We start from the raw sequence: 55492 nt of genomic DNA on the forward strand, positions 1-55492 counted from the left end.
TGCCTTAGTTGCATAACAAAAGCGTAGCAGCTAAAAGCCACTACGCTTTCAAATCTAACTTTTGGGGGTCACCACATGCTTGGCAGGGTGCTTTTTTGTTGACAAATATGATAAAATAATCTATAATATAAATTAAATAATACTATTATTCAAAATACAATATATACGATATTATACCGATAGATATTCCGACTAAATTGGTGGTTTCAAAATTATGTTCAATGCGTGATAAGGATGTTGAAGATATAGAAAACGAATTGGTTTATAAATCTTTGGATTGGAATTTATTGGATAAGTTAATTGATGATGTCTGTTACGGTATGCTGTCTGATTTTGACAGAAATGCATTGGTTATAAATTATAATCATTATAAGGAGAGATTTAAGTGAGAGAGTTGACTTTTAAGGGTTACTTGCTTTTTCAGCTTAAAGAATTGTCGGGATGTAATACAACCTCACTCTATATATTTTCAAATCTTGCTTCTTCTAATGCAAGATTGCAAGATGCGCTTACTATGTACCTTGTTCTTTATACAAAAGAAGATTTAAAAAACAGACTTATAAAAAAATATTCTTATTTAAAAACAGCTTGCAATCAACTTTCCGGTCTTGAAGAAAATAATATAAATGATTTTTTAAATTCGGAAAGATTAAGCCATTATCGTACGATATACCAAAATTATATTTACGAAAAAGATAAAAAAGTTTTGGAAAATAAATTAAAACAAATGATGTATCAGAAAATATGTTTTACAAGAAAATCTAAAAATATGAGCAACTACCGTATTTATAAGGAATTAAACCTTAATCCGGGTAATGCAAATGCTTTTCTGAAGTACGGTGATGTTTCAAAAGTAAGTCTTGATACAGCAAGAAAAATTCTTGCTTTTGTTAATAAATATTAGATTATGCACCTTGCTCGGTGAACCGACCTCCAAATCGTTAGATTTTTAGTCTAACTTTTTGGGGCGACTCACGGCAGGGTGCTTTTTTGTGCCTTTTTAATTCTTTTTTAATAAAATTAGCCTAATTACTGCAATTTTTAATAATATTTTACGCATAGGTAAAGGGGGTGTGATATGAGTACGGAAATTGTGACTGCGCTGATTGTTGCGGGCGGAAGTATTATTTGTCAATTGCTGATAAATGCGTCAAACCGTAAGCGACAGGAAAGCGAAAACGAAAAGACCAAATCATTGATTGTGTATCGGTTAGATCAGCTTGAACATAAGCAGGATAAATATAATCATCTGCAAGAGCGTGTTTTCAAACTTGAGCGAATGTCAGCCGTTACGGACGAAGAAATAAGAGTTGTAAATCATAGAATTGCTGACCTTGAGCATATAAATAGTGAAAAGAAATAAGCTAATATCGCTTTTATGGGCAGAAATTTATATTGAACTTTTAAATTAAAATGTATTACAGGGGGTGAAATTATGAAAAACGGTTTTAAAATATGGGCAAAAGCTGCGGGTATCCGTGCGGCAAAAACCGTGGCTCAAACAGCGATTTCGGTTATCGGCGTGTCTGCGGTGCTAAGTGATGTGAATTGGGTGGCGGTTGCTTCCGCAAGCGTGCTTTCGGGTATTCTTTCGTTGCTTACAAGTATTGCGGGATTGCCCGAAATATCCGATAATAAATAAGTACATTTTTAAGGCATCGGAATATTATGTAATATGAAGATGTGTTTTACTAAAAACTGCCTTAAAAGAGCATTGCGTACATTCCTACAGACGGCACTCGGATATATTCTTGCTAATCTTGCGTTGTTTCTGACGGGAACGGATTTTGCAAATGCAGAAATGTGGAAAAGCGCAGTCTGCGGACTTTTGGTTTCTTCGGTTTCGGCAGGACTTTCAGCGGTTATGAACCTTGAAAAAAAGGAAGAACAGGCAGAGTGTGACGATAAATGCTCACAAGATGAAGAAAACAAATGAATACAATTTTACAAAAAATTAATAATAATATTGTCAGCCGCAGGTCAGCTCGACCTGCGGTTATTGTTTTATGCTGAAATTTGTATTATAATATAAAGGAAATATCGTATGGAAATACTTTCATCTACGCTTAATCACATAGCCGTGCTTTTTTCTTTTATTCTTATCGGCTTTGTTCTTAAAAAGAAAAATATTTTATCTGACGGCAGCGGCAGGACTTTGTCACGCCTTGAAAACGGAATATTTATGCCTGCGGTCGTAATCAATACATTTTGGAATAATTGTACGGTGGAAAATATAAGCCGAAAATGGATTTTCCTTGTTTACAGCACTGCGCTTTTGATTGTTGCGGTTGCGCTTGCTTTTATTATCTCAAAATTTCTTACCAAAGACGAGTATTTGCGTAAAGTGTACAGATATTCGCTTTCGGTGTCAAATTTCGGATTTGTCGGAACTGCGCTTGTTCAGGGCATATACGGCGCTGACAGCATTGAACTTTTCGATTATTTAATATTTACTCTGCCGCTGAATATGTTTACTTACTCAATCGGAATTGCGTGGCTTGTGCCGTCGGACAAGGGCGGATTTTCTTTGAAGTCATTGCTGAATCCGATATTTGTGTCGCTGTTTATCGGCGCAATTCTCGGACTTTTGCAAATACCGAGGGTGCGGCTTGTAAGCACAATTCTTACCGATTGTGCCGCCTGTATGGCACCTGTTGCAATGATTTTGACTGGGTTTGTAATAGCGGGATATGAAATAAAAAGCCTGCTCAAGGTAAAGCAGACTTATATTGTTGCGGTGCTTAGGCTGATAGTTTTTCCGATAATTTTTGTGACTGCGTTAAGGCTTTTTAATACGGATAATGAAATAGTTTTTGCCGCACTCTGTGCAAATGCAATGCCGTTAGGACTTAACACCGTTATAATTTCATCGGCATACGGAGAAAGTCCGCAAACAGGCGCAAGCCTTGCTCTTGTGTCGCAGGCAATGGCGGCGATTACCATACCGATAATGTTTTTAATATTTTTTAGGAGATTTTAATATGAAGATTTACCTTGCATCGCCGTTTTTTAACGATAACGAAATTGCAAATATTCACCGTGCGGCTGAAATTCTTAAAGCAAAAGGTCACGAAGTTTTTGTACCTATGGAGCACGATGTTGAGAACAGGGAAAGCCTTACCAATGCAGAATGGGCAGAGGAAATTTTTAAAATTGACAAAGGCGGAATTGACGATTGCGATGCGGTTGTGTTGCTTTACGGCGGAATGTACTCCGACAGCGGAACTGCGTGGGAGTGCGGATATGCCTATGCGTCAGGCAAAAAAGTAATAGTGTGCTGCTATAATATTGAGCAGACCAATCTTATGATAGTAAACGGCTGTCACGCATTTTTAAACGGAATAGACGAACTCTCATACTATGATTTTGATAAAATGCCCGTTGTCCGCAATGCAGGCGAACAGAAGTAAATACATTTGTTTAGTACGGATACTTAAATTATGGTCCGGCATATTTTTTAAGCTAACTAATTATAAAGTTTATTACTATAAAATTAACAGAGAAATGCGGGTGATAATTATAGAAACTAAAATCGAAAAATGTGATATTTAAAAAAATATAAACAGTTACGGTTTAAATATAAAATCTGTAAGTGATGATTTTGACGGTTTAACAGTTATTCTTGAAAATAATGAAATGGAATTGTTTTCAATCATATGGGCGGATGTGGAAAGTTATTGCCGTTCAACGGAAGAAATGCGTTTTAATTTTATTGCAGGTGAATGGCAACAAGTCTGAAAAGAATTTCCAAATCATTCTTTTTTTTAAGTTATTGATTCACCATATATAAAATGGATTAAAGAACAAGCAGGTGGTTTTATGGACGATGATAAATTAATTCATTTTATGATTGTTTCTGCTGATTATGTTCTTGATACAGTTTAAAAATATGAACCGGATGAGTATTATTTAAGTAAACTGACTTGTTCGGATAGTACAAAAATCTCTCTATGGCATAATTTACTGTGTAACTTTATTGATTTTAGCTGATATTGTTTGATACCGAAATTCAATCAAAAAGCAAAGGCTGAGTGATTGAAAAACATATCAAATAAGCCGATTTTTCAGTGTTTATCACAAAAAATAAGCACCCGATTGCTCGAGTGCTTTTGTGAAGACAAGACAATAGAGATGTTTTTGCGTTTTAGCTGTCTTGATTTGAACCCATGTAATATATAGTTGCAATACTGTCAGCTTATATCCATTCTTCCCATGTGCTATATAATTTTAATATAGCATTCTTATCTTTTTTTCGTTCATTGTCATTTGACGCATAGCTTTTTTGTTACGAACATCTTCGGCATTTACTCCAAATTTTTTTGCAACCTTATCAATTAGTTCCTGAGCTTTTCTAATCATTTTTTCATCTTCCAATATATGATTAAAACGAGCTGTTCTATACTGTGTAATTTCTTCAGTTGTTAAGTTCTTTCCTTTTACAAATCCAATCATTTCATTGTTGACTTTCATCATTTCACCTCAATAATACAATAACAAAAAAGATGTGCCAATCACGGTACATCTTTTAGTTTGTTTTCATATATTATGTTTTTGGGTTATTCCTCGTTGGGAAGCTCTTCAAGGATTTTTAAACCCTTTTCTGCAAATTCAATAAAAGCCTCTTCTTCGGCAATTGCTTTTTTGCTCTGCTCTATCAGGGATTCAAGTCCTTCCTTGCCCCACGAATACTCGTCCCACCAAAAGTCGTCTGATTCTTCACCGAGTAGCTCATTTATTTTGAGAATAAACTGATTCAGCATACCGCCTTTTTTTCTGTATATCTCAAATTTTCTTTTTGCTGTGCCGCTGTCAAAGAAAAACATATTAGGAATTTCAACCTCTAACTCGTCATATTGTTCTCCGTCAAGAAGCGTATTATATAACTCGTTTTTCTCATCTTCAGAAGCAAAATCAGTGAAAAGACAATCTTTGCTATTACAAAACTTTGAAAAGCCTTCTCTTATTTCATTACGTTCCTTTTCAAGCTGCTCCTGAAGTTTAATTAGTTCATTGTTGTTCATATTTTTCCCCCTTATTAATTCACCGTTTACGGTGTATCTTGATTATCTTTGTAATCTTATAAATCATTTTTCCAGTCAATTAAAATTAACTTGTTTTCTAATAATTCGTATATACTGTTCAAAAGTTTATTTGCAGATTTTTCATCCATGTTACTATTAATATTAAGCATATTCTCAGTTTGTTTGCAGAACTCTTTGGCTGCTTTTTCCCACTGAAATTGAGGCCATACAAGAAATTCTAATTGTAAAGGTGTGATTTTTTTGTCCTCACAAAACGCTCTAATTAGCTCTTGAAAAAACATATAAGAATATCTGTTACCATCAAACTTATTATTGGAGTAATCTAAATTGCTCCAATTTTCAAAGTATTGATGTTGAAACAGAACATACATATTAAATTTATCATAAGCATCTTGGAACACTGATTTGTTTGCCCAAATCCAATCAAGAATAATTGAATCAAGTGGTATATGACAGTATTTATAATAATTATCATTTCTGTCATTACCTATACAGTACAAGTATTTAAACGTCATATTCACGATTTTTTGAGCTTTGCCATAATGAATACTCTGGTATAGATTTTTCAACACGTTCATTAATGCATCACAAGTTGTTTTATGCCACTCATCAAAAACATCTTTTTCACTATAGTTATCTACCCCATAATCTTTGAATCGGTTGATGAGCGAATTATTCGGATCAGAACAGATTTGTTTATATAATCCCTCAACTCCTTTGACGTCAATATGTTCTTGTTTTTTTGTTGTTCTGAATGTGAAATCACCCAGTGCTTTTTTTATTGCTTTTTCAAATGGGTCTTCTATATCATCCCATTGATTATATCTTTCTTTAAAACAATCTACATTGTATTTCAGCTTATCGTTAATATCCATATTCATCACTTCTTTTCTCAATTATACCACACCTAAAAGCCTATAGCAACTTTGGGGGATTTGTAGGTTTTGGCACATTATCTGTCAAAAGAGCATTTGTAATGCTCGCTGTAATCGTATCTTATAACAGGTTCGGATGTAATCCCAAAGGCAGCTATTATTTCACTTATGTATTTATCCTCAACATTTGGATTCATATAAATAATTGCTTTTCCTTTTGCGTTATAATCCACTCTTCCTCGTGGATAGTAGTCAAACGGTTTATTGCACGGCTTGACGCTATTCCACAGTAGCTTGTGATTGAAAGTGTTCCCTGATTTTGCAACGCCTTTGGTTGCCGTTTTATCAAACGGAAAAGCCAAAAGATTGTTATCAACTATCCAGAACACTCCTCGTTTATTCACAGTTTTTCTCCTTTTGTGCTTTCAGAAATTCTCTTATCCGCTGCTTTGAGTTGTTCGGTAGTCCCTTGCTTCTCTTTGAGTTGGTTCACAATGAGGTCATACATTTCAGTTGCTCTGACATCAATATTGTGCAGATATGAATTGAGTTTACAGCTAGTAAAAAATGAATTGTAAAACACCTTTTTGTTTTGCTTAATGAATTCAAGACGCCTTTGTCCCCAATGACCGATTTCAAAGTGCTTTTCTGTTGAGATTAAATTTGGTAGATATACGCCATTTACAAGCGTGTAATCTAATCCGTTTTTTCATCAGTAATGTACTTTTTCATAACATAATCCTCCGTATGCTTAATTGATATATTTTTTCTATACCTACAATCAAACATAGGCTGATAAAAAACTGAAGGCATCCACCCTCCTTATGGAGTGGACGCCTTCTTGCTGTGCTTTGCAACATCACCGGCAACGCCTAATGTCTTGTTTGCCGCCTTACTGCTTTTACCCGCGGCGTCACCCGCTACAGTGATACAGGAAATAAAGGATAATCCTGTGCTTTGGTATAGAGAAAAATCGCCGTTTGGGTAGCAAAAAAGCCCGATATAATCGGGCTTTTCGTGAGACATCTTTTTTGTCTCCACATTATGGCGGAGATGGAGAGATTTGAACTCTTAACAAATGCAGTATTTAAGCCATAAAACGGCTTACTGTGTAAAATCTGTGCAATGCGTTGAAATTCTGTTACTTTTAGTAGTTGTTTTCAAAGTATGTATTCAGCTTATTAAGTGCCTCTGTTTTGTGCTTTTGTGTAAGGTGAGTGTAGATGTCTGATGTAGTGGAATATTGAGCGTGACCTAAAATTTCCTGAACATCCTTTATGTTCAGATTAGCCTCAAAACAGATTGTAGCAAAGCCGTGTCGGGCAATGTGGGGAGTAAGCTCGGCAAGGCCTGTGGCAGTCTGATAGTCTTTCCAAAGTTTATCAAAGCGTGACTGTGTGTAATATTCGCCGTCACAATTAAAGACAATTTCATTTTTCTCGCCCTTGATTTTAAGTAACTCTGTTTCAAGACCTTTTGTAAGCAGTACATCACGCTTGCCTGCCTCTGTCTTCGGTTCTTTTATGTGTGGTGCATTGTTTACATGATACAATGATTTTGTGATATGTATTATATGGTTTTCAAAGTCTATGTCGCTCCATTTAAGAGCCAATGCTTCGCCTCGTCTGACACCTGTATTGAGAAAGAAAAACGCAAGCAATCCTCCCGGGGCAGAGATTGAATTTTTGATAATCTCGATTTCCTCGTATGTTGGGGCTCTGCGGTGCGTTCTTTTAAGATTCTTGCTTATTTGTATGTATTGGCAAGGATTGTTTGTTATATATTCATTTTGTGTGGCATAAGTGAAAATAAGGCTAAGTACGGATGCGTATGCTTTAACGGTTTTATATGCCCAAGATTTAGGAAACTTCGCTATATAGTGGTTGATTTCACGAAGTCCGATGTTTGTTATAGGCTCATCGCCAAAATAGTCAACAGCCCGTTCTGCTCGTGGCTTGTATGCCTTGACAGAACCTTGAGCAAGAGCTTCAAATGCATCAGCTTCCCATTCTTCCACAACAGCAGAGAACGGCATACCTGACTTAGTTTGCTCACTTTCGGGATTATAAGCAAAAATTTTCTTTTCAAGTTCTTTTTCGGTTCTTGCTCTGAATATGTGTCTTTTGCCGTCATAGACGATTGATTTTTCATAAAGCCCGTCAGGCCTGCGGTAGTATTTTTGATTTGCAGATTTAGAACCGCACCAAGGGCAGAATTTAAAATCAGACTGCAAAGTCTTTTTGCATCTCTTGCATTTCATAAAAAACACCTCTGTATTCATTTTTTATTGACACAAAGGCTAATTTATCTTATAATAATTAAAGACTTTCCACAGTCTTGTATGGCCTTTGCGTCGTACACCGCTCTATCCTGTTGGCGCAGGGTAGGGCGGATTTTTTTTTATTTTGTTATTGCTTTATTGCTGTAAATTTATTTTTGTAATCCATAATAGTTACGAGGTGATTTTTATGGATTATAAAAAGTATCAGAAGTCCCGAAATATGTCGTGGGAAATCCTGTTAAAAGAAAACGTCCGAGAACTCCCTGTTAATATTGTTGAACTGTGTTACAAACTCGGCATTGCAGTAAAGTATTACGACAAATTGGAGCAGGGCAATGACGGTAAGTGCACCGTTATTAACAATCAACCTATCATATTTATACGAAAAGATTGCAATCGGCAGCGGAAACGCTTTACTATTGCGCATGAGCTTGGGCACATAATGCTCGGACATGTAGGACAATACGAACTTATCAATCGAGAAATCTCACCAAATGACAATCCCATTGAGCAAGAAGCAAATGTATTTGCCAGCCGTTTGCTTGCTCCTGCTTGTGTGTTGTGGGGATTAGAGGTCAAAAGTGCTGACGAAATATCTCAAATATGCGATATAAGCCTAATTGCGGCAGAATACCGCTGGCAACGTTTGCAAAAGCTATACAAGCGAAACAAGTTTCTTGCTGCTCCGCTTGAGAGAGAGGTTTACAAACAATTCCAAAACTTTATTTTAAGTCATCAACATCAGGCAAATCCATAAGTTTTTGAAAATCGTCATCCGTAACGGTTGTTTCATTAAAACTTCCGTTTCGGGCGGCGGTTTTTATTTTGTAAGTATCTTTTTTATAATTGCCACTACATATTAAATCATTTGAATATTCGAAAAGCCTATTTTTCCCAAAATTATTCAATGCCGCATAGTTAGTAATTAGTTTTTCTTTGTGAATGTTTGTTTCGCTGTCAGAGTTACTATTAATAAACGAGGTATACCCTAAAATATTGTTATTGTCATCTACATTTACCATATATGTATTACCTTTGTATGTTTCAACCACAATATAAAATTTGTGCCCATCCTCGCATAAAAATTCCATAGCAATTCCGCTGCTTTTTTCTTGTGAAAAATTTACCGATAAAACTCTAATAAAATGGACATAATCATAATCACACAAAGGGCATTTAATTTCAGCTTCTTCAATTTCATGTGGAATAAAATTTAGTCTTATAGTTTTTCCTATTAAATAATCGACAGAACATTTATAAAAATCTGCTAATTTGATTAAAGTTTCAGAGTTTGGTTCCCTTTCGTTTTTTTCATAGCCAACATAAGTTGTGTATGAGATTCCTAATTTTTCAGAAGCTTGTTTCATGTTAAGATTAAGTTCTGTCCTAAGTTCTCTAAGTTTTTCCCCGAGCATATTTTTCCCTCCAATAAAACGATTTGTTTGTTATAAATACAATACTCTAAATGAGTAAAAATGTCAAGTAAATAATTAAAATAATATTCAATTAGTGTAATTGCACAAAAATCTATAATATTCTTTGTGCGTAATTTACTTGTAAAAGATATTGACAAATACTCTTATTGCGTATATAATCAACTTATAGATACGCAATAAGAGTATTTCTATTTAACACGATAAAGGAGGTGAGATTAGTGCTGTTTTTATACCCAAATATTGAAGCCGAAAGAGCAAGAGCTAATATGACACAAGAAGACCTTGCTAATAAGTTAAAAATTGAACGTAAAAGTTATTATAATTGGCAAACAAAAGGTAATATTCCCATTAATATACTTTTGAGTTTAGCTGATATTTTTAATTGTTCAACCGATTACTTATTAGGAAGAACTAACAATCCTTCTTGTTTCGTAGAAGCTATTAGAAACTAACTTTGCCGAACAGCGTAGGAAAGGAGTGATATAGTGGAAATAACAGTAAAAGGTACATCAAAAGAAATTGCTGACCTTGTATTGCAAGTACAAAGTCAGCAAACAAAAGTAACGTCAGTTAATATTTCCAATAGTAACGCCGATGATTTGGTCGTAAAATACAACCATAAAATTCATATGAGTGATTGTGTCGGACGATGTTGATCTTATTTTTACATCTTTTAAAATTATGTAACCATCATTACCAACAATTACAGGTTCGGAATCTGTAGAAGAAATATTTTTTAAGTATTCTTCTTTAGTATTATCGCAAATCTCATATAAAACGCCGCACAAAGAATTTTCATCGTCTATTTCCTGCTCAGACGGGACCTTACCTGAAATGATTCCGGCAGAAGTTGTTAATATCAAGTTGTTTTCTTCTAAACCTTCGACTTTCGAAATACAAGACATAGCTATTATTAAGCTTTTCTTAAGTGATGAATGATTCATATTAATTTCACCTCGCTTTCTGTATATGGTTAGTGAATTGGGGTTCACCACTAAATATAGTATAACATAAAAAGGTCGTGAAATCAATGCACATTAAAGAATTTAGTATAATTTTGAGAGAAAACAGAAAACAAAGAGGAATTTCGCAAAGCGAACTCGCTAAAAAAGCAGGCTTTACAAAAAGAGCTATCCAATACTGGGAGAAAGGAGAAAAAAGCATTTCACTTGAAAACGCTGATAAGTTGTTTAAGGCGTTAGGCGTACAGATTACTATTGGAACTCAATAACAACTCACTATCGAGTTTAATTTTAAGGAGGAAACAAAATGGCAAGTTTAAAACTCATTGACACCAAGGACAAATTCCTGCTCGAGATAGACGGCAAGGAAATCCCGTATGTTACAAGCTATCAGATTACCCGAACAGTAGGCGACGTGGTACTGCTCAAGCTGGCACTCAGCGTTGCCAATGTGGAAAAGGTTGAAATCGTATCAGACAAAATTACAGAGGAGAGCAGGAGGGAATGACATGGCAAGAGAAAAGCCGTTATTTCGAGACAACCTCGACAGGTTAGACGTTGCGTTTCCGGATAAGGAAGTTTTGCAGTATCGGGACATCGCAAAGTATCTCGGAAAAAGTTGCGTTACTGTTAAGCGACACTTTCAAAAAGACTATAACAAGAAACTCGGCGGAATCAGCAAGGCAGTCCTTGCAAGTATTTTGAGCTGATTAAGGAGAAGAATTACAATGGCACTCAGACACATTAAAACAAAACGCAGTCTTAAAGACGAGAACAAGCACTTACATAGCTTAGTCAGGCACTTGCAGATTGAGCTTGAGAACGCAAGGCTTGACATTAGCATTAAGAATGACGTAATCAGCGGTTACAAAAACGAAAACACAAGGCTTAGACAACGCATTAACAGTATGTATGATGTTTTCGGAGAGGAGGTGTAATTATGCGAGCTAATTTAGACATCAGAGCAGCGGCGAAGAGTGCAGGCGTTAAGTTGTGGGAGATTGCAGACTATTTCGGTATCAGTGAGCCGACAGTAACACGCAAACTCCGTCACGAGTTGCCGCAGGGGCGAGAAACAGCGTATATTCTCTGCAATTGAGGAAATCGCAAAAGAAGAAAACCGCTGAAGCTTTCGCACAGCTCCAACGGTTTAAGGTAAATGATATAAAATTTATCAGTATTATTATATCCTTTACTGCAATAAAAATCAAGATATAAAGGAGAAAAAAAGAATGTCAGTAAAAATATCAGCTTTTGAAATTGAAAATGTTAAGAGAGTAAAGACGGTTGCTTATGAACCGACCGAAAACGGACTTACCGTGTTGGGCGGTAAAAACGGACAAGGCAAGACGTCTGTTCTTGATGCCATTGCTTGGGCTCTCGGCGGTAATCGTTTCGCTCCGTCTGCTCCGTACCGTGAGGGTTCAACAATTCCGCCACATCTAAAAATCAAGCTCTCAAACGGTATTGTTGTGGAGCGCAGCGGTAAGAACAGCAGCCTTAAAGTAATTGATACCTTAGGCAACAAAGGCGGACAGGCTTTGCTTGACGCATTTGTCAGCAACTTTGCTCTTGACCTGCCAAAATTTATGAATGCAACAGGCAAGGAAAAAGCTGACACGCTCCTGCAGATTATCGGTGTAGGCAACAGAGTTTACGAGCTCGAAACGCAGGAAACACAGGTGTATAACGAGCGCCGTGCTATCGGTCAGATTGCAGACCAAAAGAAAAAGTTTGCCGCCGAAATGCCCGAGTTTGAGGGCGTGCCGAATGAACCTGTGTCAGCCTCGGAACTTATCAACAAACAGCAGGAAATTCTTGCACGCAACGGTGAAAATAACCGTCTGAGAGTAGAAAAAGATAACCTTGAAAACCGTGCCAATAATTTGCAGAGCGAAATCAACAGGCTTAACGAGGATTTGAGGAAATACAATTCCGAGCTTACAAAAGTGCTTGCACAGCTTGAACAGAGCAGAAAGACCGTTGCCGAACTGCACGATGAAAGTACGGCAGAGCTTGAAAGAAACATTACCGAGATTGACGAAATTAACCGCAAAGTCAGAGCAAACCTCGATAAAGCAAAAGCTGATGAGGACGCAAAGGAATATTACGGCAAGTACGCCGATATGACGGCACAGCTTGAAAAAATCCGCAAAACAAAATATGACTTGCTCAACAACGCAAATTTGCCCCTTGACGGCTTATCAGTTGAAAAGGGCGAGCTTACATACAACGGTTTTAAGTGGGACAACATGAGCGGTTCGGAACAGCTTCGTGTCGCTACAGCAATTGTTCGCAAGCTCAATCCCGAATGCGGATTTGTCCTGCTTGACAAGCTCGAACAAATGGATACCGACACACTCAAAGACTTTGCAAAATGGCTTGAATCAGAGGGCTTGCAGGCTATTGCAACAAGAGTTTCAAACGGCGATGAATGCTCAATTATCATTGAGGACGGCTATATTAAGTCCGAAACAACCGCACCTGCAGCAACACCAACTTGGACAGAAGGAGAGTTTTAATTATGGCTACAAGAACTACAACAGCAAAAACAAATACAAATACAAATGAATGCGTAATCAAATGTAATCCGCACAGAGAGCTTGCCTGCGGTTATACCAAAGTCAAGATTATGCCCGAAAATTATTCAAGAATTGTTTTGATTGCAGGTATGACAGGCAAGTCAATACAGGACCTTACAAACGAACTGCTCAATTACGCAATCGACTATGTTGTCATTGATGTTGACGGCAATAAAATCAACTTTTCAGATGTACAGGGGGTAAGATAATGAACATCACAAAAGGTAAAATCAAGTCGGCTCAAAAGGTTGTAATTTACGGTCCCGAGGGTATCGGCAAATCAACTTTTGCTTCGCAGTTTCCGAACCCTCTGTTTATCGACACAGAGGGCAGTACAAAAAACCTTGATGTTTCGAGAATGGATAAACCGACATCGTGGACTATGCTCAAAAGTCAGCTTGAATATATCAAAAACAATCCGGCTGTATGCAAAACAGTTGTTATTGATACAATTGACTGGGCGGAACAGCTTTGCATTGACGATATTTGTTCAAAGTACGGCAAAAAAGGTATTGAAGATTTCGGTTACGGAAACGGCTATGTTTATGAAAAAGAGGAGTTCGGCAGATTCCTGAACAGCCTTGAAGATTTGATTGACAGAGGTATCAATGTTGTGCTTACCGCACACGCACAGCTCCGCAAATTTTCACAGCCTGACGAAATCGGCGAGTATGACCGTTGGGAGCTTAAACTCGGCAAAAAGACTGCTTCACAGATTTCTCCGCTTGTAAAAGAATGGGCGGATATGGTGCTTTTCGCTAATTACAAAACTATCGCAGTCGCATCGGATAAAGACGGAAAAAAATATAAAGCTCAAGGTGGCGGCAGAGTGATGTACACACTTCATCACCCTTGTTGGGACGCTAAAAATCGTCACGGACTGCCGGAGGAAATGGAGTTTGATTATTCAGGTATTTCACATATTTTTAATAATAATACAGTTTCAAACCACACTGCCCCAGTTACACCTACTCAACCTGAACCGAATGCTTCGACTGTGCCGGCACCTATACCAATTCAGCCTGAGCCACCTGTAACTGAACCGGTTGCACAGCCTAAACCGTTATACGAGCCTAATATTCCTGACGATATTCCAAAAGCTCTTGCCGATCTTATGAGAGCAAACGGAGTTGATGAAAGCGAAATCAGACAGGCAGTATTTACACAAGGGCATTATCCTTATGAAACACCGATTAAAAATTATGACCCACGCTTTGTTCAAGGCTGCTTAGTAGGCGCTTGGGATAAAGTCTTTCAGGTAGTAAGCAACAACAGAGATTTACCATTTGAATAAGATAAGAAAGGAAGATGAATAATGGATAGAGAATTTGGTTGGAATGACGAAATAACCGAAGAGGGCGTAAATTATGAACCGCTCCCCGAGGGTAATTATGATTTTACAGTAGCAAAGGTTGAGCGTGCTCGCTCACAGGGTAAAGGTAAACTGCCACCCTGCAACATGGCAAAAGTGACTTTTGATGTATGGGGAGCAGATGACAAGAGAGAAATTACAGTTAATTTCGTACTACACTCATCGCTTGAATGGAAGCTGTCACAGCTCTTTTTGTCCGTGTCAATGAAAAAACACGGCGAACCGCTCCGTATGGACTGGACAGGCATTATCGGCAAGAAAGGTAAATGTCAGGTTATCATCCGCAAATATGTCAAGAATGACGGCACAGAGGGCGTAACAAATGACATCAAGTATTTCTACGCTTATGATGAGCAAGTGACAACTGTATCGCCTGTTGTAGCACAGTCTGCACCTCAGCAGTATGTACAGCCTACATATCCGCCACAGTATGTACAGCCTACATATCCGCCACAGTATAACACACAGCCTGCAATGCCAAATACTGCGACGCCGAATAACTGGACACCGGGTAGCTTTTAATGCAGTTACGACCGTACCAGAATGAAGCGAAGAATGCCGTTTTCTCCGAGTGGGAAAGCGGCAATTTAAAAACATTACTTGTCTTGCCTACAGGCTGTGGCAAGACAATAGTTTTTGCAAAAATCACTGAAGAATGTGTCCGTCGAGGTGACAGGGTGCTGATACTTGCCCACCGTGGAGAATTGCTCGACCAAGCGGCAGACAAAATCAAAAAAGCAACAGGACTTAATTCGTCGGTTGAAAAAGCCGAGCAAAGTTGTATAGGTTCGTGGAACAGGGTTGTTGTAGGCTCTGTGCAGACGCTTATGCGTGAGAAAAGGCTGTCAAACTTTGACAGTGATTATTTTGACACAATCATTATTGATGAAGCACATCACTCAATCAGCGACAGCTATCAGCGTGTGCTTGAGCATTTTGACAATGCGAAAGTGTTGGGTGTTACCGCAACACCCGACCGAGGAGATATGAAAAATTTAGGAACAGTATTTGATTCGCTTGCGTATGAATACACACTCCCTAAGGCTATCAAAGAGGGGTATCTGTCACCGATTAAAGCTGTGACTATACCGCTTACACTTGACCTTTCGGGAGTTGCCACACAGGCAGGAGATTTTAAAGCAAGTGATATTGACACGGCACTTGATCCGTATCTTTATCAGATTGCCGAAGAAATGAAAAAATACTGTAAGAGTCGTAAAACTGTTGTGTTTTTACCACTTGTAAAAACATCGCAGAAATTTAGAGATATTTTGAACGAAAAAGGCTTTAAAGCGGCAGAGGTAAACGGTAACAGCGAGGACAGAGCAGAGATATTGCAGGACTTTGAAAACGATAAATACAATGTCTTGTGTAACTCAATGCTTTTAACCGAGGGTTGGGACTGCCCAAGTGTTGACTGCGTTGTTGTTTTAAGACCTACAAAGGTGCGTGGGCTTTACTGCCAAATGGTCGGCAGAGGTACAAGACTTGCTCCAAACAAGACGGAGCTTTTGCTGCTCGACTTTTTATGGCATACAGAGCGACACGAACTTTGCAGACCTGCACATCTCATTTGCGACAACGAAGAAGTCGCACAAAAGATGACCGAAAACTTATCAGAACAGGCAGGCTGTCCGATTGACATTGAAGAAGCGGAGAAAAAAGCAAGTGAAGATGTTGTTGCTCAGCGTGAAGAGGCGCTTGCAAATCAGCTTGCGGAAATGCGAACACGCAAACGCAAACTTGTAGATCCGCTGCAGTATGAAATGTCGATTCAGGCGCAGGACCTTGCAGGCTATGTTCCTGCATTCGGCTGGGAGTGTTCTCCGCCTACAGACAAACAGAAAGCAAAACTTGAAAAGCTCGGAATATTCCCTGATGAAATTCAGAGTGCCGGCAAAGCAAAACTTATTCTTGACAGGCTCGAAAAGCGAAGAATTGAGGGCTTAACCACACCTAAACAAATCCGTATGCTCGAAAGCAGAGGTTTTCAGCATGTGGGCAAGTGGCAGTTTGACGAAGCGTCAACCTTGATTTCAAGGATTGCCGAAAACGGTTGGAGAACTCCGAAAAACATTAACCCGAAAACATATGTACCGCAAAGCGAGGTGAATACGGTTGGACTTACTTGAAGCACTTGAATATATAAGACCGGCTGACCTTGACTATCAAGAATGGGTAAATGTCGGAATGGCACTCAAGCAAGAGGGATACAGCGTAAAGGACTGGGACGATTGGAGCCGAGCAGACAGCCGATATCACAACGGTGAGTGTGAAAAGAAATGGCAGAGCTTTAACGGCTCTGCCTCACCGGTTACAGCCGGCACAATAATCCAAATGGCTAAGGACAGAGGGATGACTTTTCGGGAATCGAAAGAGCTTGGTTGGGATGATGAAATTGCTTTTGAACAGGGCAATATCGGAGTAACAGCCTGTGAGGGTGTAAAGTTTCACGAGCCTGCAAACTGGAATCCTGTGAATGAAATTGTAACCTACCTTGAAACCCTCTTTGACAGCTCCGAAAATGTCGGCTATGTAACCGAAACTTGGGAGAAGAACGATAACGGCAAGGTTAAATATCTGCCTACAAAGGGCAGTTGTGACCGTACGGCAGGTGAGCTTATTGCCGCCCTCAACAATTGTGACGGTGATATTTCAAATGTATTCGGTGATTACAAGCCCGAGGCAGGAGCGTGGATAAGGTTTAATCCGTTGGACGGTAAGGGTGTTAAAAACGAGAATGTAACCGATTATCGTTACGCTCTGGTGGAATCTGACTGTATGGCTCTTGAAGAACAAAATGCAATCATCAGAGAGCTTGAGCTGCCTGTTGCGGTGCTTGTTTATTCGGGTGGAAAATCAGTCCACGCTATCGTTAAGATTGATGCTGCAAACTATGATGAGTACCGTAAAAGGGTTGATTATCTTTACAATGTATGCCGTAAAAACGGCTTTGAAATCGATAAACAGAACCGCAATCCGTCAAGGTTGAGCCGTATGCCCGGTGTTATCCGCAATGGCAAAAAGCAGTTTATCATTGACACAAACATCGGTAAATCCGATTTTTCCGAGTGGAAAGACTGGGTGGAGAGTATCAACGACGATTTGCCTGACCTCGAAAACCTCGCAGATTTTTTTCAAAATCCTCCCGAACTTGCTCCGCCTCTTATTGACGGTATTTTACGACAAGGACATAAAATGTTGCTTGGTGGTCCTTCAAAGGCCGGCAAATCTTTTGGACTTATCGAATTGTGTGTAGCAATAGCAGAAGGCACGAAATGGTTTGGCTTTCAATGCACGCAAGGAAATATCTTGTATGTAAATCTTGAACTTGACCGTGCTTCCTGTTTTCACAGATTCAAGGATGTATATGAAGCACTGGGACTTGAACCGAAAAATCTCAACAGAATTGATATTTGGAACTTGCGTGGCAAGTCCGTGCCTATGGACAAGCTCGCACCTATGCTTATACGCAGAGCCTTGAAAGGCAATTTTATAGCGGTTGTGATAGACCCAATATACAAGGTAATTACCGGTGACGAGAACAGTGCTGACCAAATGGCACACTTTTGCAACCAGTTTGACAAGGTATGTACAGAAATCGGATGTGCGGTAATCTATTGCCATCACCACTCAAAAGGTTCTCAAGGCGGTAAAAAGTCAATGGATAGAGTTTCGGGTTCGGGGGTTTTTGCTCGTGACCCTGATGCACTTCTTGACCTTACACAGCTTGAAATCGGCGATAATCTAATCAAGCAACAGCAAGACGAAGCAACCTGTGCGATATGCAAAAACTGGATAAGCAGATTTAATAAAAACATTGATGAGTTATGTTCTCAAGATGATTTAGTTACTGCTTCTAAAATGCTTGATATAGCCGAAAATGCTCTTCCTAAGCAGTCTTACATGCTAATGTTTAATGATATAGCTAAGTCAAATAAAGCTGTACAGGGTCGCACAGCGTGGCGAATAGAGGGCACACTAAGAGAATTTCCAAAATTTGATGCTCTGAATTTGTGGTTTGATTATCCTATACACAGAGCTGATACAACAGGTGTGTTGAAAGACTGCAATTTTGATGGCGATTTTAACATCAAAGGCTCGCCCTACAAAAAGAATTTCAGCAAGAAAAAGAGTGAATCGGAACGCAAGCAGGAACAAAACGATGCCCTCGAAACAGCCTTTAGCGGTGCTGAAGAAAACGGTCAGGCAAATGTAACTGACTTAGCAGAATATATGGGAAAGTCAGAAAAAACGGTCAGACGATACATAAAAGAGCACGGCGGCTTTTGGATAGACGGCGGTGAAGTAGGGCGAAAGGACACGGACAAAGTCGAATAATTTGTCTGTCTGTCCGAGAGACAAAGTCGATAAATTTTATGTCCCTGTCCGTGTCCCTAAGACGGACAAAGTCGATAAAAAATCGAAAATGTCCCTCTCGGACAAAAACAGGGACAAAGTCGATAAATTATCGAGAATGTCCGAGGGACAGACAAAACTATATATACTACGTATATATAAACGGTGTCCGTTCCCTAAAGGTCACAGGGGTGAAGTAGTTGTGCGAAGCTTACGCACAACAACTCCTTCCCCTGACCTGTGACTAAAAGCAAAATTCAAAAATCAAAAGTAACTTTAATGCTTTAAAGGAGTGAAATATTAAAAATGGATTTTTTTATGGCGATGATACCGCCGACTGTAACTGCACAGGAACATAAGGTTATGGTAAAAAACGGCAAACCTGTTTTTTATAATCCGCCCGAGGTGAAACAGGCAAGAGAAAAGCTCACATCACATTTGGCAAAGTTTAAACCGTCAGAACCGTACGAGTCGGCTGTCAGACTGATAACAAAATGGTGTTTTCCTCGCGGTAAACATCAGGACGGCGAATATCGTATAACAAAGCCCGACACGGACAATCTGCAAAAAATGCTGAAAGACTGTATGACCGCTCTCGGCTTTTGGTCTGATGACGCACTTGTCGCAAGTGAGATATGCGAAAAGTTTTGGGCAGAGGTTCCGGGCATTTACATCGAGGTGGAAGTGCTGTGAATATCTCGGAAGTTAAACGCAACCTTGAAAGAACTGTGTTGTACAATGGTGCAGAATACATTCTGACAGGCTGTATCATCAGACGAAGCATAACAGGAAAGTTTTATTATCAGGCTGAAATAAAGGATTTAAACGCTAATTCTGCATTGTTGTATTGCAGACTTGAAGATTTGGAGGAGATGAAATAAATGTATTCAGCTATATGTCAAATATGTGGTAACGAATTTACAGCAAGAGCAAAAACAACAAAATATTGTTCAGCTTGTGTCAGTAAAGCCAAAGCCGAGGCGGCGCTACACAGAAAAGAGCAGTTAAACAGACCGCCGACAACCGATACAGAATTTTTAATATGTTTATATACATACAGAGGTGATTCGATATCACGCATTGCAACGGATTTGAACAGAAGCGAAGAGAATGTTCAAAGCATATTAAATGAAGCAAAAGCAAGCGGTCGTTATAACGAGCACATACAAAAACATCTTAACTATGTGAATTACAAAAGTACACTCAGTGACGATTATGTAGACAGCAGTAATGCTATTATGGACGGCTATAAATAAGGAGGATATTATGAGTAGGCTTGTTGATTATGACCTGGTATTACATACGCTCGATAACGTCGGCGAAGAATGTAATTATTATGGTGAATTTGAAGATGTTCGGTACTTCTACGACAACGATATATATGATGCTGTTGCTGCTTTACCTACTGTCACCTCTAATTTTATCGGAACTTGGATCTGTAGAGACAGTTATGCAGAATGCAGTATGTGTCATCATAAAGTAAGTGTCTATGCTGACGATTTTAGATCTAATTTCTGCCCTTGCTGCGGAGCTCGAATGGAGGATAAAGAAAATGATTGATTGTTCAAGAACTGAAAATTACTTTGCTGAAAAGCAAAGGATGACGAAAAAACATAAACTAAATCACGGTGGATATGCATGTAAACTTAATTGTGCTGACTGCCCTTTGAGCCATTTAAATAATGGTTCAGGCGATACGATGTTGTGTTCGGACTTTGAAACATGCTATCCCGAAAAAGCAATTGCAATTGTGCAGAAATGGTCGGATGAACATCCGCAGAAGACTTATTTGAGTGAGTTTTTAAAAAACTATCCGAATGCTCCTCTTATTCACGATGGAACACCTGACATATGCCCTGATAAGTTAGGCTTGACAGATATAAAAAAGCCTTGTTTTGGCGACTGTGTTGACTGTTGGAATCAGCCTATTGAGGAGAGTGAAAGTAAATGAGAGAAATATTATTCAGAGGTCAAACTCGCAGATATGGCGAAAAAGTCAGAACTTTAAAGGAGTAAAAATTATGACAAGATATGAACTCGAAAGACATTTAGGGAAATATGTTGAAATCGTACTTTTTGACGGAACGGTGATTGAGGGCATTTTACATAAAACAGGTGAAAAAGCCTTTGAAAATGACGCTAATTTGTCAATACCAAAGTTACGATATTTCTGCACTTGTGGGATAAGGTTGTTAGTAATTGTGTTTTTAGATTGTCCCACATTAAAAAAATCAGTCGTATAAAAATTAAACTTAAAGTTGTTGACGAAGTTAAACTCTCAAAGTGGGTAAAAAAGAAAGACAGAAAAGTAGGTGAAGCGGAAGCATACTGCTTAACTTGCGGGAGAGAGGTTGTTTATCAAGTCATTAACAACCGTTATCAATTTGAAAACTATTGCCCTCATTGCGGTGCGAGAATGGATAAGGAGGAAAACAATGACTAATTACGAGAAAATCAAACAGATGTCAATTGACGAAATGGTTCAAGGTGATATTACTTTGCTCGGGTGTGTCGGTCATGTTCCGATGGAATATTGTAATAAATTCCACGGTAACTGCATTGATTGCAAAAAACATTGGCTTGAAAGTGAGGCAGAAGAATGACATCAAAAGAGACTATGCATAAAGCAATCAATACATACGGTGTGGGAAATCAGATAATAAAGACTGTCGAGGAACTGTCTGAATTATCGCAGGCTTTGTGTAAAAGCCTTATAAAATTAAATTATACTAAAGAAAAAATATCACTTGAAGATGATTTGAAATCTGTTGATAATATTTTTGAAGAAATGGCAGATGTTGAAATTATGCTTGAACAATGCAAGATAATGTTTCAATGTGATAAAGAAGTGAATAAATGGAAACAGAAAAAGATTGAGAGGCTTGAAAAAAGACTGGAGGGTGAAAATTAATGACACTTGACGAATTAAAAGCTGAAATATCTGAACGCATAGAAAGTGAACAGGACAAGTTGGACAGTCTTAACAACAGAAAAAGTCGAAAAGACAGAAACTATTACATAAGTGAGGGAATGTTGCTTGCATATGACATTGTGGCTGATTATCTTGATGATTTGGAGGTGATAACTTGACGGCTAAAGAGATTAAGGAGATTAACCGAGAGATTTCGAGACTGAGGGCGAAGATAGTACGCATTTCTGCCGAGGCGGATAACACAGCAGGCACGCTGGGTGAACGAATCGTTCCGTCAGGTCAGACCTCCGACAAGGTAGGCAATGCGGTGGTGCAGATTGCAGATATTCAGAGGGAGATACAAAACCTTGAAATCCGCCGAAACGCAGCGCTCAACAGCCTCTCCCGTGACGATTTTGTGGAGAACTGCTTGTTTATGCACCTTAGTTTGAGATACAGCTGGGCGAAGATAGCAGTTGATACAGGCGGAATAAATACACCGGATAACATAAGGAAAATGTGTAATCGTTATCATTGGTAATTTGTCCGTTTTTCCGTTCTAAGGGTGATATAATATAAAATGAAGAAATTGATAATAAGAGACATTTTGTAGTTCTCCTTTTTCAAAAATAACGGCAGACCGCTCTCACTTGAGGGCGGTTTTGCTTTTGCTGATTTTTACATAAAGAGAGGTGGTGACGGTGGCAAAAGGAAAGTATGAAAAATGGCTTAAAGAAGAAAATTTATTACTGCTTGAGGGTTGGGCAAGGGACGGCTTGACCGATGAGCAGATAGCTAAGAATATAGGAATTACAGTATCAACATTTTATGAGTGGAAGAAAAAGTATTCGGAGATTTCGGAGTCCTTAAAAAAGGGCAAAGAGGTTGTGGACTATGAAGTTGAAAATGCGTTGTTATCCTCTGCTCTTGGGGGCAACACAACGGCACAAATATTTTGGCTGAAAAACCGCCGCCCCGACAAGTGGCGTGATAAGCAAAAAGAGGAAACCGACAAGACCGCACTTGACAAGCTCGACAGCATTTTGAAAGAAATCAAAGATGACGCAGAAAGGAGCACAAACAATGCCGTACACGATTAAACAAAAAGAATATATCGCAAACGCTACACATCGTTGGAACATAAAAAGCGGTGCGGTGCGTTCGGGCAAAAGTTTTGTTGATGTCACCTGCATTGTGCCTATGCGTATTCGAGAGCGAATAGGTAAAGACGGTTTGTGCTTTATCATCGGAGTGTCAAAGGAAACAATCGAGCGAAATGTTTTACAGCCTATGCGTGAGCGTTACTCTTCCGACATTGTGGGTACAATCAACAGCCGAAACATTGCAAAGGTGTGCGGTGAAGATGTGTATTGTTTGGGTGCGGAAAAGGTCAGTCAGGTTGCTAAAATTCAGGGTGCGTCGGCAAAATATATTTACGGTGATGAGGTTGCAAAGTGGAACGAAGATGTTTTCAATATGCTTAAATCCCGACTTGACAAGCCTTATTCGTGCTTTGACGGCAGCTTAAACCCTGAACACCCAACTCATTGGCTCAAGAAATTTATAGACAGCGACGCAGATATTTATTTGCAGGAATACACGATTTTCGATAATAAATTCTTATCCGAGGAGTTTGTGAAGAACCTTTGCAATGAATATGAGGGTACAATTTTCTATGACCGTCTTATTCTTGGCAAGTGGGTGCGTGCCGAGGGTGCTATTTACCGCCGATTTGCCGATAATCCAAAAAAATTTTACTGTCAAATTACCGACAAAATCAACACGGATTTACCGTACAGGCAGTTTTTGAAATCGGAACTTGAAGAAGTGACAATCGGCATTGACTTTGGCGGCAATAAATCGGGCCACGCATTTGTGGCGACGGCAAAGGCAAGAGGCTACAATAATTTAATAGCGTTGAAAAGCGAACGACACTTCGGTGAATACGACGGAAACGATATTGACAGGCTGGCAATTAATTTTGCACAGTCTGTTTTTGATTTATGCGGTGTTGTGGACTTTGTGTATTGGGATAATGCCGAAACTGTACTCGGTCGAGGAATTAAAAGAGCGTTTGAGGAGCATTTTCCAAATACGATAGTCAGACCAGCACGCAAATGTCCTGTACAGGACCGTATTCAATGCCTGCTGCGACTTATGGGTGCAGGCAGGTTCTTTTACACTGACGGCTGCGACACGCTGAAAACGGCTCTTTGTGAGGCTGTTTGGAACGATAAAAAACTTGTTGACGAAAGACTTGACGATGGCTCAACCGACATCGACAGCCTTGACGGTTTTGAATACACATTTGAGCGGGATATGAAAAGATTTATAAGGGCGGTGTAATATGCAATTTTTAAACTATATGAAAGGAGTGTGGCAGAGGTTGTTTCCGCTGAAAGATATTAAGCAGGCACTTGGCATTAAGCCTGCAATTACAGACGATATGCTCTCAAGTATTGAGCTTTGGCAAAACTGCTTTTCGGGCAATGCCCCTTGGCTTAATGACGATGTAATAAGCCTTAGACTTGAGCAGTCAATCACAAGGGAGTTTGCAAACATCACGCTTAACGAAATGACAGCAAGCGTAAGCAATGACAAATTGCAGAAAATCTTTGAAACCGCAACGGAAGACCTTAACTCCGAATTGCAGTCGGGACTTGCAACAGGCGCAATGGTGATTAAACCATTAGGCGGCGACAAGGTGCAGTATATTTCCGCAAATGCCTTTGTGCCGATTGAATTTGACGCAAGGCATAGGCTTGTAAAAGTCATCTTTCCTGAATTTAAGAAGATCGGCGACAACTATTACACAAGGCTTGAATATCATAGCCTTGATAAGGACAAGGGCTTGACAATTACCAACACTGCTTATGTGTCTGCAAGTGAGGGGCAACTTGGAAGAGAAATTCCGCTTGTGGCAGTTGACGAGTGGGCAAGCCTGCCGAATGCTGTTACATACCCTGCAATGCTCCGCCCTGCTTTCGGTTATTTTCGTACACCGATTAAAAACACGATTGACGGCTCATCTTGCGGTGTTTCTGTCTACGCAAATGACATAAATCTTATTCGTAAAATAGACACACAATTCGGCAGACTTGATTGGGAGTTTGAGAGCGGCGAAAGGGCAATACATGTTGATGCCACAGCTTTCAAGAAAGAGGGTACTGAAAAACTCAACAAAAGACTTTACAAAGCTGTAGATGTTGACCTCGGAGATAATGAATTGTTCAAAGATTTTTCTCCTGCAATTCGTCAATCTGATATTACCGACGGGCTAAATACATATCTTCGCAGACTTGAATTTTCGGTCGGTCTTGCATATGGCGACCTATCCGACCCCGACACTGTCGCAAAGACGGCTACGGAGATATTATCGGCTAAGAACCGAAAGTACAACACTGTATCGGCAATTCAGAAACAGCTTAAATATTGTCTTGACGATTTGGTGTATGCTCTCGCCTTTTACAATTCGCTGACAACAAGCGGTTACACATTCGTTTGTGACTTTAAGGACAGTATTCTCACAGATGAACAGACCGAACGCACACAGGATATTCAGGACTTGAGTCTTGGAATTATGCGACCTGATGAGTATCGTATGAAATGGTACGGAGAGGACGAAAAGACAGCAAAAAAGAACCTGCCGCAGTCCTCGGAGGTTGTTGACTGATGTTTACTCCCGAAGTTACAGAGGCAATCCCGATTGCGCTTGAGCAAATTTTTGACAGCCTGCAAATGAGCATAATGACAGAAATAGTAAGAATGTTACTTGAAGCTGCGGAGATTATACCGTCAACAGGCTATAAAATGAGCAGATTATACGATTTAGGTACAAGCAAAAAGCGAATCAAAGACATTGTCGCAAGGACACTTAACCTTAGCGATAAAGAAGTTGAAAACATCTTTACAAATATAACGGAAAGCGGATATAACGAGGCGGAGAGTGCTTTTATTGAACAAGGCAAGGAGTTTATACCATATTCAGAAAACGAGCCACTACAGCAATTTGTGAGGGCCGTACAAGAGCAGACACAAAACGAATGTAAAAACATTACACAGTCAATGGGCTTTGCAAAGCGACAGCCTGACGGCAGTTTGGGCTTTACTCCCGTTGCAGACTATTATCAAGAAACACTTGATAAAGCCGTCACGGAAATTGCAAGCGGTGCGAGTGATTATAATACCGTACTCGAAAAAACCGTAACCGAAATGACAAACAGCGGATTGCGTACGGTTGACTATGCAAGCGGTCACAGCAATAGAGTTACCGTTGCGGCAAGGCGTGCGGTGTCAACAGGACTGAATCAGGTTGTGGGCAAAATCAATGAGGAAAACGCCGAAAAACTCGGCACAAATTACTTTGAGGTATCGTGGCACAGTGGAGCAAGGCCGAGCCATCAGGTGTGGCAAGGCAGAGTGTACAGTAAGGAAGAACTCGAGAGCGTGTGCGGACTTGGCACGGTAACAGGACTTTGCGGCGCAAACTGCTATCACTCATATTCGCCTTTCACTCCCGGCATAACTCCACGCACATACACGGATGAACAGCTCGACAAGATGAACGCAGAGGAAAACAAGCCTGTAGAATACAACGGCAAGACATACACAAAGTACGAGGCAACCCAAAGACAGCGCAGACTTGAAACCACAATGCGGGCACAAAGGCAGAAAATAAAATTGCTTGAAGAAGGCGGGGCTGACGAGCAAGCAATAATTAACGCTCGTGCAAGATATGTAAAAACTTCAGATGAATATGTGAACTTCTCAAAAAGCGTCGGACTTTCTCAACAATGGGACAGAGTGACAGTCGGCAGTAATACCGTAAAAGGCATTACAAAACCAAAGAAAGCCGAAATGCCGTTAAGAGGTATCAAGAATGTCGACGACGGAAAAATCAGAGGTATGAACAGCAATAAACATATTGCAAATTCTTCAAAAGGTGATATACTAAAAGAAGAAAGTAAAAAGTCGATTACACCTATAACTGATAAAGCTATCGAGCGAGTGCCGAAAGTTGATATTGACGGATATTCTGAAGAACAAAGGGTTGAAATTCAAAAACAACATAAGGAGCTTTTGAAATTTTCAAAAGAACATAACCAAAACAAAGAGGTAGCTTTTGTTTTTCGTGAAGATTTAACTGATAAAACACCATTGTTGGGTGCTGATGACCATTTGGATTTTGGCACAAGTTTGTCAGGTAAAGGCAATAATTTAATGATTTTGCATAATCACCCGAGAAATAGCAGCTTTTCTGATGTTGATATTTCTTTGTTTAAAAATTTAAAGTCATTAAAAACATTAACAATCGTAAAAAATAATGGTGATGTAGAATTTATTACAAAAGGTGATAATTTTAACGACGAAGTTTTTAAACTTGAATATAACAGGCTAAAAAAGAAAATGGTTAAAAATAATACCGATGCAGAATATGACAAGTTTATAAGTAAACTTCTTAATAAAACAAAGTCAGGAGTGATTTGGAGTGAAAAGAATATTCCATGAAGATGATTCGGTAATAAAAAAGATACTAAGCTCTATTGGCAATGATGAACTTTCAGAAGAAGAGAAAAAGCGTTCAATGTCAAATGAGTTTGACTACTTGGAAGAAGACTAACCGCTCCTTGTGGGCGGTTTTGTTATGCGTGAATTTAATACAGAGATTAGCACTTAATCAATCAGATTGAGTGCTTTTTTAATACCCAAAATCAGAAAGGCGGTGACAAAATGAAAGTAAAAGTAGTTGTGTCGTTTAACGATAAAATGAACGGTCTTATCAACAGACCTGTCAATGAAGTCTTTGAATGTACCAAAGACCGAGCGAAAAGCCTTATTGACCGAGGTTTTGTTATTGAGGTTGTAGACAACAAAAATAAAGCAGACTAAGCACCCTTGCATTTGATTGCATAGGTGCTTTTATTTTACCCCGCCGTTGGTTTATACGGCTGAATTTCTACCGCAGGCAAAGCGGAATATAAGCTATGCAGAAAGGATTTATATTATGAAGAACATACACACACTTCTCTCTGAAATCGGTATTACGATTCCCGATGAGAAAAAGGCAGAGTTTGACAAGGCGGTGCTTGCAAATTACAAGACTGTTGCAGAGGTTGAAAAAATCACAACAGCAAGAGATAATTACAAATCACAGCTTGAAACAGCACAGACAGCACTTAAAGAGTTTGAGGGCGTAGATGTCGAAAATCTTAAAGGCGAGATCGCAAAACTCAACACAAGCCTTAAAGACAAAGAAACCGAGTATCAGACAAAAATTGCCGATATGGAGTTTAACTCTGTACTTGACGGCGCTATTTCAAAGAGCGGTGCGAGAAACGCAACGGCGGTCAAGGCTTTGCTTGACCTTGACAGTCTTAAAACATCAAAAAATCAGGCAGACGATATTACTAAGGCTCTTGAAAGCGTTAAGAGCGAAAACAGCTATATGTTCGGTTCTGATGAGCCGTTCCAAAATCCTGTAAAGAATACAGGAAACGCAGGTATTAAGTCAAACCCTCTTGCAAGTATGAGAGCGGCAATGGGACTTAGTACAGACGAAAAATAATTAATGAGGTGAAAATTTATGGCAAATTCTATTGCACTTTTTAAAACTTACACAGCCTTGCTCGATGAGGTTTATAAGCAGTCGGCGCTTACAAGCGAGCTTGACGGTGCGTCTGACCTTGCAACAGCAGGTGCAAACTCAAACGAGCTTATTATTCCGATGATTTCAATGGACGGTCTTGCGGATTACAGTCGTAACAGCGGTTATGTGAACGGCGATGTTACACTCACAAACGAAACCGTAAAATGCAACTTTGATCGAGGCAGAATGTTCAATGTGGACACAATGGACAATATCGAAACCGCAGGCGTTGCGTTCGGCAGACTTTCGGGCGAGTTTATCCGCACAAAGGTTGTGCCGGAGCTTGACGCATTCCGCTTTGCCGCATACGCAAGTCACGCAGGTATTACCTCTGCCACACCTGCAAACCTTACCACAGGTGCGGCAGTAATCGAGGCACTCCGCAAGGGTACTACTCAGATGGACGAGGACGAAGTTCCGTACGAGCAGCGTTACCTTTACATTACACCAACTCTTTACGGACTTGTGCAGGATTTGGACACAACAAAGTCAAGAGAGGTTCTCAGCAGATTTGCTAAGATTATCACAGTGCCGCAGACACGCTTTTATACAGCGATTGAACAGCTTGACGGCACATCAAGCGGCAAGACCAAGGGCGGCTATCAGAAAGCCACTGCCGCCTCAAACATCAACTTTATGATTATTCATAAGCCTGCGCTTTTTCAGTTTACAAAGCACCTTGATACCAAGGTCATCGAACCTGCTGTGAATCAGGATTCGGACGGTTACAAGTTCGGTTACAGAATGGTAGGCATTGCAGATGTTTACGAAAATAAGACAGCGGGCATTTATCTCCACGCTGCCGCTAAGGCTTAAGAAGGTGCTAATATTGACCGTTTACGCTGACGAAAATTATTATAAATCCGAATATCTATGTGGCAGAAAAGCGGTCATTACCTCCGCTTTTGCCTACTATGCAAGAGAGGCAACGCTTATTATTAATGCTTACACAGGCTCAAATATCGACGATACAAAGGATATAATCGAGCCTGTGAAACTTTGTTGCTGTGAGGTCGCAGAGCTGATGTATAAAGCCGATAATATGAGCGGCAGTGAGGGCATAACATCAGAAAAAGTCGGAGATGTGTCACGCTCGTATGAAAGCTGTGAGGTTCGCAAAAAGCAACTTACACGATGTGTTAAATCCGCAGTATATAAGTATCTTGCAGACACAGACCTTTTGTACAGAGGTGTTTGATTATGTTTACGGATACTATGATGACCCTTTACAGATTTAACGGCAAAGGGTTTGACAGGCTTATTATTCCGCATTGCCATTGGCAGGAGTGCAAAGCCGCTAACGTACTTAAAAGCGGAATGCAGAACGCTGACGGAATAGCTATATACATTCCGTTAAATGCGCTTGTTCTTGCTCCGAATGATTTTTTATTTCCGAGCAACGGTCTGTTTCCAAACGCTGATATATCCCCTCTGTCCCCCTCTCAAGACATTATTGTAAAAGGTGAGTGTAATTTCATCTTTGATAATTCAAGCGACAGGAGCGTATCAGAGAGCCTAAAAACCTTGCGTGACAAATACGAAATTCACACAGTAATGAGTATTGACCGTTTGCTTTACGGCCCTGCGGATTTACAGCACATCAAAGTATCTGCGAGGTGATTAAATGCTTTTTAATGTAAATCAGCCGACAGATGTTAGCGGCACTCTTTCTCTCAAGTGGAATAAAGAATTTGCTAATGATTTAAACAAGCATATAGCAAGAGCACAACGAGAGGTTGACAAGGATTGCATTAAGCTGATGAAGCCGTACACACCTTTTAAAATGGGTGTACTCGAAAACTCCGCAACTATACATACCGTTATCGGCAGTGGAGAAATTAAACAGATTACACCTTATGCAAGGTATCTTTACTATGGCAAGGTGTATGGTCCTAACTATCCGATCGTGCGAGAAAAAGACGGTACTGAGCATATCGTATTCGGACGCTATAGCGGTGACGGCATTATAATCGGTTGGCGAAGTCCTAAAGGCAAGAAAAAACACCCGACAGGCAGAGATATTCACTACAGCAAGGACAAGCACCCGCTTGCGGGCAAAATGTGGTTTGAGCGAATGAAAGCCGACCGCAAAGGAGATATTCTGCAAGCGGCGGCAAGAAGACTTGGGAGTAATGCAAAATGAATATAATCGAACTTGTAAGGTCCGTTGTGCAGGAGTTTCCGAAAATCGGCGAGCTTGTGCACATTGATTATTCAACAAACAAAGTACAGGATTTTGGACTTTCTCCGACAGGTGACACGCTTGTCAGCGAAGACATTTTAGGAAATCAAACACGCAATCACACCTTTATCCTGTACGCTACCTGTCAGTCGCTCAACGACTATGACCGCCTTGTAAACAGCGGAATGCTGCTTGAACTGCAAATGTGGCTTGAACGGCACGCAGAGGGTGACATAGAAGTTGAAGTCGGCGACAACGTTTTATACGGTGAGCTTAAAAAACTCACTTGCTCAAACGGAATGCTTTACAGCATACCTGACGAAAACAACAACGGCGGTGTTCAGTACCAATTGCAAATCACCGCCCAATACGCTATTGAAAATTGATTAAAAATTGAAAGTGAGGAATTATTATGGCAGCATCAACACCCGATATCGGTAAACTCAAAAGAAGTTACCTTTTACATTTTATTGACGCAAGCTTTGGCACAGGCGAAAGTCCAAAGTGGTATCTTATCGGCAAGGACATTGACGATATGTCGGTCGAGCTTAGTCCGGACACAAGCACAGTAAAGAACATTCTTGATGAAACCTCTGTAAATGACAACGGCTACGAGCCTACCCTTGACGCAGGTACATATTACGCAAACACAGGGGACAGTATTTATACAAAAATTAAGGACATTGCAATGAACCGCCTTACCGGTGATGACTGCAAAACCAAAATTCTTGAAGTGCTCATTGACAAGAAAACAGGCCCTTATGATGCTTGGATTGAGGACTGCATCGTTAAACCGCAGTCATACGGCGGTGCACAGGGCGGTGTAAACATTCCGTTTAATGTCACATTTGACGGCAACAGAAAGCAGGGTACAGCGACAATCTCAGATAAGGTACCGACATTTACCGAAACTGTATAAGGAGTGATTCTATGCAGAGTTTGAATTTTAAAACACCCTTAAAAACATATGCAATCAACAATGATGAAAACACAGTAATTAAGATTAACACCACAGACTACTCACTCGTTGAGCGACTCAACAAGCTGACAGAACGCACAGAAGAGCTTGTGCAGAAGTACAAGAATATGAAACCCGAGGATGTAACCTTTGAAATTTTTCTTGATGTTGACAATGAAATCCGCCGAGAAATAGACTATGTTCTCGGTGCAGGTGTAAGTCAGGGTGCGTTTGGCGATGTAAATTGCCTTTCAATCTGTGATGATGGCAGTATGATTTTTGAGAACTTTCTCAACTGCGTTGTGCCGGTCATCGTAAGTGACATTGAAAACGCACACGCTCAGCAGAGCAAGCATATTGAGAAGTACCTCAATCAAGCAAAGAGGCTTGCAAAGTGATTGGATTACTTCCTACAAGCCTTGAAATAGACGGAGAGCAGTACGAGATTAATTCCGATTTTCGTATTGCTCTCTTGATTTTCGAGGCTTATGCCGACAAAGAGCTAACCTACGGCGAAAAAGCGGCAGTATGCTTGAATTGCTTATACAAGGAAGTTCCAAAGAATGTTGAGGAGGCACTCAAAAAGGCATTGTGGTTTCTTGACGGCGGAGATGTGCCGAAATCGAAAAAAGCTCCAGTCAAAATTATTGATTGGAGCTATGACGAAAGCATTATTTTCCCAGCACTTAACAAGGTTGCAGGCTTTGAAACAAGGATTGCAAGCTATGTGCATTGGTGGACTTTTCTCGGCTATTTCAGCGAGGTAGGCGACGGATTGCTCTCGCAGGTAATGAACATAAGAGGCAAGCGTGCTAAGGGCAAAAAGCTTGAAAAATGGGAGCGTGATTTTTACAATGAGCACAAAGAGCTTGTTGACATCAAGGAAAAGCTCTCTCCCGAACAGCAAGCAGAACTTGACGCCGAAGAGGATTTTATAAACAATCTTGTATAGGTGTTACACAAAATTATTGTTGACAATACACAAACTTTGTTATATTATGTAACAGAGGAGTGATTTTATGAACAGCAAATTTTACAAGGGTTTAACTCTCTGTATTGCGGTTTTTGGTATAATTATAGGTCTATTAATGGCATATGAGTATAAAACTATTGTTGCGTTAATAAGTGTGTGGACTGGTACAGCTTTCTTGTGTTTCATTTTTGGTGGAATTGCAAAGATACTTGTGTACCTTGAAAAATTATGTATAACAGGTAAAGAAGCGGACAATGAACTCAAAGAACCAAGAGCTGACTGGAAATGCCCTGTATGTAGTCAAATAAATAAAGGAAATGATAGGGTGTGTGTCAAGTGTCATTGGAAAAGATTAACTAAAGGTTAATTGGTATATATGAGGGTAGCTGTTAAAATCTATCCATATTGGATTTTAAAACGCTTATACATTTCTTTTGACGGAGAATGTATATCCACTATAAATCTATCCATACTGGATTTTAAAGTAATGGATTAAAAAACAATGAAAAAGCCACTCCAAACGGGGTGGCTAAAATTTTTCAAATTATTTTTAAATAGGTATTGACATATGAACATAAACGGTGTACTATATGAACATAGGAGGCGAATGACGAATGAGAAAAGCTTTTAGGACAACAATAGATGAAGATGTACTATTCGAATTGAAGAAAATGGCACTTGAAAAGGGGTGTCATGTAAATGACATAATAGAAAAATTAGTCATTGATAATCTTCATGAACAGTATTTTACTAAGGACCTCAAAAAATTTCCTGAAATGAATTTAGCAGAAAAGCAATCTTATTTAAAAAGAAGAGTGTCAAAAGTAATACAGGATGTTATGGATGAGTGTAATCTTAAAATAAAACCGTCTAATTTTACTGATATTATGGCAAGAACCATATCAGACTTAATTCTTTCGGACGATATATTGTTTCCTAAAAAGAAATAACGGCAACTATCCACCGACCAAAGCGATTAGTTACCGTTACAAAAAGACAGAAGTATCTCTATCTGAAATCTATTATATCATTTAGCGGAACTTCTGTCAAATTAAAATTATGATAGGAGTTTTTATTATGGCTTGTGTAAAGAATGTAAAAAATGTAATCAAAAGTGTTCGTGGCACTATTAATCCATATTATGATATGGGCTACGAGAACGTTACGGAAATTTATCGTACCAATTCAAGTGTATGTGATATGATTTGCGATGCATTCGCATTTGGATATGCTCAAGGCATTAAAGCTGCAAAAGCTGAAATGAGAAAGGCGGTTAAATGATATGAAAGCTATGGAATACAAAGGACAGAAAGTTATTACAACTGCAATGCTTGCAGAGGCATACGGAACTGATACAACAAATATCAGAAACAATTTCAAGAGAAATAAAGAAAAGTTCATAGAGGGAAAGCATTATTTCTATTTACAGGGTGACGAACTCAAAGAATTTAAAAAGGTAGTAACCGAAAGTTACTTCCCTAATAATATGGTTACTCGCCTTTACCTCTGGACCGAACGAGGGGCAAATCACCACTGCAAAATTCTTGATACAGACAAGGCGTGGGAGCAGTTTGAAAATCTCGAGGAAACATATTTCAGAGTAAAAGAAGCGGTTAATGCATTTGTTTCTCCAGATACGGTAAAGTATCTTAACGGTGTTGCTAATTATCTGCGTATTCAGCGTGCAATTATGAAAGACAAAGGATGTACACCTCTTGAAATTGCTCAAATGGATAAACTGACTTGCGATACATATGGAATACCTGTTCCGGACAGCCTGTCAGCCCCTAAGGCATACGAACAGCTTGCGATTGCAGGTATAACACAAAAGAAACTTGAAGCAAAGAACTCATAACAACTAAATAAGCTAATTACAGCGTACATCTTCGGGTGTGCGCTGTTTTTATACCACAAGGGTGTCACATTTCGTTACGCCCTTTATTTTATATTGAAAGGAGTGTGATTACATGGCGGTTGACGGTAGCTTGATTTTTAATACTAAAATCGACACAAGCGGTCTTAACAGCGATATTGCAAGAATCAATAAAGCTATTGAGGCAGCTCAGAGCAAGGCTCAGGCAGGTGCTAAGACTACTGCTCAGACTGCACAAAATGCAACTCAACAAGTGTCAAATTCTGCCGACAAAATAGTTGATGAAGTTAAAAACAACACATCAGATATTGGCGCTCAGATACAAAATATAATTGCTGATACAGAGAGAAGTGCAAAGTCGAAAGCAATGTCTATTGCTTCTATTCTGAAACGAACAGGAATGACACAAGCAGAGGCAATGCAGGCAGCTTGGGATAAAGTAAACAGTTCTGTTTCACAGCAAGTGAAAAAAACAAATTCAGAGGTTGAGCAAGAAACAGAAAAAACAGGCAAAAATATTAAAGAAAATACTGATTTATACAGTAAACAGGTTCTTGATGTGCTGAAAAGCATTGATAAAAATGTTGCAGACAGCTCAAAAAATATATCTGAAAAGGTACAGAAAGCAGTGACTTTGAGTGCAAATAAAGCTAAGCAGTCGCTTACAACAGTCAGAACGGCTGTTGACAGACTGCAAAGCAAGGCGAAAATGATTGGCAGAACGCTGCTTACCGCTTTCGGTACGGCGGCGGTTGTGAGCTTTGGCAAGGAAAGCATAGAGCTTGGCTCAGACCTTGCAGAAGTGCAGAATGTAGTTGATGTTACTTTCAGCCATATGTCTGTAAGTGTGGACGATTGGGCAAAGTCGGCACAAAAATCCTACGGCTTGTCTGAAACTATGGCTAAAAAATATGTCGGCACTTTTGGTTCTATGGCGGAGGCTTTCGGCTTTACTGAACAGCAGGCATTTGATATGTCCACATCATTAACTGCTCTTACGGGCGATGTGGCGTCATTTTATAACATCACACAAGATGAGGCATACACAAAACTAAAATCTGTTTTCAGCGGTGAAACAGAAACGCTCAAAGACCTTGGCATTGTGATGACGCAGAACGCACTTGACAATTACGCAATGGCAAACGGATGGGGCAAGACCACATCTGCTATGACTGAGGCAGAAAAGGTAACGCTTAGATATAACTTTGTACTCGGTCAGTTGAGCAATGCAACGGGTGACTTTACCCGAACGCAAAACAGTTGGGCAAATCAAACGAGAATTTTACAGCTGCAGTTTGACAGTATCAAGGCTACAATCGGTCAAGGCTTGATAAATGCTTTTACTCCGCTGCTTAATTGCATTAATCAGTTTATCTCAAGACTTAGCGTTGCGGCACAGAAATTTAAAGACTTTACAGCTCAGGTGTTCGGCTATTCTACGGCAACAAGCAATGCGACAAGCTCAGCTGTAAGCGATATGTCAGACCTTGCAAGTCAAGCGGACAGCTCTACTTCTGAGATTGAAAAAACATCGGAGGCAGCTGAAGACTTGCAGAAAAACCTTGCAGGCTTTGATGAACTCAATGTGATGAGCGACACCTCGGACAACAGCTCAGACACAAGTACGCAAGCGTCAAGTTCTGAAATCAAATCAATGCAAAATGCACTTGAGCAATCTATGCTTGACAGCGACAGGCGTACAAGCAAGACTATTGACAATATTATAAATTCGCTTGACAAGGTAAAAACCGCCTGCGTAACGATTAAAAATTCGTGGGCAAAAGTGTGGAATAACGGCACAGGCGAAAAGGTGCTTGGAAATATTAACTCATTAATTAACACTTTTGTAGGCACAGTTGGTGATATTGCAGAGGCTTTTACAAATGCTTGGGACAAAGCAGGCTTAGGCGACAGCGTGGTGCAATCGTTTATCGACAAATGGAACAGCCTTGTTGAGCTTTTGGATACGGTAGGCGATACATTCAGGCAGGTGTGGAATGACGGTAAGGGCGAGAAAATTTGGAGCAATATACTTGAGGTTATCCGCAACTGCAATAACTATACTGAAACTCTCAGAACCAAAATTAAAGACGCTTGGGAGAAAAACGATACAGGCAGAAAAATTTGGGAGAGCATATTAGGCATTGTCGAAGATATAACAGGGCTGCTTGATGAAATGTCAGCTGACCGCCTCGAATGGCTTGAGGACCTTGACATTAACCCCGTTGCACAGGCGGTTGAACGCTTGACCGAGGGATTCAGAAATCTGCTCAAGGCTTGCGGAGATAAGCTAAAACAAGCGTACAAGAATGTTTTATTGCCGCTTGCAAAATGGACGATTGAGAAAGCTGTACCGACTGTTGTCAACGCTTTGTCTGAGGCACTTAAGTTTTTAGGAAGTGTAATAAAGAAAATTCCTATTTCTGTTATCACCGGCATTGCCGCTGCAATAGGTACAGTGGTGGCTGCTATTAAAGGCTTTAAGGTGTATAAGGAATTTAAGTCTGCGATAGAAAACATAAAGAAAAGCCTTTCTGCGCTTAAAACTGCGATAACGGCTCACCCTTACGCAGCTGCTTTTATGGCTATTGCAACGGCTGTAACTGCGGTGGTTTCTGCAATTAAAGTTTACAATCAAGAAAAGTGGAGCAATTCCTCTTTGAAAAATGAGCTTGACAAAACACAAGAGCTTACAGACAAATGGCAGACCTTGTCTGATGAAATGTCAAGCAAAATAAACGAGATTAACGATACAAAGCTCGATTTACAAGTCGATTTTGATACTGTTGACAAGCTAAAAGACAGGTTGGAAGAAATAATTGCAGACGGTACTATTGACGAGAGCGAAAAAGGCGAATACACAACTATCGTTGATTTGCTTTCTGAGAAAGTGGATGGATTTGACGAACATTGGAACAGTATAACATTTGAAGAAATTGACGGCAATATAGTTATTCATGACAACATAGACACCGTCACTAAAAATCTTGACGAACTTGTAGACAAATGGGAAATTGCTCAGGCGAAACTGACTTTAAGCTCTATGTATTCCGATTTAACAACAGAAAAGAAAAAGGCTGAAATTCAGCTTGAAACTGCAATGAAAGAGGATAATACAGGCAAAATCAAAGAAGAACTTGAGGATTATATCTATCAAAATTCTATTCTCAGCAAAAAGGAGGCTAAGTATTACACAGAGGAATTAATTAAGCAAAAGGGCGATAGGGTCAAAACAAAAAAGGCTATTTTGGAAAAAGCCAATAACGGAATGCTTGATAAAAACGAATATAAAAATTTGATTTACAGCGATAACGGACAAATTAATATGCTGTATGGCGGTAACGATACAATGGAGCATATGCAGGAGTCGGTTGACGAGTATTGGAAAGCAAGTGACGCTTTACAGGAATTGCAAAACAATGTGAATGCCTACACTGATGAACAAGACAAATGTTACGGCTCTCTCAAGGCTATTAACGGTGAAACTAAGGATTATAATGCTTATCTTCGTCTGTCATCGGAATACGGACTTGAACATGATACGGTTCTCTCGCTTTTGAAAGACGACGGCATAACTACTTGGGAGGAGCTCGAGGCAGCGGCACAAACAGGAACAGAATCAGTACACAAGAATGTGAAAAAAGCATCGGGTGCTGTTGTTGATTCACAAGAGGAAACACAGGGTGTGCTGATCTGCACAAAGCAAGCGTTTGGCGACCTTGACGGTACAGTTAATAAAACAAGCCAAAATTCCGCCAATGTATTTTCAAAAAATACAAACCGCATTTCAGGCTCGGCACAGACTATGGCAGACCGCATTTCTAACGCACTAACGGCAATCAAAACAGTCTTTTCAAATGTTTTTGAACCCTTGTATAACATCATCAAAAAGCCTCTTAACAATGTTTTAACCGGACTTGAAAATTTTATCAATGGCTTTATTTCAGCGTTGAACGGAATGTTAAGCGGTGTGGATACGGTTGCTAACGCTATCGGCAAGCTATTCGGACAGGAATGGCACGCAGGTCGGCTTGATAAGGTGCACATCCCCAAACTTGCTACAGGCACATATGTACCTGCAAATTACGGTGAATTTCTAGCAGTTCTCGGCGATAATAAGCGTGAACCTGAGGTAGTATCTCCGATTTCTGCGATGAAACAGGCTATGGCTGAGGTACTTGCTGAATATGGCGGAGCGGGCAACGGCGGTGATATTCACATTACCTTAACTATGCCCGACGGCAGGGTGCTTTTTGAGGCTGTTGCTGATGAGAACAACAAAATCAAGAAACGCACAGGCAGGTCCGCTTTTGCGTAAGGAGGGATAAGATTGAGTGAATTTAAAGGCTATTTAATTAAATTCCCGAAAAACGGCTTGCAGTTTCCACATAAGCTCATAGCTAAAGAGAGTTATCAAGCCACACCTTTACAGCGTACGGAGATTAAAGCTTATCGTGACAGCAACAACCTTTTAAGGCGAGTAACATCACCGAACAACAAGACGAAGATTACATTCAATACCAAGGACGGTCTTACCCTTGCTGAAATGAGAACTATTCGCAGTGTTTTAAACGGTGCTATGTCAAATTCTCAGCAACGCAAGCTCAATGTTGAATACTGGGACGATGAACTTCTTGCGTACCGCACTATGACCGCATATATACCCGATATAACATACACGCCAAAGCTTATTACCGCAGACAACATTAAATATGCGGCGGTAACATTTACATTTATTGAATATTAAGAGGTGGTTAATTTGCTTGAGGTTTCAAGCCTGCACAAAAAGCAGACTATTGAAAATCTGATTGAAAACACGCTTACAGTTTCATTTCCAAACGGTGAATACGAGGACATTACCGAGGAAAACATAGCAAGCGAAAGTATGAGCATTAAACAGTCAATTTGTGATGAAAGCAAGCTGAAATTTGGTGGCTGTATTGCCGCTGAAATTAACATTGACATTGTAAATTCAATTGACAGAACCTTTACAAATGACCTTGTAGGCAAATGGATAAGCGTAAAATTAACGCAGCGTTTTCCGAGCGGAGAAAAGCTGCTGCCATCTGCAAAGCTGTTTTTAGGTACATCACTTTTGCCGGGAGAAACCGTAGCTGCAAAGGAATATTATTTGTTTAGCGGTATTATTGACAGTGCCAAGCTCGACAAGAATAACCGCAATAAGCGACACATTGTCGCTTATGACGCACTCTCTATGTTATATGATATTGACGCAACAAATAAGCTGTTTGATTTATGGAAAACTTATCCAAACGGCTATAAAATCGGCGAATTGGTTGTGCAATGCCTTAACTACAACGGAAAGCATATGATTCAGGTCGAGGATAACAAAGAAATTCTCGACGAGGTGATAAACCAATCAACAGGCTTAACTGTACGAAATTTCCCGACATACAACAGAGCATGGCTTGAGGACTCAAATACAATTACATACGGCGAGCTGCTCAAGAATTGTTGTGAATTGCTCGGAGTATTCGGAACAATTATTCCTAATGCAAGCTATGGTGTTTTTAGATACATCGAACTCGGCAAGAGTACAGAAACATACGATTTTTACGAAAACTTATACGCAGAAGAATACGATTGCAGCGGCTACAACGATTTTGTGTTTATCAACGGTTATTCGTCAAGGGAGAAAAAAACAATCGAGTTTGAAACTTTGTGGGGCGATGAGTCGAACAGTTATGACTTAACAAAAAATACAGTCTGCCGACAGGAGGATGACGGCACAGGCGGTTCGGCAATACACAATGTACAAAATCTTCTTAACGGCAAAACAGGCGAACGATTTTATAATTGCTCCTATACACCGCTTACAACTACTCTCGACGGCAGACCTTGGGTGCAGATTGGTGACGGAATAGAAATTGAAAGCTATGTTACTGATTCAAACGGTGATTTTGTATATGATAACGCAGGACAACCTAAAAAAGAAAAAGTAAAAGCCTATGTGCTGAGCCGTACACTGAGCGGAATTAAAGCTCTGACAGACAGCATAGAGGCAAAGGGGGAATAAATATTATGGCATACACAAAAACAAATTGGGAAGACGCACCGAGCACAGCTACACCACTTTGCGCAGAAAACTTAAACAAAATCGAAAAAGGCATATACGAGAACAGCATAGACCTAGCGCTTGCGGATAGCAACATCAACACGCTAACCGAAAGAATAACTGCGATTAACACAGCCCTATCTGCAAAGGCAGATAAAACCGAGCTTGAAGATGAAATAACAGACATTGACGAAACAGTGACAATGAAGATTAATCTTAAAGCTGATAAGGACAGTGTAGACAATGCAGTCGCTCAGCTAAGCAAGCAGATTGCAGACAATAAGTCCTCAGCTGATGAGTCAATCAGTACTCTGAGTCAGACCGTAACAGACAACAAAACAGCGACAGACAAGTCGCTTGCGGCTAAATATGATAGCTCAAATTTTGAGAGTGGTACAGGAACATTAGCACCAGCCCAAGAAATATATGCTGGTTGCAAGGGCAGTTTTGTATATTCTAAAAATGGTAATATTGTAACTGTATCGGTCAATATTACGGCACTGCTCTCTCATAAAAAATATATTCAGATGTCAGGTTTACCGTATGCGGCAAAAAACGAAAGTAGGTTGTCTAGTTTTGTTGTATATTCAACAGCAAATAAATTAATAAACATCAGACTTGACGGCTCTTGGATTTATGTCAGTTCAACGGACATTTTTGCAGAGGACGAAAAAATCAATTTCATTATTACTTACATAATCAGATAAGGAGCGAGTTACTATGGAAATCAAAGAAAGAATTACACTCGATATGCTCACAAAAGACAGTGTAAGCGTATTAAGACAGAAGTTTATTGAAATCAACGGCACAGAAATGCAGGTTGGCGGCAATGTTCGCAACGCATATATGAATTGTGAAAACGACAGGGAAATACTTAAAGCCGAGCTTTCAGAAGAATATTATAACGCCGTTATGGCGGTATGGGAGGAAAAATAAATGAGTAATTCAAAACTTGTAAACTACACAAAATTAAGCCCGAACCATTCAGGAACAAGAACACACAGTATTGACCGCATTACTCCTCACTGTGTTGTCGGTCAGTGTTCGGTTGAAACTCTTGGTAACATTTTTATGAATAAAAAAAGTGAAGCAAGCTGTAACTACGGCATCGGTACAGACGGCAGGGTTCTCCTCTGTGTTGATGAGGACAACCGTTCGTGGTGTTCTTCTTCAAACTCAAACGACCAGAGAGCCGTTACAATTGAATGTGCAAGCGAGCTTAAACACCCTTACGCATTTAACGATAAAGTTTATAATAAGCTGGTTGAGCTTTGCGTTGACATCTGCAAGCGTAACGGCAAGAAAAAGCTTCTGTGGATTAACGATAAAAACAAGGCTTTAAATTATAGCACTAAGTCAGACGAAATGCTCCTGACCGTTCACAGGTGGTTTGATAACAAGTCCTGCCCGGGCGACTGGCTTTATAACCGCCTTGGTAACCTTGCAAAAAGCGTTACAGACAAGCTCAGTGGCAAGGTTAATAAAGTTGAAAAGCCAACGTTGACTTATCGTGTATTTGCTGATCACAAATGGTACAGCGAAGTAAAAGGTCTTAGCAACATAGCAGGAAGAAAAAAGCAAGCTATTTCGGCAGTTGCAGTAAAGGTCAGCAAGGGCAACATCAAGTACAGAGTGCATCTGCTCAACGGTGACTGGTTGCCTTGGGTTGACGGATACGACATCAAGGACGATATCAACGGCTATGCAGGCATTAAAGGCAAGGTTATTGACGGCTTGCAGGTTGAATTTGAGGGAGTCGGCGATTATAAGGCAACCTACAGAGTGCGTAAACAGGGCGCAGGCTTTTGGGATTGGCAGCACAACACAGAAAAAGACAGCTCACAGGACGGTTACGCAGGTGTGTTTGACACAAAGATCGACGGCTTGCAGATTACACTTACATAACGGAGGTATAAAACAATGAAAGACAATATTATTCAGGCTACTGTTTCAGTAGCTATCGGTGTACTTATATCGTATTTTAATATCTTACTTATCCCAATTCTCGTGCTCATCGCTGTAATGCTTATTGATTATATTACAGGACTGACATCTGCGTACAGAAACGGTGAATTAAAAAGTAAAACAGGTTTAATCGGAATTTTGAAAAAAGCAAGCTATCTCGCTCTTGTGGTTGTTGCGGGTGTTGTCGATTATTTAATCTGCACAGGCTTAGCGGCGGCAAATGTAGATATAGGTGTCACATATTGTTGCGGTTTAATTGTAACGATTTGGCTCATCATCAACGAATTAATCTCAATTCTCGAAAATCTCTCGGAGTTAGGCACACCAATTCCGAAATTCCTTGTAAATATCGTCCGCCGATTGAAAAATACAGTCGAAAATAAAACCGATACAGACACAAAAGAATAAGCATACATAAGTTTAGCCCCTCGGATACCAAAGTGGTATTTGAGGGGCTTTTACTGTGTAATTTACTGTGTAACTTTATTGATTTTAGCTGATATTGTTTGATACCGAAATTCACTCAAAAAGCAAAGGCTGAGTGATTGAAAAACATAGCAAATAAGCCGATTTTTCAGTGCTTATCACAAAAAATAAGCACCCGATTGCTCGAGTGCTTTTGGCGGAGATGGAGAGATTTGAACTCTCGCGTCGGAGTTACCGACCTACTGGTGTTCGAAGCCAGACCCTTCAGCCACTTGGGTACATCTCCATATTAAGTTATCGTACTCAATTATTATAACGGCTCAATTAAAAATTGTCAATACCTGTAACTAAATTATTATTTTATCATAAAATGAAATGAATAAGCAATACCGAATTATTTTTCGTAAGGCGGGTGATTTTATGGCTTTTGACACAAGAGAATTGTTTGCTCGGTTGTTAAAATGCGAAAGCGGAGGAGAGGGGATTGAAGGTATGCGTGCGGTTGCCTCTGTGATTATCAACAGGTCAACTGTTCCTTACGGGGAATTTGCACGGATAAGCAACGGTGGAGATGTGCGGGCAATCATTACACAGCCAAATCAGTTTACCTGCTTAAAGACTTCCGTAGGGGGTCAGTACAATTCGCAAAATGTGTATAATATTGTACCTGAAGATATACACTACGAAATTGCAGATTGGGCACTTGCAGGCAATACCGACAGCTCGGTCGGCAATTCTTTATTCTATTTTAATCCTTATTCCTCAACCTGTCCAAACTATTTTCCTACCAATATCGGCGTGATTTACAATCGTATCGGTAAACATTGTTTTTATTCTCCGACACAGGCTTACAAAAACACATAGGAGTGATTTGTTTTGGTAAATTACATCAACAATAAAAAGGCGCAGCAGCTCAACCCAAATACTCTGTATAATCTCGACACCAATCCCTCAGCCTGCAATAATTATAATTGTATAAACAACCAGATTCCAAATACCATACAGCAATACGGTTACGAAATTCCATCCATACTTGACCTGGCTACATTGGTTAGCCCCACAAGTCCGAATTATCAAAGTTTCAGTCCTGATCAACAGGCACTGAATAGAAGAAATCCTGCGTCGGGGCAGTCGATAAATCAACTTACACAGACAATCCCTGCCGAAAGTCAAAATAACGAAGTTGCAAATGATTTGGCGGTTCGTGAAATTCAGAACATAGATTCAACCCAGCCGTACAATCCCGAAACATTGCCGACCCCCGCAATGATAAACGAACAGAATATGCAAAATATGCAAAACAATCAGACTGCAATGTCGACGGCAAGCCTTTTGACCGACATAAAAAATCCGTATGAGGTAACAGCCGAAAGTGTGCAATATCTAAACGGTTTTATACGCACTCAAATCGGAAGAAGAGTATCCATTGATTTTCTTGTGGGTTCAAATACAATTGTCACAAAATCAGGATATTTGCTCGGCGTTGCGGCAAACTATATTCTTATAAACGAGCTTGACACAAACGACCTTACAACCTGCGATTTTTACAATATTAAATTCATCAGATTTTATTTTAACTAAGACTAAAGGCAGTGGTTTTACAGCCACTGCCTTATGTTGTGTTTCTGTATGTAATTCAAATTGTCATATAATTTATGCGATAAAAATAAGTTCCCAATACAAAGTACCGCTGTTGTTATAGCAGCCGACGCTTGCGGCTTTGAAATTTTTATCCAAAATCAAATTGCGGTTTGATTCCGAATTTGTCCATGCGCTTACTATATCTTTCGGTGTTTCGTAACCGTACGCAATAAATTCTACGCAGTATCTTGACTGAACATTATATTCGTCTAAAGCGGTAGAGATAGACGAACCGTCAGGTCTGGAGATAGAAAAAGAGGTTGTAAGCTCTTTTGCTCGGAGTTTTGAAACTTCGTACAAATTGTCGTCGGTGTTCAGTGCCTCTAAGCCTGCGTCAACTCTTACCTGATTTACAAGAGAAAGTACTTCGGTTGAATACTTATCAATATATTCTTCCTTATTGCTTATACTGTTTTCTTTCATAAAGAACTGTACCCAATACAGAACACCGTTGTAATTATAGCAGGCTATGCCGACAGAATCATAGTCCTCTTTTAAAATATTTTCACGGTGTCCGGGTGAATTCATCCAACCGTCCATAACATCGGTCGGATTTTGATAACCGTAAGCTATGTTTTCTCCGAGCATTTTATAATTAAGGTCAAATCCGTTGATGGCTGTAAAACAGTCGGAGCCGTCAGGTCTAGTATGGGAAAACTTTTCGGTAATCTCTTTCGCTCTTTGCTTTGCCACTTCGTTTAGTGTATCATTGCCCTTTAACGGTTCCAAACCCGCTTTGGTTCGTTCTTGATTTAATATAGTAAGAACTTCCGATGCATAATCATTGTTGTATAATGCATCATCGGGATTGATAGGCTTGGTTGGTGTCTGTACTGATACAAGATATTGTTGAATGGCGGTAACATCAGAAATATTTACCGTGCCGTCTTGGTCAAAGTCAGCGGCTTTTAATTGTTCATCGGATAAATCTACTAAGTTTGCGATATACTTTTGCAGTAAAGTGGCATCCGAAACAGAAATTGTTGAGTCTGAATTGACGTCGCCCAAAAGCGGTTCCGATTCTGCGGAAAAAGCAGTTGCAGTACCGAAAAGTGTTATTGCGCCCGCCAACAGTAAACTTGTTATTTTGTTTGTTATCTTCATATGCATCAGATTGCAATTAATTACAATCAGTTTCCTTTCTTATAAATTTACTGTTTCAATTATATCAATATTTTTAAAATTTATCAATAATGATATTAAATGAAAATATATTGTTGTATTTAGTAAAAACAGACAAAAACTTGCGGTTATATTTATACTTTAATGAATGATTGCTGATTTCGCATTTTTGATAAACGCTTGTACAAGTTGATAATCTTTACCCGATTTGTCGGCAAGCTCAACGCCTGAGCTGACATCTACCGCAAAGGGGCGCAGCTGAGCAACGGCTTTGGCTACATTATCGGCTGTAAGTCCGCCTGCAAGAAAGAGCATTTTGTCGGTTTTAGGGAGTTTTTCAAGCATAGACCAGTCAAAACTCTTGCCGCTGCCGGGTACTGCCGAATCAAATAAAATTCCTTTTACATTGTCAAGATTTTCAATATCGCCAATGCTTTCAATTCCGCTCACATTAATTGCCCGAATAACGGGGGTTTTGCACTCGCTCAAAAGCTTTTCGCTGATTTTGCCATGAATTTGCACATAGTCAAAGCCGAGGGTGTGTATCTGCTCAAGCTGTTCTTCGGTTGGTGATACGGTAACGGCAACGCTCTTTATATTTGGGTCGAGAGCAGAGAGCAGCTTTTGCGCCTTTTCGGGCGAGATATTTCTATGGCTTTTCTCAAAAAACATAACAAACCCTGCAAAATCGGGGGAGAGTGTATTAATACATTTTATATCGGTCTGATTTTTAAGTCCGCAAATTTTAACTTTTGTCATACTTGCCTCCTGTACTTTAATAATATGTTACCATAAGGAGGTAAAATGTCAATAGTCAAAGAAAAATTGCGGATTTTTTCCGAATTTTTTGATTTCAAATATTGACAAAAGCAAAAATAATGGTATAATAATTTTGTTATGCAATATAAAGAGTATAACATCCTTGCGGCGAAAGCCGCCATAATGTCCAGAAGGAGGTGCAATATAATGGCAGTAACAGCTAATTACGAGACAGTAATGGTAGTTTCTCTTAAGAACGGCGAAGAGAACGTTCAGAAGGTAGTAGAGAAATTCAAGGCTCTCATCGAAAACAATGCCACTTTAAAGAATGTTGACGAATGGGGCAAGAGAAAGCTTGCTTACCTTATCAACAAGGAGAGCGAAGGCTACTATGTTCTCTTTGATTTTGAAAGCACAGCAGAGTTCCCTGCAGAGCTCGACCGTATCTACAAGATTACAGACGGTGTAATGCGTTCAATCATCATCAAAAAAGAAGAAGAATAATTTACGAATGAACCTTTGTAGGGGTTATTCCTCGAACACGAAAGGAACTTAAAAATGCTTAACAGAGTGGTTTTAATGGGCAGATTAACTGCCGATCCGGAACTTAAGACAACCCCTAACGGTGTCAGCGTAACATCTTTCAGTATTGCGGTTGACCGTTCATATGTAAAGAGCGGTGAAGAACGCAAGGCGGATTTTTTCAATATTGTTTGCTGGCGTCAGACTGCTGAATTTGTTTGCAGATATTTCAGCAAGGGTTCTATGATTGCTATTGACGGACAGCTCCAGAGTCGTTCGTTCCAGGCAAAAGACGGTTCTAACCGTTATGTAGTAGAGATTGTTGCAGACAATGTTAACTTCACAGGCGAACGCCGTGACAGTAATGCTAACGGATACAATAATCAGTCTTACGGCAACAATCAATCATATGGCGCACAGTCTTATGGCTCTAACCAGTCTTACGGCTCGGCTCCATACCAGCAGGCACAGGCTCCTGCTGAGTCATATCAGAGCGGTTCAAATTCAGATTTTCAGGATATGCCGCTTGATGATGATTTACCATTTTAAATTTAACTGAATTATAATATAATTCATTGAAAGGAGTTCTCACAATGGCTGACAGACCAATTAACCGTGGTAGAAAAGCTCGCAAGAAGGTTTGCGGTTTCTGCGTTGATAAGGTTGAACACATTGATTATAAGGACATCGCTCGTCTTCGTCGTTATATGTCAGAGAGAGGTAAGATCCTTCCTCGCCGTGTAACAGGTACTTGTGCAAGACATCAGCGTGAAATTACAGTTGCAATTAAGCGTGCAAGACACCTTGCTTTGCTCCCATACACAGCTGACTAATCTATAATCAGTATTTTAAGCACCGTTTTTATACGGTGCTTTTTATTTTGCTTTTGTAAGTACAGCTTTTAAAAAATCTAAAAACTCTGACATAAATCAAAGAATATTTGTTTGTTTTGGTCAAACTTTAAAAAAACCTCGAAAATTAATAAACAAACTTTACTCGCAAATTATGTGCAATTTGCCTTTTTGGCTTACGATTCCTACAAATACAGCAAATAACACTTGATTTTATGGCGATTTTAGGTATAATATTAGAGTAGTAACTATATATAGTTACTGTAACACTGTTGAAATGTGCCTGTTACGAACGGGCTTCATTTTCATAAAACACACAATACAGAACAGACCGTTTGCCAGCGGTCTGTTTTGTGTTTTACGGAAATTTATTGTATTACTTAATTGTAAAAAAATGCACCTGTAAATTATGCGGCTTACAGGTGCATATATTTTTTAATTAACCTACGCTGTAAATTTCAAGAGTATCAATATATCCTGAAAGGTAACGCTGAATTTCGGTTACATTATTAATTGTAATTGATGTGATGTAGTGGGTAACAGCTGAATTTTTGTACTGAAAATCGTTAAATTCAACATTGCCGGCTGAATAGTTTTGCAAAAGAGTAACATCGTTTACATCAATCTTATTGTCAAGATTGATGTCCCCTGCAACAAGGTCGTTTATATATGTATAAGTTTGTTCTGTATCAGCGGGTTGATTATTAAGGTCTATAAACTTAATTCCGTTTTCTTTTGCGTATTTTTCGGCTGCGGTAGAGGAATAACCGTTGATTACATAATATGGGTTCAATATATTTGAATTTCCTTTGTTTGATAAAATATAATCGAAATATCCAAACGCTTCATCACCTATGTATTCAACATTTTTACCGATTGATACTTTATTAAAAGAACAACCGATGAATGCATAATCCTCTATGTATTTTACACTGTCGGGAACTTTTATCTCTGTCAGTCTTGCGCATCCACAGAATGCATCTTTGCCGATTTTGGTTACATTGTTACCGAGCTTTACATTTTCAAGATTATTCATATAGTTTGCAAAACTGTCGGGGATTTCTGTAATTCCGTTTCCGATCACAAGATTTTCAAGAGTGTAAATCGGTTTAATATTTGTATTATCGAGAGTTGTAAGGCTATCGGGTAAAATAAGGGTTTTAACATTGCTTGTATCTGTTGTTACAAATATAGATGAGGATAAATTTTTCACCTGTCGTCCAAGATAGGTGGAAGGGATTTCAAGAGTTTCTGACACTGTATAATTAATTGAAATAAGAATCAATGACTTGTCACTTAGGTCAACCGTATAATTATAATCATTGTTACTGTCTTTATAATCGATGTTCACAAGTACAAAATCGTCATCGTTGAGAGTGCTTTTATCAATGTAATAATAATCACCTGATTTTTCTACGCTGACCGTATCTGAACTGCAGCTTGTTACGCTATGCAGTAATGACGAAACTCGTACATAATTGTCCCGCATTTCAATCAAAATATCACTGTTTGCCGGAGTAGGAATAAAGGAGAGGTTACTCATCTTTGAGTTTGCCTCATCAAATACAGACAATGATTTTGTTGCATAAACCTTGTTGCTTTTTTGAGTGCAGTAACCGTAAATTGATTGTACGGAAAAAGCAAATTCACTTGCGTATTTGCCGTATATTGTATTGCCCTCAACATTGCAGTATGAAACGCTTGAGTACCACGCTTCACCGCATATTGCTCCCGATGATTGAGTATCGGAAAAGTAGTTGTAATTTACAGTGCTGTTTTTTACAGTGCAGTTTAAAATAGCGGCATATTTAGCGTAAGCACTGAGCACACCGCTAACATTTGCAGGTGCGACATTTGCGTTTTCTATTGTTAAATCATATATTTTTGCACCTTGCAAAGAACCGAAGAATCCGCTGATATTGTTCAATTCATTTTGTGTTGAACCGATTTTAATGTTTTTGATTGTATGGTTATTTCCGTAAAATACAGAACTGAAATAACCGTCGCTGTTGCAGAGCGGTGGTACTTCTTTATCATAATCGGCGAAATCAAGGTCGGCATTTAGATTTATTTTTTCCGGAATATAGCCGTAATTATTGCAAATTTCAATAAGCGTAAAGTAATCGTCAATACTGCTTATTTCATAAGGAGCGTCAACGGCTTTTTCTTCATAGTATTTTAAAAGGATAACAGAATTGTTCATATCTTGAACAGAGCAAGATGAATTGCTTAAAAGGGATTTTGACGCTTCAATCTGATAATTCAGAAGATTTGCGTATTTCTCGGAGGAGATTTTGCTTTTATCTATGTTTTCGGCATCTGAAACGGCCTTTTTTAGATTTTCTGTAACTTCACTGTTATCTAAATCGGAAGTAAAAGCTTTTATAGAGGCATATGCCCTTGAAATATCAGGCTGATTATATGCATCACTCCATTGGTTATGGCTAAATATATAGGAATTATTTTCTTTGCAATTCTGATTTGTAAGTAAAGAACTAGAAAAAGACATATAGCTTGAATCGTTGTTTGACTCAATTACAACCGAAAATTTTTCACCCGATGTAAGGTAAACTTCATCTTTTACATCTATGTAATGTACGCCGTTATTCTCAATTTTCCCGCTGAAAGCAGTGAGAAGTCTGCCGTCTTTTGGGTTATCAAAATCAGCATTAAGTGCATAAACAGAGGCGGTATAATCATAAGCACCCAAGGTTTTGAAACTGATTTGTTTTAACTGTTCGTTGGATTGGGCGGTAAATACATTTGCTGCACCTTCATAATTGTAACCGTACCCTTGAGTGACAAAGCAGTTCTGATATTCGTTGTCATAAGCATTGTTGTCTTGCATTATATATTGAGAAAAAGCAAGATTGGTTGTATCGTAAGAAATCCAAATGTAACCATCATTGCCGTAATGCTCGCCCCAACTGTTTTTGCAAAGCCATGCACCGTCATTTGAAGGCTTGACTTTACCGGTAAAATTATCTTTGCTGTAATTATCGTCCCAGCCGACAACGACTATTAAATGCGAATCTCCGATTCCGATGCAGGTATTATCGCTGTAATAGTTAGCGTAATCGTAAGAATAGCAGTCGGTAATGCTTGGATAGTGAACGGTAACGGCACCGTTTGACACAATCTTTGATTTTAAAGTATCTTTGTTATTGCTTATTTCACTGTAGTCCTTGAGTCTGTAGTCTGAATAATATCTAAGGGTTTCTGAAAAGCCTTTCTTCACTTCATTGTAAGGGCAAAGACTTTGCAGATATGTACCAAACCCCGAGTTGAGCGAGATGGCAAGAGTATCGGAAGTGCCTCCGTTACTGCCTTTTGACGAATCGTTTATGTAATCGCCGTAAAATGGAGATGACTTGTCAACTATGCCTGAATGTATGTACCAGGTTTGTCCTGCCTCTGATAAGTCAATAGTGTCTTGCGGATTTTCTCCGAGCTTGCTTTTTAGGTCATTTTGCGAGAGAATACTCGATTCCATTGATGCTACAGATGCAAATGCCCAGCAATATCCCTCGGAACCCTGATTTTTAACCTTAGATACTCTGCCGTAATCTCGCAAGTCATATTTTTGCGGAAGTTTTTTGCTTATATTTTCAGTATCGTTATTAAGTTTTTCAACAGGAATTTCGTTGTTGTTTTCATCGTATAAAACGGTTCTGCCTTCCTCAATCTTTTCGTAAATAGCTTTAACGGATTCGTTATCTTCAACAGTGGCGGCAGAAAACGCAGTAGAACCGCAGCCGAGAATGAGCAATGAAGAAAGCATTAATGATATACATTTGAATGATTTTTTCATATTCTCCTCCTTTATGATTACTTTTGATATTATAGCATTTAATTTATATTATTGCAATATTTACATATAAAATATATTATACCGTTTAAATTTATGGTATATTTATAAAATATAAAGCTTATTGTCTATTTAATTATTGTATTTATAATCATAGGCTTGTACTTTCGGTATTGCGTTTTATAAATTATATGTTATAATAAAAATAAAAAAAAGTTAGTTAAAGCTAACTGTATGGAAAGGACAAAATACAGATGAAAGCTGATTATAAAAATTGGGTACCGAAATATATGGTAAACGGACTTATTGCAGGCACAATTGTTTTTGCGGTTTTATTTGTAATTTTCGGTGTAATCGGGTTAGGACTTAGCGGAGTGTTAAGGTGGATAATATTCGCTGCGCTGCTGATTGCCTTGATTGGCATAGGTATGTTCTTAAAATGGAGTGTTATGGCTTACAAAGCATTTTCGTATGACGGAACCCGCCAACTTTCAAAGCAGATTATTGAGGGAACCGCGAATTACATAGATATACCAAACGGCGGTAAATGCCTTGATGTCGGCTGCGGCAGCGGTGCGTTGACAATTGCGTGCGCAAAAAGAAATCTTAAAGCCGAAATTGTCGGTCTTGACCGATGGGGAAAGGAGTATTCTAATTTTAGCAATATGTTGTGCTGTAAAAACGCAAAAGCAGAGGGTGTAAGCAATGTGAAATTTGTAAAAGGCGATGCCTGCAAACTTGATTTTTCCGATGAAACTTTTGATGCGGTTACAAGTAATTATGTTTATCACAATATTACCGGCGCAGATAAACAGGAATTGTTGCTTGAAACATTGCGAGTGCTTAAGAAAGGCGGCACATTTGCAATTCACGACTTAATGTCAAAGGCAAGATACGGTGATATGGAAAAATTCAAGCAAAAACTGCTTGATATGGGATATGAAAAAGTAGAATTGATTGATACTGCAAACGGTATGTTTATGACAAAAAAAGAGGCAAAATATTTACAACTTTGCGGTTCAACCTTGCTTGTAGGTAAGAAATAAATTTTAAAAAATATTAAATTATGGCTTAGCGGAGTGTCGGTCGGGCATTGAAATTCAGCTAACGCTAAATTATCCTCCCAAACACAAAAAAGTTTACTCAATTTTTTCAAAAATTGCGGGTTTGGGCAGCGCCCATAAAATCTTTCAATATACAATTTATAAGGCACAAACAGCAAGCTGTTTGACTATCGTTAGATTGCATAAACGGAAAGTATTTGTGGGCTTTGCCCACACCCACGACCTTTAAAAGGTGACCAAACTTTTATAATTGATTGGCAAATCAATTTGCTAAACAATAATTTCTCCAACTCCTGAAAAGAACGAAAATAAATATCAGTAATAATTACGGCAGTTATCTTTTTTGATGACTGCTGTTGATTTTTATATACAATTAAGATACAATGCTGATGTATAATAAAAGCAAACAGAACGGAGGGGATTTTTTGATAAGAATTTTAATTGTAGAGGACGAGAAAAGTATTTCAGACCTCATACGAATAAATCTTACAGATGCAGGTTACAGCTGCATTTGCGCATTTGACGGTATGGAGGCGGCAGATTTAATTGAAAACGAATGCTTTGACTTGATTTTGCTTGATATAATGCTGCCAAAAATAAACGGTTATGAACTTATGGAATACATAAAACCGCTTGAAATACCCGTAATTTTTATTTCCGCAAAATCAGAAACTTATGACAAAGTTATGGGATTGAAACTCGGTGCCGATGATTATTTAACCAAACCCTTTGAAATCATAGAATTGCTCGCAAGAGTTGAAACCGTACTTAGAAGATACAATAAAAATTCATCAATAATCACAGAGGGCGATGTTGTAATAGATATTAATTCTCATATCGTAAAAAAGAACGGAACTGCAATTCCTCTTACGGTAAAAGAATTTGATTTGCTTTTAATGCTTGTTCAAAACAAAAACATAGCGTTGTTCAGAGAAAAAATATTTGAGCGTGTATGGGACGAAACATATATAGGCGACAGCCGAACCATAGATTTACATATTCAGCGCCTGCGAAAAAAACTCGGCTGGGAAAAGAAAATAGTTGCGGTTTATAAAATCGGTTACCGATTGGAGGGCGACTGATGTCAGTATTTTTAAAAATATTTTTAAGCGTTGTAACCGTAACTGTGCTTTCATTCTCTGTTTGCGGTCATATAATTATTGACTCGGAATTTCACAGCAACCTTAACAATGAATTTGAAAAATCAAAAACCGAAAATTTATCGTTGAGAAGTGCGCTTGCTGCTGCAGTATATAATCAACCGCACAACGGAGATATCTCGCTTTCCGATTTAAAGAAAGTAACTTCAAACATTAAGGTTTCAACTTCGTACGGCGATTTGCAATTTGCTTTGCGTGATGAAAATTATGAGCTGATTGGCTGCAGTGATAATGTTGTAATGCTTGACGAAGACAGAGTTATGAGCCTTGAAAATGAATCACAATTGACTACTGTGTATTGCGACAGTGATAATTATTATTCCGTTACGATTGTAAAAACAACCATTGACGGCAAGAAACTTTTTTTAGAAAATTATGCTAAAATTACAAATGTATTTGAACAAAAAGACAGGCTTTACTCGGTTTTGCAAATACTGTTGCCGAGTATGACATTGGTAATCGGAGGTATGATTTTTATTTTTTCAAAATTGATTACCGACCCAATCAAGAAACTTTCGTCAACGGAAATGGAATTTGCTCAAGGTGATTTTTCTAAGCGAGTTGAAATCAAGGGCAATGACGAGGTAAGTAAGTTGTCGGAAAACTTCAATTTTATGGCAGACAAGATTGAGGACAATATAAAAGAATTAAAAGACGCAGTAAAGCGGCAGGAAGATTTTACGGGAAATTTTGCACACGAACTGAAAACTCCTTTGACTTCAATTATCGGTTACTCCGATATGCTGCGTTCCAAAAAACTCAGCACGGACGAGCAATTTATTTATGCGGATTATATTTTTAAGGAGGGCAAGCGACTTGAGGCTCTCTCTAAAAAACTTATGGAAATAATGGTTTTAAAACTTGATAAGCTCGATTTAAAGCCCGTCAGCGCAACATATCTTGCCGAAAGCGTAGAAGATTCCGTAAAACTTTTGCTTGACGACAGCGGTATAACTCTTTATATTAATGTAGACGAGTGCATAATAAATATTGATTTTGATTTAATTAAAACCGTACTCATTAACCTTATAGACAACGCAAGAAAGGCGAGCCAAAGTGGCAGTTCCGTTGAATTGACAGGAAATTCCGTATGTAACGGATATATGTTTGCCGTAAAAGATTATGGTGTAGGTATTAGTGAAGAAGATTTGCCGAGGGTGGCAGAAGAATTTTATATGGTTGATAAATCAAGAGCAAGAAAACAGGGCGGTGCCGGAATGGGACTTGCCTTATGCTCAAAAATAGTAGAAATGCACGGCGGAAAACTGACAATTAAAAGTAAACTCAACGAAGGTACAAGAGTGGAATTTTTGATAAAGGGGGAAAACGAATGAAACGAAGATATATTATTGTAATTTGTTTTGCCTGTCTTATTATTTTTGCTTGTCTTGTATCTCAGTTTACCGTATCGCAAATTCAGACGGATAACGCCTTAAAATATGAAGAAGTAAATAAGATTTCACCCTTAAATATTTCAAAAAAGACGCTTACCGTTTCTCAAAAACTTAAACTTTATATCGATTCTACTAATGATACTTACAAAGTTACCACAACATCAATCAGCAGAGAAAGCGCACTTTTGGACGGTGATACCGTTGTGCAGGAATTCTTTGAAGAATTAAATAAAATCAGTGAAGATGTAGGTT

At 39.1% G+C, this 55492-nt stretch carries 77 protein-coding genes and 1 tRNA gene (1 of these 78 cut by a window edge); 66 read left to right on the forward strand and 12 right to left on the reverse strand.

The window, feature by feature from the left end; genetic code table 11:
- The first annotated feature begins 221 nt into the window (after positions 1-221).
- The 7 genes from I2E21_RS12305 (at position 222) to I2E21_RS08090 (ending at position 3410) form a co-directional block, all read left to right on the forward strand.
- A complete protein-coding gene (locus tag I2E21_RS12305; RefSeq protein WP_195410984.1) occupies positions 222-389 on the forward strand; it encodes a DUF6036 family nucleotidyltransferase in 168 nt (55 codons plus the stop codon).
- Positions 386-904, forward strand: a complete 519-nt coding sequence (locus I2E21_RS08065; RefSeq protein WP_195410985.1) for a hypothetical protein — start codon at positions 386-388, stop codon at positions 902-904. Before I2E21_RS12305 ends, I2E21_RS08065 begins: the two co-directional genes overlap by 4 nt.
- 174 nt (positions 905-1078) lie before the next feature.
- Positions 1079-1363 carry a hypothetical protein gene (locus tag I2E21_RS08070; protein ID WP_022234161.1) on the forward strand — a complete coding sequence of 95 codons (285 nt, stop codon included), beginning with the start codon at positions 1079-1081 and terminating at the stop codon, positions 1361-1363.
- Positions 1364-1435: 72 nt separating this feature from the next.
- Complete coding sequence (locus I2E21_RS08075; protein WP_022234162.1) at positions 1436-1642, forward strand: holin; 207 nt, start codon at positions 1436-1438, stop codon at positions 1640-1642.
- Positions 1643-1675: 33 nt separating this feature from the next.
- A complete protein-coding gene (locus tag I2E21_RS08080; RefSeq protein ID WP_195410986.1) occupies positions 1676-1936 on the forward strand; it encodes a hypothetical protein in 261 nt (86 codons plus the stop codon).
- 108 nt (positions 1937-2044) lie between these two features.
- A complete protein-coding gene (locus I2E21_RS08085) occupies positions 2045-2980 on the forward strand; it encodes an AEC family transporter (RefSeq protein ID WP_195410987.1) in 936 nt (311 codons plus the stop codon).
- 1 nt (position 2981) lies between these two features.
- Complete coding sequence (locus I2E21_RS08090) at positions 2982-3410, forward strand: nucleoside 2-deoxyribosyltransferase (protein ID WP_195410988.1); 429 nt, start codon at positions 2982-2984, stop codon at positions 3408-3410.
- 817 nt (positions 3411-4227) lie between these two features.
- On the opposite strand, the gene I2E21_RS08095 is transcribed toward I2E21_RS08090, so the two are convergent.
- The 6 genes from I2E21_RS08095 to I2E21_RS08125 all read right to left on the reverse strand — a co-directional run bounded on the left by I2E21_RS08095 (position 4228) and on the right by I2E21_RS08125 (position 8177).
- Positions 4228-4470 (reverse strand): hypothetical protein, encoded by a 243-nt coding sequence (locus I2E21_RS08095; protein WP_207735324.1) that lies wholly within the window; start codon positions 4468-4470, stop codon positions 4228-4230.
- An 86-nt stretch (positions 4471-4556) separates the two neighbouring features.
- Positions 4557-5021, reverse strand: coding sequence for a hypothetical protein (locus I2E21_RS08100; RefSeq protein WP_195410990.1), 465 nt, complete (start codon positions 5019-5021; stop codon positions 4557-4559).
- A gap of 56 nt (positions 5022-5077) precedes the next feature.
- Complete coding sequence (locus I2E21_RS08105) at positions 5078-5938, reverse strand: hypothetical protein (RefSeq protein ID WP_195410991.1); 861 nt, start codon at positions 5936-5938, stop codon at positions 5078-5080.
- A 56-nt stretch (positions 5939-5994) separates the two neighbouring features.
- Positions 5995-6321, reverse strand: coding sequence for a hypothetical protein (locus I2E21_RS08110; protein ID WP_195410992.1), 327 nt, complete (start codon positions 6319-6321; stop codon positions 5995-5997).
- Between the two features lie 418 nt (positions 6322-6739).
- A complete protein-coding gene (locus tag I2E21_RS08120) occupies positions 6740-6943 on the reverse strand; it encodes a hypothetical protein (RefSeq protein WP_195410993.1) in 204 nt (67 codons plus the stop codon).
- Positions 6944-7064: 121 nt separating this feature from the next.
- A complete protein-coding gene (locus tag I2E21_RS08125; protein ID WP_195410994.1) occupies positions 7065-8177 on the reverse strand; it encodes a tyrosine-type recombinase/integrase in 1113 nt (370 codons plus the stop codon).
- Between the two features lie 208 nt (positions 8178-8385).
- On the opposite strand from I2E21_RS08125, the gene I2E21_RS08130 reads away from it, so the two are divergent.
- A complete protein-coding gene (locus I2E21_RS08130) occupies positions 8386-8955 on the forward strand; it encodes an ImmA/IrrE family metallo-endopeptidase (RefSeq protein WP_195410995.1) in 570 nt (189 codons plus the stop codon).
- Here the strand turns inward: I2E21_RS08130 and I2E21_RS08135 are convergent.
- Positions 8921-9613, reverse strand: a complete 693-nt coding sequence (locus tag I2E21_RS08135) for a helix-turn-helix transcriptional regulator (protein ID WP_195410996.1) — start codon at positions 9611-9613, stop codon at positions 8921-8923. The two genes, I2E21_RS08130 and I2E21_RS08135, sit on opposite strands and share 35 nt — an antisense overlap.
- Positions 9614-9852: 239 nt before the next feature.
- Here I2E21_RS08135 and I2E21_RS08140 point away from each other — a divergent pair, with 239 nt between their 5' ends.
- Positions 9853-10086: a helix-turn-helix transcriptional regulator gene (locus I2E21_RS08140; protein ID WP_195410997.1), complete on the forward strand. Its 234-nt coding sequence runs from the start codon at positions 9853-9855 to the stop codon at positions 10084-10086.
- A gap of 114 nt (positions 10087-10200) precedes the next feature.
- Here the strand turns inward: I2E21_RS08140 and I2E21_RS08145 are convergent, their stop codons facing one another.
- A complete protein-coding gene (locus tag I2E21_RS08145; protein ID WP_195410998.1) occupies positions 10201-10497 on the reverse strand; it encodes a hypothetical protein in 297 nt (98 codons plus the stop codon).
- A gap of 167 nt (positions 10498-10664) precedes the next feature.
- Here I2E21_RS08145 and I2E21_RS08150 point away from each other — a divergent pair, with 167 nt between their 5' ends.
- From I2E21_RS08150 to I2E21_RS08380, 48 genes are all read left to right on the forward strand, one after another.
- Positions 10665-10865, forward strand: coding sequence for a helix-turn-helix transcriptional regulator (locus tag I2E21_RS08150; RefSeq protein WP_195410999.1), 201 nt, complete (start codon positions 10665-10667; stop codon positions 10863-10865).
- A gap of 38 nt (positions 10866-10903) precedes the next feature.
- A complete protein-coding gene (locus I2E21_RS08155; protein WP_195411000.1) occupies positions 10904-11104 on the forward strand; it encodes a hypothetical protein in 201 nt (66 codons plus the stop codon).
- 1 nt (position 11105) lies between these two features.
- Positions 11106-11306 carry a hypothetical protein gene (locus tag I2E21_RS08160; protein WP_195411001.1) on the forward strand — a complete coding sequence of 67 codons (201 nt, stop codon included), beginning with the start codon at positions 11106-11108 and terminating at the stop codon, positions 11304-11306.
- 18 nt (positions 11307-11324) lie between these two features.
- Positions 11325-11534 (forward strand): hypothetical protein, encoded by a 210-nt coding sequence (locus I2E21_RS08165; RefSeq protein ID WP_195411002.1) that lies wholly within the window; start codon positions 11325-11327, stop codon positions 11532-11534.
- 2 nt (positions 11535-11536) lie between these two features.
- On the forward strand, positions 11537-11695 hold the full coding sequence (locus I2E21_RS08170) for a hypothetical protein (protein ID WP_195411003.1): 159 nt from the start codon (positions 11537-11539) through the stop codon (positions 11693-11695).
- 133 nt (positions 11696-11828) lie between these two features.
- The gene (locus tag I2E21_RS08175) at positions 11829-13118 is read left to right on the forward strand and encodes an AAA family ATPase (RefSeq protein WP_195411004.1); all 1290 of its coding nucleotides are present in this window, start codon (positions 11829-11831) and stop codon (positions 13116-13118) included.
- Between the two features lie 2 nt (positions 13119-13120).
- The gene (locus I2E21_RS08180; protein WP_195411005.1) at positions 13121-13387 is read left to right on the forward strand and encodes a hypothetical protein; all 267 of its coding nucleotides are present in this window, start codon (positions 13121-13123) and stop codon (positions 13385-13387) included.
- A complete protein-coding gene (locus I2E21_RS08185) occupies positions 13387-14472 on the forward strand; it encodes an ATP-binding protein (RefSeq protein ID WP_195411006.1) in 1086 nt (361 codons plus the stop codon). The genes I2E21_RS08180 and I2E21_RS08185 overlap by 1 nt, the downstream gene beginning before the upstream one ends.
- A 21-nt stretch (positions 14473-14493) precedes the next feature.
- Positions 14494-15072: a hypothetical protein gene (locus I2E21_RS08190; protein ID WP_195411007.1), complete on the forward strand. Its 579-nt coding sequence runs from the start codon at positions 14494-14496 to the stop codon at positions 15070-15072.
- Entirely contained in the window at positions 15072-16682 is a 1611-nt protein-coding gene (locus tag I2E21_RS08195) for a DEAD/DEAH box helicase (protein ID WP_195411008.1), read from the forward strand. The genes I2E21_RS08190 and I2E21_RS08195 overlap by 1 nt, the downstream gene beginning before the upstream one ends.
- A complete protein-coding gene (locus I2E21_RS08200) occupies positions 16669-18891 on the forward strand; it encodes an AAA family ATPase (RefSeq protein ID WP_243240611.1) in 2223 nt (740 codons plus the stop codon). Before I2E21_RS08195 ends, I2E21_RS08200 begins: the two co-directional genes overlap by 14 nt.
- A gap of 324 nt (positions 18892-19215) precedes the next feature.
- Entirely contained in the window at positions 19216-19602 is a 387-nt protein-coding gene (locus I2E21_RS08205) for a RusA family crossover junction endodeoxyribonuclease (RefSeq protein ID WP_207735325.1), read from the forward strand.
- A complete protein-coding gene (locus I2E21_RS08210; RefSeq protein WP_195411009.1) occupies positions 19599-19790 on the forward strand; it encodes a hypothetical protein in 192 nt (63 codons plus the stop codon). Before I2E21_RS08205 ends, I2E21_RS08210 begins: the two co-directional genes overlap by 4 nt.
- Positions 19791-20165, forward strand: coding sequence for a hypothetical protein (locus I2E21_RS08215; RefSeq protein ID WP_195411010.1), 375 nt, complete (start codon positions 19791-19793; stop codon positions 20163-20165).
- Between the two features lie 10 nt (positions 20166-20175).
- Positions 20176-20469, forward strand: a complete 294-nt coding sequence (locus I2E21_RS08220; protein ID WP_195411011.1) for a hypothetical protein — start codon at positions 20176-20178, stop codon at positions 20467-20469.
- Positions 20462-20860, forward strand: a complete 399-nt coding sequence (locus I2E21_RS08225; protein ID WP_195411012.1) for a hypothetical protein — start codon at positions 20462-20464, stop codon at positions 20858-20860. The genes I2E21_RS08220 and I2E21_RS08225 overlap by 8 nt, the downstream gene beginning before the upstream one ends.
- Before the next feature lie 70 nt (positions 20861-20930).
- Entirely contained in the window at positions 20931-21152 is a 222-nt protein-coding gene (locus I2E21_RS08230; RefSeq protein ID WP_195411013.1) for a hypothetical protein, read from the forward strand.
- Positions 21122-21352 carry a hypothetical protein gene (locus I2E21_RS08235; protein WP_195411014.1) on the forward strand — a complete coding sequence of 77 codons (231 nt, stop codon included), beginning with the start codon at positions 21122-21124 and terminating at the stop codon, positions 21350-21352. Before I2E21_RS08230 ends, I2E21_RS08235 begins: the two co-directional genes overlap by 31 nt.
- On the forward strand, positions 21345-21512 hold the full coding sequence (locus tag I2E21_RS08240) for a hypothetical protein (RefSeq protein ID WP_176781085.1): 168 nt from the start codon (positions 21345-21347) through the stop codon (positions 21510-21512). The genes I2E21_RS08235 and I2E21_RS08240 overlap by 8 nt, the downstream gene beginning before the upstream one ends.
- The gene (locus I2E21_RS08245) at positions 21509-21820 is read left to right on the forward strand and encodes a hypothetical protein (protein WP_195411015.1); all 312 of its coding nucleotides are present in this window, start codon (positions 21509-21511) and stop codon (positions 21818-21820) included. The genes I2E21_RS08240 and I2E21_RS08245 overlap by 4 nt, the downstream gene beginning before the upstream one ends.
- Positions 21820-21999 carry a hypothetical protein gene (locus I2E21_RS08250; protein ID WP_195411016.1) on the forward strand — a complete coding sequence of 60 codons (180 nt, stop codon included), beginning with the start codon at positions 21820-21822 and terminating at the stop codon, positions 21997-21999. The genes I2E21_RS08245 and I2E21_RS08250 overlap by 1 nt, the downstream gene beginning before the upstream one ends.
- Entirely contained in the window at positions 21996-22361 is a 366-nt protein-coding gene (locus I2E21_RS08255; RefSeq protein WP_195411017.1) for a hypothetical protein, read from the forward strand. Before I2E21_RS08250 ends, I2E21_RS08255 begins: the two co-directional genes overlap by 4 nt.
- A 160-nt stretch (positions 22362-22521) precedes the next feature.
- Positions 22522-22920, forward strand: a complete 399-nt coding sequence (locus tag I2E21_RS08260) for a helix-turn-helix domain-containing protein (protein ID WP_195411018.1) — start codon at positions 22522-22524, stop codon at positions 22918-22920.
- Positions 22904-24166, forward strand: a complete 1263-nt coding sequence (locus tag I2E21_RS08265; protein WP_195411019.1) for a terminase family protein — start codon at positions 22904-22906, stop codon at positions 24164-24166. Before I2E21_RS08260 ends, I2E21_RS08265 begins: the two co-directional genes overlap by 17 nt.
- Before the next feature lies 1 nt (position 24167).
- Positions 24168-25493: a phage capsid protein gene (locus tag I2E21_RS08270; protein WP_195411020.1), complete on the forward strand. Its 1326-nt coding sequence runs from the start codon at positions 24168-24170 to the stop codon at positions 25491-25493.
- Positions 25493-27328 (forward strand): phage minor capsid protein, encoded by a 1836-nt coding sequence (locus I2E21_RS08275; RefSeq protein WP_195411021.1) that lies wholly within the window; start codon positions 25493-25495, stop codon positions 27326-27328. Before I2E21_RS08270 ends, I2E21_RS08275 begins: the two co-directional genes overlap by 1 nt.
- Complete coding sequence (locus I2E21_RS12485) at positions 27309-27440, forward strand: hypothetical protein (RefSeq protein WP_279310060.1); 132 nt, start codon at positions 27309-27311, stop codon at positions 27438-27440. Before I2E21_RS08275 ends, I2E21_RS12485 begins: the two co-directional genes overlap by 20 nt.
- 110 nt (positions 27441-27550) lie before the next feature.
- Complete coding sequence (locus tag I2E21_RS08280) at positions 27551-27709, forward strand: hypothetical protein (RefSeq protein ID WP_195411022.1); 159 nt, start codon at positions 27551-27553, stop codon at positions 27707-27709.
- 115 nt (positions 27710-27824) lie between these two features.
- On the forward strand, positions 27825-28385 hold the full coding sequence (locus I2E21_RS08285) for a phage scaffolding protein (RefSeq protein ID WP_195411023.1): 561 nt from the start codon (positions 27825-27827) through the stop codon (positions 28383-28385).
- An 18-nt stretch (positions 28386-28403) separates the two neighbouring features.
- Complete coding sequence (locus I2E21_RS08290; protein WP_195411024.1) at positions 28404-29282, forward strand: hypothetical protein; 879 nt, start codon at positions 28404-28406, stop codon at positions 29280-29282.
- 13 nt (positions 29283-29295) lie between these two features.
- The gene (locus tag I2E21_RS08295; RefSeq protein ID WP_195411025.1) at positions 29296-29664 is read left to right on the forward strand and encodes a hypothetical protein; all 369 of its coding nucleotides are present in this window, start codon (positions 29296-29298) and stop codon (positions 29662-29664) included.
- Positions 29665-29666: 2 nt separating this feature from the next.
- Positions 29667-30086: a hypothetical protein gene (locus I2E21_RS08300; protein WP_195411026.1), complete on the forward strand. Its 420-nt coding sequence runs from the start codon at positions 29667-29669 to the stop codon at positions 30084-30086.
- 4 nt (positions 30087-30090) lie between these two features.
- Complete coding sequence (locus I2E21_RS08305) at positions 30091-30609, forward strand: minor capsid protein (protein WP_195411027.1); 519 nt, start codon at positions 30091-30093, stop codon at positions 30607-30609.
- On the forward strand, positions 30606-31034 hold the full coding sequence (locus tag I2E21_RS08310; protein WP_195411028.1) for a hypothetical protein: 429 nt from the start codon (positions 30606-30608) through the stop codon (positions 31032-31034). The genes I2E21_RS08305 and I2E21_RS08310 overlap by 4 nt, the downstream gene beginning before the upstream one ends.
- Before the next feature lie 26 nt (positions 31035-31060).
- Positions 31061-31567, forward strand: coding sequence for a hypothetical protein (locus tag I2E21_RS08315; RefSeq protein WP_195411029.1), 507 nt, complete (start codon positions 31061-31063; stop codon positions 31565-31567).
- Positions 31568-31578: 11 nt separating this feature from the next.
- Positions 31579-32004 carry a hypothetical protein gene (locus I2E21_RS08320; protein WP_195411030.1) on the forward strand — a complete coding sequence of 142 codons (426 nt, stop codon included), beginning with the start codon at positions 31579-31581 and terminating at the stop codon, positions 32002-32004.
- Positions 32001-32558 carry a Gp15 family bacteriophage protein gene (locus I2E21_RS08325; RefSeq protein WP_195411031.1) on the forward strand — a complete coding sequence of 186 codons (558 nt, stop codon included), beginning with the start codon at positions 32001-32003 and terminating at the stop codon, positions 32556-32558. Before I2E21_RS08320 ends, I2E21_RS08325 begins: the two co-directional genes overlap by 4 nt.
- Positions 32559-32625: 67 nt before the next feature.
- The gene (locus tag I2E21_RS08330; protein ID WP_195411032.1) at positions 32626-32946 is read left to right on the forward strand and encodes a hypothetical protein; all 321 of its coding nucleotides are present in this window, start codon (positions 32626-32628) and stop codon (positions 32944-32946) included.
- A 247-nt stretch (positions 32947-33193) separates the two neighbouring features.
- Positions 33194-33529 (forward strand): hypothetical protein, encoded by a 336-nt coding sequence (locus I2E21_RS08335; RefSeq protein ID WP_195411033.1) that lies wholly within the window; start codon positions 33194-33196, stop codon positions 33527-33529.
- 127 nt (positions 33530-33656) lie between these two features.
- Positions 33657-33860: a hypothetical protein gene (locus I2E21_RS08340; RefSeq protein ID WP_195411034.1), complete on the forward strand. Its 204-nt coding sequence runs from the start codon at positions 33657-33659 to the stop codon at positions 33858-33860.
- Between the two features lies 1 nt (position 33861).
- A complete protein-coding gene (locus I2E21_RS08345) occupies positions 33862-34434 on the forward strand; it encodes an ORF6N domain-containing protein (protein ID WP_195411035.1) in 573 nt (190 codons plus the stop codon).
- A 112-nt stretch (positions 34435-34546) separates the two neighbouring features.
- Complete coding sequence (locus I2E21_RS08350) at positions 34547-38770, forward strand: hypothetical protein (protein ID WP_195411036.1); 4224 nt, start codon at positions 34547-34549, stop codon at positions 38768-38770.
- 12 nt (positions 38771-38782) lie between these two features.
- Positions 38783-39199 (forward strand): DUF6711 family protein, encoded by a 417-nt coding sequence (locus I2E21_RS08355; protein ID WP_195411037.1) that lies wholly within the window; start codon positions 38783-38785, stop codon positions 39197-39199.
- Positions 39200-39211: 12 nt separating this feature from the next.
- The gene (locus I2E21_RS08360) at positions 39212-40489 is read left to right on the forward strand and encodes a hypothetical protein (protein ID WP_195411038.1); all 1278 of its coding nucleotides are present in this window, start codon (positions 39212-39214) and stop codon (positions 40487-40489) included.
- Positions 40490-40494: 5 nt separating this feature from the next.
- Positions 40495-41235, forward strand: coding sequence for a hypothetical protein (locus tag I2E21_RS08365; protein WP_195411039.1), 741 nt, complete (start codon positions 40495-40497; stop codon positions 41233-41235).
- Between the two features lie 13 nt (positions 41236-41248).
- Entirely contained in the window at positions 41249-41464 is a 216-nt protein-coding gene (locus I2E21_RS08370; RefSeq protein WP_195411040.1) for a hypothetical protein, read from the forward strand.
- Entirely contained in the window at positions 41465-42433 is a 969-nt protein-coding gene (locus I2E21_RS08375; protein WP_195411041.1) for a peptidoglycan recognition family protein, read from the forward strand. It begins immediately after the preceding gene.
- 15 nt (positions 42434-42448) lie between these two features.
- The gene (locus I2E21_RS08380) at positions 42449-42901 is read left to right on the forward strand and encodes a phage holin family protein (RefSeq protein ID WP_195411042.1); all 453 of its coding nucleotides are present in this window, start codon (positions 42449-42451) and stop codon (positions 42899-42901) included.
- A gap of 212 nt (positions 42902-43113) precedes the next feature.
- Here the strand turns inward: I2E21_RS08380 and I2E21_RS08385 are convergent.
- Positions 43114-43205 (reverse strand) — tRNA-Ser (locus tag I2E21_RS08385).
- Between the two features lie 134 nt (positions 43206-43339).
- On the opposite strand from I2E21_RS08385, the gene I2E21_RS08390 reads away from it, so the two are divergent.
- Positions 43340-43783, forward strand: a complete 444-nt coding sequence (locus I2E21_RS08390; RefSeq protein WP_022234167.1) for a cell wall hydrolase — start codon at positions 43340-43342, stop codon at positions 43781-43783.
- A 12-nt stretch (positions 43784-43795) separates the two neighbouring features.
- Positions 43796-44500, forward strand: a complete 705-nt coding sequence (locus I2E21_RS08395; protein ID WP_022234168.1) for a hypothetical protein — start codon at positions 43796-43798, stop codon at positions 44498-44500.
- 72 nt (positions 44501-44572) lie between these two features.
- Here the strand turns inward: I2E21_RS08395 and I2E21_RS08400 are convergent, their stop codons facing one another.
- Both I2E21_RS08400 and I2E21_RS08405 read right to left on the reverse strand, forming a co-directional pair.
- Entirely contained in the window at positions 44573-45664 is a 1092-nt protein-coding gene (locus I2E21_RS08400; RefSeq protein ID WP_195411043.1) for a CAP domain-containing protein, read from the reverse strand.
- Between the two features lie 159 nt (positions 45665-45823).
- Positions 45824-46441, reverse strand: a complete 618-nt coding sequence (locus I2E21_RS08405; protein WP_195411044.1) for a phosphoribosylanthranilate isomerase — start codon at positions 46439-46441, stop codon at positions 45824-45826.
- Positions 46442-46648: 207 nt separating this feature from the next.
- Here I2E21_RS08405 and rpsF point away from each other — a divergent pair, with 207 nt between their 5' ends.
- The 3 genes from rpsF to rpsR are packed head-to-tail and all read left to right on the forward strand — an operon-like array spanning position 46649 to position 47796.
- On the forward strand, positions 46649-46945 hold the full coding sequence (rpsF, locus tag I2E21_RS08410) for a 30S ribosomal protein S6 (RefSeq protein ID WP_022234224.1): 297 nt from the start codon (positions 46649-46651) through the stop codon (positions 46943-46945).
- Between the two features lie 54 nt (positions 46946-46999).
- Entirely contained in the window at positions 47000-47512 is a 513-nt protein-coding gene (gene ssb / locus I2E21_RS08415; RefSeq protein WP_195411045.1) for a single-stranded DNA-binding protein, read from the forward strand.
- 44 nt (positions 47513-47556) lie between these two features.
- A complete protein-coding gene (rpsR, locus tag I2E21_RS08420; RefSeq protein WP_117704872.1) occupies positions 47557-47796 on the forward strand; it encodes a 30S ribosomal protein S18 in 240 nt (79 codons plus the stop codon).
- Between the two features lie 457 nt (positions 47797-48253).
- On the opposite strand, the gene I2E21_RS08425 is transcribed toward rpsR, so the two are convergent.
- Entirely contained in the window at positions 48254-51625 is a 3372-nt protein-coding gene (locus I2E21_RS08425) for a C1 family peptidase (protein WP_195411046.1), read from the reverse strand.
- Between the two features lie 251 nt (positions 51626-51876).
- Between I2E21_RS08425 and I2E21_RS08430 the strand changes: the two genes are divergently transcribed.
- The 4 genes from I2E21_RS08430 to I2E21_RS08445 all read left to right on the forward strand — a co-directional run.
- The gene (locus I2E21_RS08430) at positions 51877-52668 is read left to right on the forward strand and encodes a class I SAM-dependent methyltransferase (protein ID WP_195411047.1); all 792 of its coding nucleotides are present in this window, start codon (positions 51877-51879) and stop codon (positions 52666-52668) included.
- A 443-nt stretch (positions 52669-53111) separates the two neighbouring features.
- Positions 53112-53768 carry a response regulator transcription factor gene (locus I2E21_RS08435; protein ID WP_195411048.1) on the forward strand — a complete coding sequence of 219 codons (657 nt, stop codon included), beginning with the start codon at positions 53112-53114 and terminating at the stop codon, positions 53766-53768.
- Complete coding sequence (locus I2E21_RS08440) at positions 53768-55180, forward strand: HAMP domain-containing sensor histidine kinase (protein WP_195411049.1); 1413 nt, start codon at positions 53768-53770, stop codon at positions 55178-55180. Before I2E21_RS08435 ends, I2E21_RS08440 begins: the two co-directional genes overlap by 1 nt.
- On the forward strand, positions 55177-55492 hold the beginning of the coding sequence (locus tag I2E21_RS08445; protein ID WP_195411050.1) for a hypothetical protein. Its footprint extends 446 nt past the window's final position; only the first 316 of its 762 coding nucleotides appear in the window; the start codon lies at positions 55177-55179; its stop codon lies beyond the right edge, outside the window. Before I2E21_RS08440 ends, I2E21_RS08445 begins: the two co-directional genes overlap by 4 nt.

This window comes from Ruminococcus sp. BSD2780120874_150323_B10 (genome assembly GCF_015553695.1).
GTDB classification, from domain to species: domain Bacteria; phylum Bacillota; class Clostridia; order Oscillospirales; family Acutalibacteraceae; genus Ruminococcoides; species Ruminococcoides intestinale_A.

Bases quoted from the DNA above. Each gene is read 5' to 3' on its own strand.
- I2E21_RS12305 (WP_195410984.1), top strand. From the start codon at position 222: ATGCGTGATAAGGATGTTGAAGATATAGAAAACGAATTGGTTTATAAA.
- I2E21_RS08070 (WP_022234161.1), top strand. From the start codon at position 1,079: ATGAGTACGGAAATTGTGACTGCGCTGATTGTTGCGGGCGGAAGTATT.
- I2E21_RS08075 (WP_022234162.1), top strand. From the start codon at position 1,436: ATGAAAAACGGTTTTAAAATATGGGCAAAAGCTGCGGGTATCCGTGCG.
- I2E21_RS08080 (WP_195410986.1), top strand. From the start codon at position 1,676: ATGAAGATGTGTTTTACTAAAAACTGCCTTAAAAGAGCATTGCGTACA.
- I2E21_RS08085 (WP_195410987.1), top strand. From the start codon at position 2,045: ATGGAAATACTTTCATCTACGCTTAATCACATAGCCGTGCTTTTTTCT.
- I2E21_RS08090 (WP_195410988.1), top strand. From the start codon at position 2,982: ATGAAGATTTACCTTGCATCGCCGTTTTTTAACGATAACGAAATTGCA.
- I2E21_RS08095 (WP_207735324.1), bottom strand. From the start codon at position 4,470: ATGAAAGTCAACAATGAAATGATTGGATTTGTAAAAGGAAAGAACTTA.
- I2E21_RS08100 (WP_195410990.1), bottom strand. From the start codon at position 5,021: ATGAACAACAATGAACTAATTAAACTTCAGGAGCAGCTTGAAAAGGAA.
- I2E21_RS08120 (WP_195410993.1), bottom strand. From the start codon at position 6,943: ATGTCTCACGAAAAGCCCGATTATATCGGGCTTTTTTGCTACCCAAAC.
- I2E21_RS08125 (WP_195410994.1), bottom strand. From the start codon at position 8,177: ATGAAATGCAAGAGATGCAAAAAGACTTTGCAGTCTGATTTTAAATTC.
- I2E21_RS08130 (WP_195410995.1), top strand. From the start codon at position 8,386: ATGGATTATAAAAAGTATCAGAAGTCCCGAAATATGTCGTGGGAAATC.
- I2E21_RS08135 (WP_195410996.1), bottom strand. From the start codon at position 9,613: ATGCTCGGGGAAAAACTTAGAGAACTTAGGACAGAACTTAATCTTAAC.
- I2E21_RS08150 (WP_195410999.1), top strand. From the start codon at position 10,665: ATGCACATTAAAGAATTTAGTATAATTTTGAGAGAAAACAGAAAACAA.
- I2E21_RS08155 (WP_195411000.1), top strand. From the start codon at position 10,904: ATGGCAAGTTTAAAACTCATTGACACCAAGGACAAATTCCTGCTCGAG.
- I2E21_RS08160 (WP_195411001.1), top strand. From the start codon at position 11,106: ATGGCAAGAGAAAAGCCGTTATTTCGAGACAACCTCGACAGGTTAGAC.
- I2E21_RS08165 (WP_195411002.1), top strand. From the start codon at position 11,325: ATGGCACTCAGACACATTAAAACAAAACGCAGTCTTAAAGACGAGAAC.
- I2E21_RS08170 (WP_195411003.1), top strand. From the start codon at position 11,537: ATGCGAGCTAATTTAGACATCAGAGCAGCGGCGAAGAGTGCAGGCGTT.
- I2E21_RS08175 (WP_195411004.1), top strand. From the start codon at position 11,829: ATGTCAGTAAAAATATCAGCTTTTGAAATTGAAAATGTTAAGAGAGTA.
- I2E21_RS08180 (WP_195411005.1), top strand. From the start codon at position 13,121: ATGGCTACAAGAACTACAACAGCAAAAACAAATACAAATACAAATGAA.
- I2E21_RS08185 (WP_195411006.1), top strand. From the start codon at position 13,387: ATGAACATCACAAAAGGTAAAATCAAGTCGGCTCAAAAGGTTGTAATT.
- I2E21_RS08190 (WP_195411007.1), top strand. From the start codon at position 14,494: ATGGATAGAGAATTTGGTTGGAATGACGAAATAACCGAAGAGGGCGTA.
- I2E21_RS08195 (WP_195411008.1), top strand. From the start codon at position 15,072: ATGCAGTTACGACCGTACCAGAATGAAGCGAAGAATGCCGTTTTCTCC.
- I2E21_RS08205 (WP_207735325.1), top strand. From the start codon at position 19,216: ATGGATTTTTTTATGGCGATGATACCGCCGACTGTAACTGCACAGGAA.
- I2E21_RS08215 (WP_195411010.1), top strand. From the start codon at position 19,791: ATGTATTCAGCTATATGTCAAATATGTGGTAACGAATTTACAGCAAGA.
- I2E21_RS08220 (WP_195411011.1), top strand. From the start codon at position 20,176: ATGAGTAGGCTTGTTGATTATGACCTGGTATTACATACGCTCGATAAC.
- I2E21_RS08225 (WP_195411012.1), top strand. From the start codon at position 20,462: ATGATTGATTGTTCAAGAACTGAAAATTACTTTGCTGAAAAGCAAAGG.
- I2E21_RS08230 (WP_195411013.1), top strand. From the start codon at position 20,931: ATGACAAGATATGAACTCGAAAGACATTTAGGGAAATATGTTGAAATC.
- I2E21_RS08240 (WP_176781085.1), top strand. From the start codon at position 21,345: ATGACTAATTACGAGAAAATCAAACAGATGTCAATTGACGAAATGGTT.
- I2E21_RS08245 (WP_195411015.1), top strand. From the start codon at position 21,509: ATGACATCAAAAGAGACTATGCATAAAGCAATCAATACATACGGTGTG.
- I2E21_RS08250 (WP_195411016.1), top strand. From the start codon at position 21,820: ATGACACTTGACGAATTAAAAGCTGAAATATCTGAACGCATAGAAAGT.
- I2E21_RS08265 (WP_195411019.1), top strand. From the start codon at position 22,904: ATGCCGTACACGATTAAACAAAAAGAATATATCGCAAACGCTACACAT.
- I2E21_RS08270 (WP_195411020.1), top strand. From the start codon at position 24,168: ATGCAATTTTTAAACTATATGAAAGGAGTGTGGCAGAGGTTGTTTCCG.
- I2E21_RS08275 (WP_195411021.1), top strand. From the start codon at position 25,493: ATGTTTACTCCCGAAGTTACAGAGGCAATCCCGATTGCGCTTGAGCAA.
- I2E21_RS08280 (WP_195411022.1), top strand. From the start codon at position 27,551: ATGAAAGTAAAAGTAGTTGTGTCGTTTAACGATAAAATGAACGGTCTT.
- I2E21_RS08285 (WP_195411023.1), top strand. From the start codon at position 27,825: ATGAAGAACATACACACACTTCTCTCTGAAATCGGTATTACGATTCCC.
- I2E21_RS08290 (WP_195411024.1), top strand. From the start codon at position 28,404: ATGGCAAATTCTATTGCACTTTTTAAAACTTACACAGCCTTGCTCGAT.
- I2E21_RS08300 (WP_195411026.1), top strand. From the start codon at position 29,667: ATGTTTACGGATACTATGATGACCCTTTACAGATTTAACGGCAAAGGG.
- I2E21_RS08305 (WP_195411027.1), top strand. From the start codon at position 30,091: ATGCTTTTTAATGTAAATCAGCCGACAGATGTTAGCGGCACTCTTTCT.
- I2E21_RS08310 (WP_195411028.1), top strand. From the start codon at position 30,606: ATGAATATAATCGAACTTGTAAGGTCCGTTGTGCAGGAGTTTCCGAAA.
- I2E21_RS08315 (WP_195411029.1), top strand. From the start codon at position 31,061: ATGGCAGCATCAACACCCGATATCGGTAAACTCAAAAGAAGTTACCTT.
- I2E21_RS08320 (WP_195411030.1), top strand. From the start codon at position 31,579: ATGCAGAGTTTGAATTTTAAAACACCCTTAAAAACATATGCAATCAAC.
- I2E21_RS08330 (WP_195411032.1), top strand. From the start codon at position 32,626: ATGAACAGCAAATTTTACAAGGGTTTAACTCTCTGTATTGCGGTTTTT.
- I2E21_RS08335 (WP_195411033.1), top strand. From the start codon at position 33,194: ATGAGAAAAGCTTTTAGGACAACAATAGATGAAGATGTACTATTCGAA.
- I2E21_RS08340 (WP_195411034.1), top strand. From the start codon at position 33,657: ATGGCTTGTGTAAAGAATGTAAAAAATGTAATCAAAAGTGTTCGTGGC.
- I2E21_RS08345 (WP_195411035.1), top strand. From the start codon at position 33,862: ATGAAAGCTATGGAATACAAAGGACAGAAAGTTATTACAACTGCAATG.
- I2E21_RS08350 (WP_195411036.1), top strand. From the start codon at position 34,547: ATGGCGGTTGACGGTAGCTTGATTTTTAATACTAAAATCGACACAAGC.
- I2E21_RS08365 (WP_195411039.1), top strand. From the start codon at position 40,495: ATGGCATACACAAAAACAAATTGGGAAGACGCACCGAGCACAGCTACA.
- I2E21_RS08370 (WP_195411040.1), top strand. From the start codon at position 41,249: ATGGAAATCAAAGAAAGAATTACACTCGATATGCTCACAAAAGACAGT.
- I2E21_RS08375 (WP_195411041.1), top strand. From the start codon at position 41,465: ATGAGTAATTCAAAACTTGTAAACTACACAAAATTAAGCCCGAACCAT.
- I2E21_RS08380 (WP_195411042.1), top strand. From the start codon at position 42,449: ATGAAAGACAATATTATTCAGGCTACTGTTTCAGTAGCTATCGGTGTA.
- I2E21_RS08390 (WP_022234167.1), top strand. From the start codon at position 43,340: ATGGCTTTTGACACAAGAGAATTGTTTGCTCGGTTGTTAAAATGCGAA.
- I2E21_RS08400 (WP_195411043.1), bottom strand. From the start codon at position 45,664: ATGAAGATAACAAACAAAATAACAAGTTTACTGTTGGCGGGCGCAATA.
- I2E21_RS08405 (WP_195411044.1), bottom strand. From the start codon at position 46,441: ATGACAAAAGTTAAAATTTGCGGACTTAAAAATCAGACCGATATAAAA.
- rpsF (WP_022234224.1), top strand. From the start codon at position 46,649: ATGGCAGTAACAGCTAATTACGAGACAGTAATGGTAGTTTCTCTTAAG.
- ssb (WP_195411045.1), top strand. From the start codon at position 47,000: ATGCTTAACAGAGTGGTTTTAATGGGCAGATTAACTGCCGATCCGGAA.
- rpsR (WP_117704872.1), top strand. From the start codon at position 47,557: ATGGCTGACAGACCAATTAACCGTGGTAGAAAAGCTCGCAAGAAGGTT.
- I2E21_RS08425 (WP_195411046.1), bottom strand. From the start codon at position 51,625: ATGAAAAAATCATTCAAATGTATATCATTAATGCTTTCTTCATTGCTC.
- I2E21_RS08430 (WP_195411047.1), top strand. From the start codon at position 51,877: ATGAAAGCTGATTATAAAAATTGGGTACCGAAATATATGGTAAACGGA.
- I2E21_RS08440 (WP_195411049.1), top strand. From the start codon at position 53,768: ATGTCAGTATTTTTAAAAATATTTTTAAGCGTTGTAACCGTAACTGTG.